We start from the raw sequence: 57671 nt of genomic DNA, 5'->3' as shown, positions 1-57671 counted from the left end.
CGTGATGGATTCCCTGAAACTCGGAGTGAACGGTTATATGCTGAAAAACGGGGATACAGAATCGCTGATCAGATCCATAAAAAGCGCAATTTCAGGCGGATTATCGATTGAAGATCAGGTAGCAGCCAAAGTAATGCCTTCTCTGCTTCAGCACCAGACTCCAGCTGAAACGGCTGATCCAAGCCTGACCCCGCGTGAGCGCGCGATCCTGACCTGTATCGGAGAAGGCCTCAGCAACCAGGAAATCGCCACACGCCTGGGACTATCTGTAGGCACGATCAAAAACAACACAAGTCAGATTCTTGATAAACTCGAACTCCGCGACCGCACTCAACTGGCTATTTATGCAATCCGGCACAATCTGGTTTAAATAAAATGACTGAAGTCACTGTTTCATGTGACTGAATGACCGGAGTCAGTATCGGCTCCGGTTTTTTTCATTTATTCTTACTTCAGACAGTAAGAACACTAAGTAAGGAGGCACTCACATTGATCGAAACCATTCAATTAAGTAAAAAATTCAAAGATAAAACAGTCGTGCAGGATGTTGACATGTATCTTGATCAGGGAGAATCAGTCGGACTGCTGGGTCCAAACGGTGCCGGAAAATCAACGACAATTTCAATGATCTCATCCCTCCTCAAACCTTCGTCAGGCGATGTAAAACTGAACGGTGAGAGTATCATTAAGAATCCTTCCGACATCCGGAAAGTGCTCGGCGTCGTTCCGCAGGATATTGCCCTTTATCAGGAACTGACGGCTTATGAAAACCTGAAGTTTTTCGGACGTATCTACCGCGTACCAAAAGATCAGCTTGAAGACCGGATACAGCATACACTTGAACTCGTTGGACTGAAAGACCGACAAAAAGACCTCATCAAGACTTTTTCAGGCGGGATGAAGCGCAGAATTAATATTGCCTCTGCCCTTCTCCATCAGCCAAATATCCTGATCCTTGATGAACCGACAGTCGGAATCGATCCACAATCAAGAAACTACATCCTCGAGATGATCCGCCGATTGAAAGTGCAGAACGGCACAACCATTCTGTATACGAGTCATTACATGGAAGAAGTCGAGCAGCTATGTGACAGGGTCTATATCATGGACCACGGAAAAGTCATTGCTTCAGGCAGTCAGTCAGAGCTTCTCAGCATCCTGTCCAATGAAGATACAATCAGCGTTCAATTAAGCAAAATGAGCCCTCCGCTGGCAAAAGAGGTGCTTGCCCTCGAACCTGTCAGACAGGTCGAAGAAGACGGGGATACACTAAAAATCATTTCAAAAAAATCATCTAATATTATCAGCGACCTTGTCAGACTGGCCGATCAGCATCAGGTAAAGATCATCAACTTTCAAATGGTGAATCCGAGTCTTGAAGATGTCTTTCTTCATCTGACCGGCCGGACGCTCAGGGATTAGGGGGGATGATCGTATGCTTACATTTTTAAAGAAGGATCTGCTTTTATTCTGGCGTGACCGCAAAGAAGTATTGCTGGTAGTCATTCTTCCACTTCTCATTATTGTCGTGTTAAGCATTTCGATGTCCGGGATGTTTGATGGTGATGAAAATCTGAATGTTGATCTATCACTTGGACTCGTGATAGAAGATCAGCCAGAAGAAGCAATTGAGGTGATCAGTAATCAGATTTCTATGAGTGGAAAAATACCTGAAGATGTGAAAGACAATTTAATCAACAGTATTGAATCGGCTCCACCCGTTGAATTGCTGACAAATGCACTCATGAGTCCCGGTATTGGAGATTGGGTGACTGTCAAAACATTGACTGAGAAAGAAGCTGTTGACAGTGTTGAAAACGGCGGTCGTGATGCAATGCTCGTGATTCCATCCGGCTATACAGAACAGCTGTTAAGCTATCTTTATTTAGGCACAGAAAATAAACCGGAGCTCTCCTTTTCTGCAAAAGAAACCTCATTTGAAGTGGATATCATCCATGACACGATCGAGGGTATCCTGAATCAGATGAACCTGCAGTATGCCCTGTCTCTTTCAGGTACTGAAGTGGATATGACTCAGATTCAATTGCCTGAAGGAAGTACAGAAAGTATTGCAGCAGACCGCGACTTCACAATGGGGATCGATCAGTATTTTACACTTTCAATGGGCGTACTTTTTGTTTTGTTTATGGCGAGTACAGTGGCTACAAGAATCACGCTTGAAAAACGAGAACAGACATTTAATAGAGTGACGCTTTCAAATGCACCGCCTTATCACTTTCTATTTGGTAAAACTTGCGCGACCTTTATTCTGGCAATGTTGCAAATCATACTCATATTTATGGGGTCGCATCTTATACTCGATGTCTTCTCAGACCGCACAATGATGTTCTGGTCAGGTTTGTTGCTCATTTCAATCGTTTTTTCCCTGGCAGTTGCAGGGCTGGCTGCATTGATGACATCAATTTCTTTACGGATTAAAAACCCTGAGACAGCCAACGGAGCCTTTACGGGTATTATTATGCTTTTTGGAACAATTGGCGGAAGTTTTGTACCTATATATGTTTTGCCGGATTGGCTTCAGAAAATTGGTGAGTTTACACCAAATGGTCAGACGCTGTCTGTCTTAATTGAATGGTTTCATTTTGAGGATTTATCGCTAATATGGCTTCCTTTAACGGTACTGACAGTATTTACAGTCATTTCAGTGATCATCAGCATGATGTTATACCCTAAAAGGGGGGAAGTCTCATGATTCCAGTATTTCTAGCACAGCTTGCCAAAGAAAGACGTCATCCGGTTATCCTCATTGTCTTAATCGCTGCCAGTGTTGCAGGAACAGTAATTTTCACAGGAGGCACCCAGGCTCCTACTGAGATCGCAATTTTCAGTGAAGGTACCCAATCAGAAGCAATTGAGGAAAAATGGGAAACCCTTCTCAATCACAATAGTGAATTACAATTTGTTGTCTCAAACCCTGAAGATGCCAGGGAATCAGTACAGCAGGGTCAGGCTGACCTGGCCATCAGATTAACGGAAACCGATTATACAGTAATCACAAGTTCAACAATGCCTGATGTCGCAGTTGCAGAACAGCACGTCAGATCAGTTTTTGAACAGGAAGCAGTCATTGAATCTGCACTGGCCCAGTCAGTTCAGCCTGAACTGTTGAGAACCGAAATCGAATCTGCAATAGGTGATCCGGTTATGCAAATGAACGTATCCTCACTCGGTGGGGATGAATTGTCAGGCTATGATATGAAAACGCAATTAATCTTTGCTTTTACCTTACTGACCGCCATGTTTATGATCGGTTTCAGAGTAAATAATATCCTGAAAGACAAAGTATACGGCTTATGGGACCGCATGATCCTTTCTCCAGTTACGAAAACGGGAATGTACACTGCCTATATTACGTATGCATTTTTCATCGGATTCGTTCAGATTCTCATCGTTATGCTGATCTTCAGATATTTCATGAATGTTGAGCTTGGAGATCGCTTTGATCTGCTGCTTATCGTTCTCGCTATTTTCACATTCAGCATGGTCAGCGTAGCCACATTACTGACCGGTCTTGTCAAAAAGCCTGAACTGTTCTATGCCATATACCCTTCAGTCATTCCAATGATTCCAATCATCAGTGGCGCATACATGGTACCCGGCACAATTACAAACCCAGTTCTTTTATTCATTGGAGACCTGTTTCCAGTCTCACATGCCATGGATGCACTACTCGATATCGTCATGTATAACGCCACTCTGCAGGATGTGACACAGCCGATTATGATGATGATTTTGATTGGCGTGATCTCAATGGGGATTGGTGTGAATCTTGTAGAGCGGAGAAGTGTTTGATGTTGAGCGGGGTCTGACCCTGCTCTATTTTTATAGGCGGCACAGGGAGACGGAGCTTGCTGTGCCGAAATGAGAATGATGATAAAAATAGCACACACAACTCCGTACCTGGTGTGCCCCCCTCATCAAAAAACAGATCCGGCACATTGACCGGATCTATTCTTATGAAGAGCTCTCCCTGCTTTTCGCCTGTACAGTATACAGACCCGCTCTTTTTTTCGTTCTGAGAAACCGGTACAGCATAATAGCTGCGAGTATCACGATTCCTGCAGTAATATATAATCCCCCAAAGCCGAGTGCTGAGGAAACGATCCCAAGCACGACTGAACCTGTCGCAATCCCAAGGTCATACATAATGAAAAAAGTCGATGTTGCATGACTTGTTCTGCTTTTCGGTGCTGACTGAATGGCCAATGTCTGATAAGCAGGAAGCAACGCCCCGTATCCGAGGCCAATTAACGCGGCTGCGATTAACAGAAGTACTGCTGACTGAACGAAGCTGAGCAGGATTAACCCTGCAGCGAATAAAAACAGTGAAGGATAGATCACGTAATCAGGTCCTCCGCTGTCAAAAAGCCGCCCGGTAAAAGGTCTTGAAACAATCATCACGACTGCAAATACAACAAAAAACAGGCCGACATAATCAAACAGATCAAGTGCATTTGCATAGATAGTTATGAACGACATAATTGACGCATACGCAAATGAAGTTAAAAAACCAATGACTGCAATTGGCATTGCACGCAGTTCAAGCAGGTCACTCCATTTTATTTTCCAATCAACGGTAACCGCTGAACTTTCTTCTTTTTTCACAAAAAATGAAGCTCCGAATGCGAGAAAGATCGCAGCGGCCAGCACGCCAAACAACTCAATATAATCAATAAACGAAAGCAGTCCAAGTGCTAAAAACGGTCCTGCGACAACAGCAACATTCATTGACATCGCAAAGTAACCGAGCCCCTCCCCTTTACGGTGATCCGGGACAATATCTGCTGCTATGACCATCAGGACAGTCGTTGTTAAACTGAACCATATGCCGTGAAAAAGCCTGAGAAATAATAATGATGTGAAATCTGTTGCCACCAGATAAAGCACGGTCGATATACTGAAAAAGAACACGCTTATCACAAGTGTCCGCTTCTTACCAAGTGCTTCAATGATTTTACCTGCAAATGGACGCATAATAATTGCAGACACCAGAAACATCGTCGTCATCAGACCGGCTTCTGTTTCAGTTCTTTCAAGGCGATCCACTGCAAACACCGGCAGCACTGTCATCAATGAATAAAATACAATGAAAACTAAAAAGTTATTAATCAAAGCAATAAAAAAAGGCTTTGTCCAAATCGCCTCATTCGAAATATCTTTCAACCCAAACCCTTCTTTGTTAAAATAGTTTCTATACTAACTATATACTAAACAACTAATTTAAAAATTTCAAGCAGGTGATTATATGTATAAAGAAAAAGATGAACATATCGGGATCTATACCAGTCACACTATTAAAGCCATCATCCGTTTTCTCACAACAGAACTGAAGCAATTCGACATCACCCCTGAACAGTGGATCGTGCTAAAGAGACTCGCTGCAAATGATGGCATCACCCAAAAAGAACTCGCCGTCCTCGCAGACAAAGACCGTCCATCCATCACAAGAATTCTGGATATCCTTGAACAAAAAGAACTTGCACGAAAAGAAAAACACCACACAGACAGAAGATCATTCAGCGTCTTTATCACACCAAGAGGAATCGAATTGAAAAACCAGCTCCTTCCCTTCCTCGAAGATGTGTATGAAGATCGGATTCTAAAAGCCATTACTGATGAAGAACTTGAAGTATACAGAAGGGTTTTGGAGAAGATGAACAGGAATATTGAGGGCGTATGATATCCAAGTTGGGACAGAGATTATAGCACAGTGAAATATGCACTTCTGGAAGATGTTTTAACAATAAACTGTCCTCAATATGCACATCTCATATCATTTTTACTCCGTCCCCAAATTGACATAGCAGCACTAGAAAAAACGATGCTGTCCTAAAATAGTCAGCATCGTTTTTTTATCATTATCAGTTTATCAACCAGAACACCACTGCAAACAAAACCCCCGCAAAAATAACGCCGAACAGCAGCTGCAAAAGACAGCTCCTGAATAGCACATCATCATTCCGGGCTTCTTGAGTATCTTTGAATAAGGATGCGAGTCCTGAGGTGAAAACGGCATCCCAAAACTTCCAGCTTTCTTTCCTCTTATCGAGCTTTGCACCTTTACTATCCACACACATCTCCGCCTTCCATACATAAAACGTCATGGTTAAAGGCTAATTCACATCAATTATAGCATGTAAAAAAATGCTATATCAGTCTTGTTCACCATTTTTTTACTGTTATGATAGTCTCTATATTGATCTTTGGAGGCTGATTATGGATTTTACAATCAGACAGAGAAATGGTTTTGATGGAAAGATTGGTGAACTTGTTTCAATGATGACCTATTCCAGAGATGTTCTGCTTGAGGACATTAAAGATTTGAGTCAGTCTGACCTGGATTTTATCGCTTATGAAGGCTCAAATTCGATCGGTTCACTGCTGATGCATATTACTTCAGTTGAATTTGTCCATCAGGTGATTACCCATGAAAATCGAGATCTGACTGATCGAGAAATGGCCCAGTGGAAAACAGCATTGTTTCTTGGTCCTGAAGCAAGTAAAGAGGTCAGCGGAAATCCCGTTGACTACTATATTAATCTACTGGCTGAAATGAGAGAAAAGACGTTATCAATTTTAAGCTCCAAGAATGAAGAATGGTTATTTGAAGAAGACATATGGGGTAACGGCGTTTCCAATAATAAATACTGGCTCTGGTACCACGTGATGGAAGACGAGATCAACCATCGCGGGCAGATCAGAGTAATTAAAAGAATGATGGTAAATAAGAATCAGTAATTGTGAAAGAATGGTGAGACAATTGAGGTTATTAAAATTTCTCTACATAATGGTGACAGGAACCCTGATATCATACTACTATAGTATTTTCATGCCTAAAGATGGCGTCGTACAGGGCATTCTTTATATTTCGGTGGGGCTCGGCATAATGATTCCTTACTATATGATTTATCAATGGATTTTCGGGAGGTTTGAGCGTCATGAACATACTGGGGACGAAGGTTAAAGTGCGATAAGATGTGCATCTTAGGGACAGAGATGACTAAAAAGGTCAAGCCTGTCCCCTCCCTGCACATTTCATGCAACTCTAACCTCCGTCCCCAAAGTGCAAGTACCCATGCTAATACACTCAGCAGCCTACACCCGAATCAGCCTGATCATCGTATTAAGCATGACAATCAATAAGACAAACGCCATGCCCGGTGCCAGCACAATCCACGGGGCTGTTACGATATCAAAGACGCTTTGACCGATCATACCGGCCCATTCTCCTGATTTTGATAGAAGTATTTCCTCGTCAATACTGACTGATCCTTCTGCCTGTCCCCCAATATAAATCCGGAACACGCCAAGATGAATCAGTAAAATTAATGAGGCGATGATCTGCTGCAGGAACACGATCGTGAACCGGTTTCTGAGAACGGGGAGCAAATGCCTGATGACAATATGCTTTTTGGATGCGCCAAGCTGATAAGAGGCTTGAATATATTCATGTTTCAACCCATCCTGAAATTCATTTGAAAACAGGAGTACTAATGAGGGGACGCCGACAAATGTCAGAATCACGAATTGAATGAAAATAAGCTGTAATCCTCCATCATCGGTTGGGACTGCGAAGAAAATATAAGCCAGGAAGTATACCAGGATAAACGCAGGTACATTGACGTAAGGTGTTAAAAACAGCTGCACGAAATCTTTTATCCGTTTCGGCATAAATGTCAGTAACGCCCCCAGCAACATACCCACAAGTATTCTGACCAGCCCCACACTCAGCACGAATAAAATCGTATACTTCGCACCGTTCAATATTCTAAGCAGCAGATCCTGTCCTTTCCGGTCTGTTCCAAGCGGATGATCAAATGAAGGTGGATAGGGATGAGTTAATATTTCTCCTGTGTCATTAGTCTGGTAAGATGCAACTTCAGTATTTTCATCAAAGCCCCATTCATAGATAAAGCTTGCAGCTACCAAAAGCAGCAGTGAGACTGGAATCAAAATCAGTATGTAAGATTTAACCCTCATCGATCACTAACCTCCTGTGAAGCTTGTTAAAAAGCCAATTCATGATCAAATAGGGAATGAGGAAAAGAAGAATTGCTACTGCCAGCAGTGTACTCTCATTTACCTTATACAAAATTAATGTAAAACCCTGAATAACAAATAGATACTCAATGATAATTAAGCTCGAGAGCATCATCCAGTAGATGAGGCTGAAATGATTTGTAATGGAAAGCATCATATTTCTCAGCATATGAACCAGAAATACGTTTGACCTTGTTACCCCTTTAGCATAAGCAAAATCGACATACAATTTTTCAGATTCTTCATCCTTAATCGTCAACGACATTTTTAACAGCAGAATCGTTGGCGTGAGACTGAGACAAATAATTGGTAACAGGTACACCGGGTCACCGATCCCATACAGTTGAAACAGCTTAAAACCAGTCGTCTGATACAAATAAATCACGCCCAGCTGAAACAGGACAATTAATAAAACGTCCGGGATGCAATCCAGCAAAACAAGCAGCCAATTAACCGCCTTTTTCATTCTCCCGCTCAGAAAATGATATCCATATAACATCACGAGAACGGCTGTAAATGAAATAAAAAGTGCGATCATTAATAATGACATTGAATATTGATACGCTTCGAGCAGATAATCGAAATTAATCTGAACACCATCAAACGTCGTTTCTTCCAGTATGTAGAAATTGAATAAGCCGATCAGTGTTGTACCGATTTCTTTGATATATTCAATGGGGTAAACTCCGAAAGAGTCACCTGCAGCGTTAAAACTTCCCACAAGATAAGGCAGAGAAGCAATGCTGCAAATGCTGATTAATATAACAATTGTTTTTAATATAAAGCTCATGATTGAACCGGGTGCCTTTTTTAGTTGTGTGGCGATACTTATGTATAGTGGTTCATTTTCCGCCTTGATAGAGAGACGCCTCCTCTTACATCTATAAATTGTTCTCATGTTATAGTGATAGAATTTATTTAACCTTTATACTATAACATGCAATAAATGACTTCATTGCCCTTATTTTCTATTTAATCCTAATGAATGATCAGTTTCTGTACTTGTCAGTTTCATCAAAAGACCTAAAAAACGGTACCCTTTTAAAAGGATACCGCCAGAAAAAATTATTGAGCTGACAATTCATCTTCTGCAAGCCATTTGTAATTCAGTACAGTCTCTTCACGATCTGTTAGAGAAAAGTCTACCATATAGACAGTTGCATCTTCCTGAACTGACTGAATCTCAGCCATGACACCATACATCCCATCAACTCGTTGTGCAGTGATTTCTACTTCAGCTCCTTCTTCATAAGGTGCTTCAAGTGAACTTGAAAAAGTTTCTTCATCAATTACCCAGTGATAGTCCTCAACCATGTCACCACCATCGGAAGGTTCATAAGAAATACTATATGCATTTGACTGGTAGGCACCAACTACCGTCCCTTCAGCACCTTCCATACCGGGAAAATGAGAAGCATTAATTGTGACGGTATCCCCTTCTGCAAAAGCAGGATCTTCAGCCATTTCAAGCCCCTCAGGAATTTCTCCATCACCGGTAATATCAATGTCGCTGAATGCTTCATTAGGCTGAGGATTTCCCGATTCAGCTGTCTCTACAATGTCTTCCCCGTCTTCGGAAGCTTCTTCGTCACTTCCGCTGCAGCCACTTAAGATCATTGCCGTACTCATCGTAAAAGCTGCTGTTAAGTATGAATATTTCTTCATCAAATCACCATCCAAATTAATCATTTATATTATGTCTTTACCCGCACAGCTGAAAAATATGATTAATTCGGCACATTTCCGCTCTATATCCAAATCAGCATCTCACCTAGCCGACATCAAACGCCCCATAATTAAAACCATCACAAGAAAAATCGATAAGGTCAGCGTTACTATAACAGTCAGCACACTTATTGTAGGGTGAATTCATTTAGATGAAACTTTATCTCCACCGATACGTAAATATAGTTACTACTTTTCAAAAAGGATGTTGGTCTGATGAGCAAAATTGATATTGTTCTAATCATTCTTTTAACCCTGAATGCAGGAAGATACCTTACTTATTTACTTCAGGGTTCAGCGTCTACTTATTACATGATTATGCTGATATTGAATATTGTCGGCCTGATCATTGTAGGACTAACGTTTATGAAAAAAAAGCGCCAGGAGACCTGACGTCAGAAGGAGTGAAAGTATGTTTATCACAATCACAGCGATCGTTTCAGCTCTGATCTGGTGTGCAGTATCATATGAACTGATCAAGCCTGTTAATGACAAAAAAATTCACAACAAGAAAAAAGTGTTTACATTAATGTCCGCCGGTTCTGTCACTACATTGATTTTGACGATTTCTTTACTACAAGGCAGCTGGTTTTAATCATAACCAGTCATGCCTTTTTTGTTGATTTTGATTGCACAAAAAAGAACATTTATTTATTCAGGAAACAAAAATGCGGTATCTTCAAGCTCCATTCATACTTTCTATCTTCATTTTCAACAATCCACTGTAGAACTTTCCCCATATTATAAAACACGAACTGCCCTGCATTCAGAAAATAAATTTCCATTCAGGTCTATTACACCTATCCAATCCATAAAAAATAAAGTATGATTTTCTTTTCCAATTCATTACATCACTTTATGTTAAAAAGGAGATTGCACAGTATGAGTGCGTGGGAACTGTTTGTAGCTTTTTTACTTGGGTTAGTTGAAGGGTTAACAGAATTTGCGCCTGTTTCCTCGACAGGGCATATGATTGTGGTAGATGATTTGTGGCTGAGATCTTCTGAATTTTTAGGAAGTCCAGTGGCAAATACTTTTAAAATCGTGATTCAACTTGGTTCAATTCTCGCCGTAGTCGTCGTTTTTCGTCAACGTATTGCAGACTTACTTGGTTTACATACAAGCACGCGAGGCCAGCAGAACAAGCTGAGACTGTCACATGTGTTTATAGGACTGCTGCCAGCCGGGGTACTCGGGCTGCTGTTCGAGGATTATATTGATGAGCACTTATTTTCACTTGAGACCGTACTAATCGGTCTGGTAATCGGCGCCTTCCTGATGATTGCCGCTGATCTGGTCAGCGGAAAGAAAGTCAAAATTGAAACAGTTGATCAGATTTCCTATCGTCAGGCATTTTCAATTGGGTTAATTCAGTGTTTATCGTTATGGCCGGGATTTTCACGCTCCGGGTCAACCATTTCAGGCGGTGTGTTGCTTGGACTCAGTCACAGGGCTGCTGCAGATTTCACTTTTATCATGGCTGTCCCGATTATGATGGGTGCAAGTGCGATTTCGTTAATGAGTAAATGGGAGTACTTCACGATCGATATGCTGCCATTTTTCACAATCGGTTTTATCAGCGCTTTCGTCTTTGCACTGATCTCAATCAAATTCTTTTTGAAGCTGATTAACCGGATCCGTCTGATTCCTTTTGCGATTTACAGAATTATTCTGGCTGCTGTTATTTATATACTCTACTTTTAATTGATATACTTTCATCAAATGAACACCTGAAACATAGGGTGTTCACTTTTTTATACTTTCATCTCTTTTAAAAGCAGTTCTTCGTCTTCAGGATACATATGTTCCAACCGCTTAACATCAGTAGAAGACTTCCATTCCGCTTTCTCTATCAGATTGTCAGGATCCTCAATCCCACAGCTGTTCCCAATCTTTTTCACTTTAAAATAATGAGTTTCTACATTTATTTCTTTAATCACTGTTTTTTGACGAATAGATGATCAATGATTTCCACTTCATACCCTGTCTCTTCCATCACTTCTCTTATGCAGCACGCTTCAGGCGTTTCACCTGATTCGATCCCTCCTGAAGGTACTGCCCAGGCATTGGAATGGATACTTTTCACCATTAGCACTTCATTGTGTTCATTAAGACAGACAGCTGCTGCACCTGACCACTTCTTCATAAGACAACCCCATTCTATTGCACGTACTCAACGCCGCTTTCCGTATAAGATTCCAGCACAATCTTTCCGCTGCTTCTGTAATAATAGTAAGTTTTAGCATCATCCTTCAGCCTGATACTGACCATCCAGTTTTTATCACCAGGCAGATTTGCAATAAAGGATTCACTGAAGACGATTTGATCTTCCGGAATATTCTTTTCATTGATTAAATACTCAATCACACTTTTTTCAACACTTGCCTGCACCACTTTCACCGATCCAAAACCTGCGGCTGTCAATACTGCTAAAATGAGTAAGATCATGAAAGCTTTTTTCATAAATGGACTCCTTTCTACATATCACACATGTAGGGTTCTATTATGAAAATATATGACCATTTATAGTAGCCCATGATTAGACCTGAGTTGTTTCGTGTTTAATACCCGATACTACTAAATCTCCGAATATTTTAATATCCCTGATGTAATCAAATTTTTCAAGCTCATCAGTATATAAACTGTTATACATTCTGACAGCTACAACATTTAAATCCGGAATGACCGTACAGGAACATCCCGACGCACCCAGAATCTGATAAGAACCTTCCGGCAGATTCGAACCCAGTTCATCAAACTCATAAGAAACTTCATCATGCTTCACCCACCAGAAAAAACCATGCTTCGGTAAGTGATCAGGCATCGTATCAGGACTCTGAACCTTAACAGCCAGATCAAATACTTCTCTCGGCAGGATTTGTTTCCCTTCGATGAATCCTTTATGTAAATGCAGGTTCCCCCAGCATGCCAATTCTCTGGCACTCACATATAAGTTTCTTTCATCACCCTCATTTGACCCCAGTCTCAGCGAAGGGAAACTCTCAGGAGAATGAATGTCACATACCAGATTACGCTTGCTGTTAGTGACCCACTCTGTCTGAGTCATGTTCAACGGTTTAAATACGCTTTCTGTCAAAATGCCGTGTACTGTTCGGCCAGTCACTTTATGTATGATACGTGCCACAATATCGGGTTGCTTTCCTTCGATATTCGTTCCCGCTTCAAAAAGACGTTTTGCCGCATTGTTTTTTATTTTCAGACCAGTGCATTGCGTTAACAAATGCCTGAGCGTGCTTTCTCCAAGGACTTCATCATCAAGATCATCCAGATAAAAGCTGATTTTATCATCAAGGTTCAGATCACCATTGTGTACAGCAATCGCTGCTGCCAGACCTATGTACGTCACTCTGACTGAATACACATTGAATTGTGAAGCGGCATTGATGCTTTTAGCCCCTTCCTGAAAATGATGGGCACCTGCATACGATTCATGTACGATCCGATTATCTTTCATGATCAGTAATGCTGAACCGGACGCATGCATGTCCTGCCTGATTTTTTCTGTATAAGCTGTGATCTCTGTAAATGAGTCCTGTGTTGTAGTGATATTCATTAAAAAATCCGCCCCACTTTTTAAAATCTGTTGACTAACAGATTTCCCAATTAATATTCTTCTCTCAAAATAGAATACATCTTCCCATCCCAGTGCTTCCCTTTGATAAACAGACTTTTTCTCATCGTACCTTCATACGACATCCCCGCTTTTTGCATCACTCTTTCTGAGCAGGTGTTCTCTGGAAAACACCTCGCCTGAATACGGACGAGTGCCATCTTTTCAAAACCAAAAGCAATGATCCTCTTCACAGCCTCCGTTGCAATCCCCTGTCCCCAATAGTCCCGTGAAATAACATAACCAATTTCAGCAGTATGATTTCCAGGCTGCCAGGACACGTAATCCACTGTGCCAATCAGCTTTCCGTTATCTTTATGTTCAATTCCCCATGGGGCTACCTGTCCGTTTTCATATCGATTCAGAACAAACTCAATAAACGCTTTGCTGTCTGCTTTCGTCTGATGCGTATCCCACGTCACATACTTCGTCACTTCATCATTCGATCCATAATGAAACATATCCTCAAGATCATCTATCGTTAACCTTCTCAATACCAGCCGCTCAGTTTCAAGTGGTGGTAAATCACTAAAAATATCTTTGACTTCCATAAAAACAACTCCTGTTCATGTCATTCATTTGATATTCTCTTTTTGTGGTGTGAATTCCTTCATTTGTAAGTATGTTAGGGTGTGAAGGTAACGGTTTCTAACAAAACGAAACCTGATTACCTTTTCAACCGTATACATAGTTATCCAAACCAAGGAGGAATTTCAATGTCAAAGTATTCGATCAGACAGTTTGTACAGGAAACACAGCAGGAGGAAAGTGCGCGTGATTTTTTTGAGCTTGAGACTGACCGTATGCTTGAAGTGAACTTAAATGGTCGGGTCTGGGCGAAAGCCGGCTCTATGATTTCGTACGATGGAAATATCAAATTCGAACGGGAAGGCATGCTTGAGCATGGTCTGGGGAAGTTTGTCAAAAAAGCTTTCAGTGGCGAGGGTGCTCAGTTGATGAAAGCGAATGGTCAGGGCAGGCTTTATGTAGCTGATATGGGTAAAAAGATCACAGTTTTGGACCTTGAAGGCGAGAGTTTTTTCATCAACGGGAATGATTTGCTTGCATTTCAGGATGGACTTGAGTGGGATATTAAACTGATGCGCCGCGTAGCGGGGATGATGGCTGGCGGATTGTTTAACGTACGTCTTGAAGGTCAGGGTCTTGTTGCTTTCACTTCCCATTACGAGCCGCTCACATTACACGTAACACCTGATAAGCCAGTATTCACTGACCCGAACGCAACAGTTGCATGGTCAGGTAACCTTGAGCCTGAATTCGTAACGGATGTTCAGTTAAAGAGCTTCTTCGGACGGGGCAGCGGAGAGTCTGTACAGATGAAATTTTCAGGTAACGGATTTGTTGTTGTTCAGCCTTATGAGGAAGTGTATCAGGCACAGCAGAGTTAGGTTATTTTATAAAGCCATCATACCAGTGAAAAATCAGTGGTATGATGGCTTTTATTTTCTCTTCCCCATGAATTCCTCTCTAATCACCACACCCCAACCAGCTGAATACCCTAAATAGAATATGTCACCGCCCTGCTAAGGAGTGAAAAACATGCCGATTGTTAATGGTATGCACTATGTCTATACTGTCCAGCCCGGTGATACTCTGTATTCAATTGCACTGCGATTGGGGAGCAGTGTGACCGATATTGAGTCTGCTAATGCACTGTACCCGCCATTTACCGATCCGGGTCTGATCTTTCCCGGGCAGCTGCTCCTCGTGACTAATCCGGGGACAACTCAGACAAACCATATCGTGGCAACGGGTGATAACCTCTATCGCCTCGCTCAGCGTTATTCCACCACTGTTGATCTACTTTTCGGCATTAACCCGCAGCTGCCTGACCCGGGATTAATCTATGTCAATCAGAGGCTTCTTGTGCCTGCATTTGTCTATCAGGTTGAATCAGGGGATACACTTAACCGGATTGCTGCCTGGTTTGGCCTATCACTGTCAGCCCTGCTTCAGGCAAACGAACAGCGTCCCGGATTTTCACCGGATGTCATTTTTCCGGGATACCGTCTGCTGATCCCACTTCCTTCATCCAGAAACATTGTTGTCTTCAGACCATTCCCGGGAACAAGAATCAGCCGGGGAACGATTTTTTCCAGATTTGCCCGCGCTTTTGAAGGAGCCATTCTCTATAAAATAGTGGATGCTGCCGGCACAACGGTAACCAGTGAATCACCGATCCAGGCATCTGCCGGTGGACCTTCATTCGGTTCTTACTCGCTCCCGATTACATTCAACCGTAACCCTTCCGCTCAAACGGGGGAACTGTGGGTCTATGCAAGAAGCGCTAAAGATGGGAGTATTGTGGATTTGGTGAAGGTCAGGGTGTTGTTCTAGGTAGAGGAGTATCAGCCCGGTTCTACGCTGACCCGCCTCTACGCTCTAACTAAAAAAAGCAGATCCCACACTCAGGATCTGCTTCTACTTATTTCTGTCTTAACAATCTCATACTATTCAGTATCACAATCAGTGCAGCACCTGTATCACTCAGGACTGCCATCCAAAGTGTGAGCACGCCCGGGAAAATCAGGACAAGTGCTGCAAGCTTTGTGATAAGTGAAAACCAGATATTCTGCTTAATAATTTTGATCGCATTTCTGCTCAGGCGGATCGTATGCGGCAGCTTTTCAAGGTTATCAGCCATCAGGACGATATCCGCTGTTTCCATTGCTGTATCAGTTCCGGCACCGCCCATGGCGATTCCAAGATCAGCAGTCGCAAGAGCCGGCGCATCGTTAATACCGTCCCCCACCATCGCGACCTGCTTCCCTTCATTCTGAAGCTTCTTCACAGCGGTTACTTTATCTTCGGGCATCAGCTCAGCAAAATAGCGGGTTACACCTGTTTCAGCAGCCATTTTCTTCGCTGTACCTTCATTATCACCTGTCAGCATGACCATTTCACCAATACCTGACTGTTTCAGCTTTTCAATTGATCGAACGGTGATGTCACGGACTGTATCAGCTACTGCAATTAGTCCAAGGATGCGATCACGTGTACCAACCGCTACCAAAGTATTGCCCTCACTTTGCATAACGTCAATGCGTTCATCAATGCCTGCTGTTGAAATGCCCATTTCACTGAACAGTTTCGGTTTACCTGCAAAATATTCAGTACCGTCAATCACTGCAGTCGCACCTTTACCCGCGATCGCACTGAATTGACTTCCTGCTTGAGATGAAATATTTCTTTCATTCGCATAGCTGATGACAGCCTGGGCAATCGGATGAGTTGAATGCTCTTCAATCGTTTTTGCAATACTGACAAGCGCATCACTGTCATCCTGCAATGCGATAACCTGCGTGACTTTCGGTTTTCCTTCAGTCAGCGTACCCGTTTTATCAAAAGCGATGGCACTGATCGCGCCGGCTTTTTCAAGGAACGTGCCTCCTTTGATCAGCACACCGTTCCTCGCAGCATTGCCAATTGCTGATACGATGGCAACGGGTGTTGAAATCACGAGCGCACACGGACAGGCAACCACTAACAGCGTCAGGCCTCTATAAAACCATTCGCCCCACGCACCAAATCCTGCAAGCGGCGGCACGATCATAATCAGCAGTGCAAGAATAAAGACGATTGGTGTATACACAGCAGCGAAGCGGTCGATAAATGCCTGGGTCGGTGCTTTTTTCTCCTGCGCCTCTTCTACTAAATGAATGATTCGCGCAATCGTCGTATCTTCTGACAATCTCGTCACTTTCACTTCAAGCGAGCCGCTTTCATTCACCGTACCTGCATATACTTTATCACCCGGCTCTTTATCAACCGGCAGGGACTCACCTGTAATCGGCGCCTGGTTCAGACTCGACATCCCCGCAACGATTTCACCGTCAAGCGGTATCTTCTCGCCGGGTTTAACAATCATGATCTCATGAACCGTAATGTCCTCAACGTCTTTCTTCACCGGGCCGTCTGCTGTTTTGATCACAGCTTCCGACGGTGTCAGATTAATCAGGCTCCGGATTGAATCTCTCGTTCGCTCAATTGACCGGTTTTGCAGCGCATTACCAAGCGCAAAGAGCCAGACAACCGTTGCCCCTTCAAACCATTCCCCGATAATCGCAGCCCCGATTGCTGCAGTGACCATCAGAACGTTCATATCAAGCGAGCGGCTTTTTACTGCATAAAAGGCACTCCGGGCAGGCTTATATCCGCCGATCACAATTGCCGCAGCGTAAAATGCAGTCACCAGCCATTCCGGAATCGCAGTGAAAGATCCTAAAAATCCGAGCGCTAAAAGAATACCGGAAATCGTTGTAACGGGAAGTTTTCTTTCTGCCTTCTGATCTTCTTTCTTTTGGTTACGAAGTGTCGCAGGCGTTGCATCAAAGCCTGACTTCTGCACTTCCTTCACCACCTGATCAGCTGTCAGCGTATGGGCAATATGCATTTTCCCGGTGGAAAAGTTCACTCGGACACTTTGCACATCAGGGTTTCCGGAAAGATGTTTCTCAAGTGTCGCAGCACAGGAACTGCAGTCCATCCCTGTTACATTGTACACATGCGAATCATTTACAGGCTTTTCAGGAACAGCCTCAAATCCGTACTTTTTCACATAGCCCGGAATCGCATCATACATATCATCACTTTCAGCGCCTACCGCCATTTTGCCTGACGCATAATTGACTTTTACTGACTGAATTCCATTCGTCTTTGACAGACCTTTTTCAAGTGTCATTGCGCACGATGGACAATCCATTCCGGTTACTCTGTAGGTTTTTAACTCACCGGCATGGTCAGATGTGTGTGTGATAGATGATTCTGATTCATTATGTCCGGTGGAACAGCAGGCCTTAGTTTCCTGTTCAGTTTTTTGCATATCTTTCACCTCTATTCTTCATGTGCGTGCACCAACGCTATGGATACAAGCTGGTGAACGTGATCATCTGCAAGCGAGTAAAAGACCAGTTTGCCTTCTTTACGGTATTTCGCAAGCTTCATATTGCGCAACAAGCGCAGATGATGCGATGCAGTCGCTGTGGAACATCCGATGATATTTGCGATATCACATACGCACAATTCATCTTCTAGTGTGAGCGCATAAGCAATTTTCACTCGTGTTGCATCTGCAAGCGCTTTGAAGAGCAGCTCAACGCCCTCTGCTTCAGGGATTTTAGGCTGTATCCTGTTCACAACTGCTTCGTCATAACAATACGTGTCACATGTATCCTGTGATATCTGATTCACTGATTTAACCATATTTGCACCTCATTCAAATAGTTGTTTGATTGTTTAGTTATAGTGTATGCGTGGGGAGCAGAGGATGTCAACGATATATTCAAATGATTGTTTGAATGTTTGAATGTTTGATTATGATGGAAGAATGGCGTGCCACTTTGATCGTGGGCGATGATAATGGCGCTGATTGGGCGGATGTGACCTTCGCGGGCATGCGACCTTCGCCTGGCCTCATGACACCATGCGGCTTTCGCGAAGCAAAAAGCAGATTCACTCAGCGCCGAGTGAATCTGCTTCATCATTTCCTTATTCCATCAGGCAGCTTTTTCTACCCTCCACCCTGATGTTGATTGTTTATGTTTACTTCTCATCTGATCAAGCTTCTCTTTTTTCGTCTTCGTTTTTCTGACATGCGTACTGATATCAGCTTGCGTGACGCGCTTCATCTCTGCGTCAAATGCGCCATTTCTTCTTGCATGCTGACGCTGCTTTTTTGCTTTGCTTTTACTCATCGTATTCTCTCCTTTAATTTGAATGCTCTTCCCGGGATAGAACGATCAGCTTTCATGAGAAACCACTCTATCCCTGAGTCCGCTTACTTCAAATATTCTTCCAGACGGTCCATCTGGGATGCAGTCCCCTCAACCATCCCCATTTCACTCAGCTTTTCAAGTGACTCAACAGAATCAAAGAATGTTGTTGTAATCAGCTGCGTACCACCTTCTACCTGTACAAAAGCAACTTCAATATCCATCCCCGGCAGTTCAGGGTTCACATTCCCATCCTCATCTGAAAACATATCCTCATACAGAAAACGCTCAGGTGCATGAATTTCCTTGAACTTTGCCAGTCCCCAGGATTCCATGCCATAAAAGTCGCCCTGATTTTGATCTTCACATTTCATGCAGTAATGCCAGTGGCCACCCGGTTCAAAATCAAATCGTTTGTTCGTTGTCTTCCATCCCTTTGGTCCCCACCAAGCTTCTAATTCTGATGAAGTTGTGAAAGCCTCAAACAGCCGCTCCTGTGACACAGAATATGTGCGCTCAATGATCAGTTTTGTCCCTTCTGTTTTCACGTTCATGGATTACCCTCCTCTTTCAAATGTAATCGCAGTTTATTTTACTCCTTTTCCGCTACTTACTTTGAATATAACACGATTGGAATATTCTTCAATCATTATTTTTAATGTCATTATGGTTCATCTATACCCCCTTACCACCAAGCGTCTTGAGCGACTGGATCCTCTCCATTCCGGTGATAATGGGTTTCGCACGGCTGATAAGCTTTTGCGTTACTTCAAGTGACAATGACGCCTGATGAGCTTCTTCATCACGCCACGTTTCATAGACATATACTGCATCTGCTTCGCTTTCAGAAACACTCACAATATAGACCTCACACGCTTCTTGCTCCTTCATTGATTCAGCCGCCTCAAGCAAAATATCTGCCAGCAGGTCCCGATTTTCCTCTTCTACCGTGAATTTACCAAACAAGCTGAACTGACTCATTGTGATTCCTTCCTCTTATTAGTAACCTGTATCGTAATTAAACACATGCCGCAGTAATTCTTCTTCATTTTCCCCTTTTACAACAATGATGTACGATTCATCTTCAGGTATGTCACCCAGATTGATTAATGTCTGATTCGCAGCATAGATCAATTCACTTAAGCTTTCTTCAACGTTTTGAGTAGATTGACTAAACGATGTGTTCAAAATAAGTCTGGTTGGCTCAGGGTCTAAATCAAGTGTGACTCCATTGTACTCAGAAAACATACCCCCGAGCACTTCTTCAACCTGCGGCGCCACTTCAAACCAATGTCTCTCTGGACTGACAGACACAGGTTGAACCCCTTTATTAAGATTGTTCGATTGGATAACTAAAATAATCAGAATGCTGCAAATAACAGCGATCGCTTAAATTGAGTGCTGACTCATTCTTTTCTTACTTTCAATTGTTTTTCTATAATTCTGTTGTATGCTTCTGGCTTTAGAATCAGTTTTCATCAGGATGCCTGACACCTCCCCTTTTTAAAAATCCCGATAACATACATAATAGTAGGAATATTCAAACTCATATAACTTAAGTCTACCATATATTTTTACTCTTGGAAGTCAGTTTCCTGTTGTGATAATTTTATTGGCTCTCCCTTCATTTTTATCTTTAAAAAATCGTCCATACAAAAAGGTTCCGGCTTCATAGCCCAGAACCTTCTGTACATCATTTATTTTCAGGTAAGATCGCTCTTGCAGAAACCAGCTTTTTTTCCACCAGTTCATCCCAGAAGCCTGCCGGAATCTCTGCTTTCAGCGCCTGCAGATCTTCTTTGATCCGGTCAGGTCTTGTTGAACCGGTAACCACTGCTTTTACTGCCGGATGTGCGGTTGAAAACTGCAGTGCAGCATCCTTCAGCTTCACCCCATGATTCAAAGCCACTTCGTTGAATTTATCAACGCGCGCTTTGATTGCAGGCGTAATTTCCTGATAATCAAAGTAATCGCCGCCAAGTAATGCGCCAGAGTTAAATGCAGATCCGATCACAAGTCCGCCTCCGCTTTTCTCAGCAAGCGGCATCATCCGCTCAAGTGCACGCTCATGCTGCAATAGCGTATACTGAGTAGCCGATAAGCTGAGGTCAGGATGTGCTTCCTCAAGTTCAAGCACGACTTCAATCGGCGTGGTTGTATTAACGCCAAGACCCCAGGCTTTTATCACACCTTCATCTCTCAGGCGATCCAGCACCTTAAATGCTCCATTACGAGCCTCATCAAATTTTGTAATCCACTCATCACCTAAAAAATCCGGTGAAATATCATGCACATACACCATATCCAGGCGATCTGTCTTCAGACGTTTCAGACTGTCCTCAATCGATCTGAGTGTACCGTCTTTTGTGTAATCCGTTTGAATTTTATTCTTACGTCCATATTCAAACAGTCCTTCCTTCTCTTCCGTTTCATCCAATACAATCCGTCCCACTTTTGAGCTGAGCAGGTACTCATCACGGTTATAAGCTGACAGAGCCTCACCAAGTCTGATCTCAGCCAGTCCAGCTCCGTAAAATGGTGCAGTATCAAAATAACGGATGCCTTCATCCCACGCTGACTGAATCGTCTTTATCGCTTCCTCTTCAGGCACATCCCTGAACATATTGCCGAGTGGTGCAGTCCCAAGACCAAGTTTATGCTGTATCGAAAAATCATTCTTCATACTATAACACCTCTTTTTAAAGTAGATGTGCTATATCTACCCGCTGCGCGAGGGGATAAACGAAGCGAAGACCCGGGACAGTCCCGGGTCTTCAGTGTCGTGCTATATAAAGCCAGTTGTAGTGTTTTGGCTGATTATGGTAGTGTTTTTTCTTTTTGCTGTAGTATATGGACGATTGGGTGCAGGATACACCCGGGTTTGTTGCACTGAAACGGGGGTTGGCTGCAGTGACTCGATTTGCTGTTACAGCGCAGTAGAGAGTCAGACCCTCTACTACGTTCACTGCTGCACGTTATAGTTTTACCCTCACCCTCTTTATTGTCGCACGAATAGTCCACAATGAAATGGCAATTAAAACAAATGATACCCCGAACGGAATAAATATTGACAGGTTTTCAGGTACACTTAACGAGAGCAATTGGTGTAATGAGAACAGACGGTGCAACGGTGTTTCTAATTCTCCTGACCATAGGAGGTCCATCATAAAAATTAATGTAAGTGCGCCTGGAATATATAGAACTAACCCCCAGCCGCTATAACGGTAATAGCCTGCTCCGATCAGCCAACCTGCTAAGTAATAGACGAATAGATTGAGTGTATAGACCAGAAAGATCAAAAACCATGAAGCACCTTCACCCAGATATGTCACAAAACTAACTGGTGAAACCAGCTGTTCGATTCCAGCTATGATAACCGCAATCATCATAAAAATTGCCGATAATGCCAAAGCTGCAATAACATTGCCTTTGAAATAATCCTTCCGCGTAATACCTGTTTTCACGAACCAGCTCAGGAATTTTGGTACTGACAGAATACCGACCACCAGCATGAAAATCTTATACGGATTCTCTATAAAATGAATGAAGCCCTGAAAAGCTGCTTCTTCATCGTTTAATAAAATTTTAAAATCAACGAAAACCTGCAAGCTGATAAATAACAGCAGAACAATACCAATCATCCACGTTGACCACCCAAGCTGCATAAATGTCATATTAAAAGCGATTTTTAAATCTTTACGGCTACTTTGCTCCATGCTGCCCCTCCTCCTTAGTGAGATGAATAAACAGATCCTGAAGTGAGACAGGTCCGATCTCAAGCCCTGATTGTCCGGCCCGAGCCAGCTGTTCATCAGTAAGCGGGTCAATCACCATGACTGACTTCGTTCCACCAAGTTTTTGCGTGTGAATCTGATTCATACCTGCAACGAATTCATCTACCAGGTCAGCTGCGCCAGTTACTGATGCGCCTTTTTCAAGCACAACATCAACCGGTTCATGTAAAAGCACTTTTCCCTTATGCAAAATTACTGCTTCTTCAAACAGATAATCCATTTCAGAAACGAGGTGTGTGGATAAAATCATCGTTCGCGGGTAACGCGCGTGATCTTCTAACAGCTCCTGGTAAAAAAGTTCTCGGGTCGGGGCATCCATGCCGGAATAGGTTTCATCGAACATCGTGATGGGTGAGCGGGAAGCAAGCCCAATGACGGCATTCAAGGCTGACTGCATCCCTTTTGACAGCTTATACACCGGCTTGTTTAAAGGAAGGTTAAATCGTTCCACCAATTCCATAGCGTACTCAGCATCATAGTTCGGCTTATATTCAGCTATCGCTTCAAGGTATGCTTTCACTTTTTCAGACTCTTCTTTAAGATCCTTTTCATAGACAAATGTCACTTGCTGCATCAGTTCTGCATTTTCAAAAAGCGGCTTTCCGTTTACCTGTATAGACCCTTCATCAGGTTCCGCAAAAGAGGCAAGCAGTGACAAAAGCGTCGTTTTCCCGGCACCATTGCGGCCAATCAGTCCGTAGATCTTCTCTCTATCAAGCTTTAGCGATACATGGTCAAGCGCATGAAATTTTTTATATTTAACAGAAACCTGATCAATTACGATGTCAGCTGTCACTGTTCACCCCGTCCTTTCATTTGTTTCATGAGTTTATTTAATTCGTCCTCAGATATGCCCAGCTTCTCAGCTTCCTGCAGCATAGGTAACATATATTGATCCACAAATCCCTTCTTCCTCTGTTCAATCAGCATTTCTTTTGCCCCCTCTGCAACAAACATGCCAACACCCCTTTTTTTATAGATCACACCCGCGTCCACCAGTAAGTTAATCCCTTTCGCTACGGTTAAATGATTAATCTTATAAAATGTGACGAGCTGCGTAGTCGATGGAATCTGCTCATGCACTTTCAGCTGGTCATTCACAATCTGGTCTTCAATCCGATCCTTGATCTGCATAAAGATTGGCTTACTATCATTAAGTGAGTGGCTCAATCGTACATCACCGCCTTTTGTTTTATGGTTGTATAGTTATGTATATAAGTATATGCCCGACTTCCGTTTTATGCAACAGTTCTTTTTAATTTCCACTAAAAAACCCTTTGGCAATATTGCACCAAAGGGTTTCTGTTTCAGTCTATTTTATTTACGACGACATTACCTGCCCACCATTCACATGTATACACTGCCCCGTCATATAAGAACCGTCATCAGATCCAAGCAGTACATACGGTGCGACAAGCTCTGACGGCTGCCCTGGACGGCCCATAAGCGTGTCTGTACCGAATTCTTCTACTTTTTCTTCATCAAATGTTGATGGAATCAGCGGTGTCCAGATAGGCCCCGGCGCTACCATGTTTACCCGGATTCCTCTGTCAGCAAGGTTCGCTGCCATACTGCGTGTGAAGCCGACAATCGCACCTTTTGTGGAAGTGTAATCAATCAGCTGCGGATTTCCTTTGTATGGATTCACTGACGTTGTATTAATGATCGCACCACCCTCTTTTAAGTGGCGTAATGCAAACTTCGTCATATGGAAGACTGAATAGATATTTGTCTTAAAGGTCTTATCCCACTGTTCAAATGAAATATCCTCAAGATTTGAAGTTGGATACTGAACCGCTGAGTTATTAATTAATATATCAAGTCGTCCGAAGTGCTCAACTGTTTGGGCAACTAACGCCTTACACGTTTCTTCTTTAGACACATCTCCAGGAATTAATAAACACTTCACTCCCGCTTCCTCGATCAGCTTCTTCGTTTCCTCTGCATCACTCTGCTCTTCTTTGAGATAATTAATTGCAAGATGTGCACCTTCACGCGCATAAGCAATTGCGACAGCCCTGCCGATTCCGCTGTCTCCGCCGGTAATCAGCGCGACACGGTCAGTCAGCTTTTCACTGCCTTTATAGTGAAGCGGCTGGAGTGGACGCGGGTCCATTTTCGACTCAATTCCAGGCTGTTCTGTCTGCGTTTGCCCCGGTTGGCCGCCCTTTTGTCTATGTTGAATATCCATTTCATCCAGCTCCTTTATTAGTCAGATACCAATCTTTTCCTCACACAATTTGTTGTAAACATGTTTCATGTTCGTCAAAAAGAATGAATCCGCGCCCATCCTTGATTTGAAGGTAACCAGCTGAAATGTAATTTTCTAAGAAATTTACTTTTGCCGATTGCACACAACTCTCTAAAAAAAGATAGCCTGTTTTTTCATATCAGCTTTCCCTACAATGAACATATTAATCAATTGAAAGAGGTCATATCGATGAAACTGGATACACCAAAAATCCATCCCGAACTTCCTGAAAGAAAATTTGAAGACATTTTTTATGAAGATTATCCTGAGCTTGACCGCTGTCTGATTAACGATGCTGATTTTGAAAATGAAGAGCTGCATCGTGTGAATCTGTCTGGGATGGTTATTAAAAATTGCCGGTTCAATGGCACAGATTTTACCTCGATCAGTATGACAGACGTTCAGTTTGAAAACTGTGATTTCTCAAATGCCAACCTGAGTAAATCTTCTATTCACAGAGTCAGCTTTAACAATTGCAAGTTCACTGGTACTGATCTGACCGACTCAAGACTGGGTAATGTATTAGTGGAAGAATCTATTCTGAACCTTTCTGCTTTTGGCAGTTCAAAGCTTGAGAAAGTACTGTTCAAGCAATCTTCACTGGAGAGCTCAGACTTCTTTGAGTGTGTCCTGAAAAAAGTTGAGTTTGATACGTGCAACCTGAACAGCTCAAACTTTGAAAGAACGCCGCTGAAGACAGTTGATATCAATACTTCTACGTTTGAATCACTGATTCTCTCACTTGAAGATCTGAGAGGATGTAAAGTGTCCACCCATCAGGCGATTCAATTCGCGGCACTGATTGGGTTAGTGATTGTGGATTGATAGACATAAAAAAAAGCCGCCTTGAAAGTGATCAAAGTGGCTTTTTAATGCTTAATAAACTATTAGTTAGACTCGAATATACCTACAAGAACAGCAGAAAACCCCATGCTAATTAACAATGTCATTCCCCAATCAAGTTTACTTGTAGTTTTCAAAAGAATATTAAGACTGGCCCCAATCAGGAACATAACGACAAATGTAAAAATTAAAGGATTCGCACTAAATGACATTTTCCCATTCCCTTCCTGTTAAGATTGTATATCACTGATTTTTTTGAAACCGATAAAATATATCGCCAATATAATAGGAATGATTAATGGGATCAAAATAAATACTGAGGCTGTCCAGACACTATTCAGTACAAGCATCGCATCACTGCAGCCATCAGTTCCACACACTGTCATACGATATCCTCATGAATTGATCTCAGACATATAGCCGATTAATCTAAAACCTACAAAGAAGAACCATACGATAACGATCAGGACAATAAAAGCCAGCATTCTGCGTTTTTACTCATATCATGAACTCCCCACCAATTACTTAAAAGATTTATGACCCCAGTATACAGATCTAACAGAAAAAGTAAGATCACTCGAATTGAGTATAGCACAACCATACAATTTTCCCCTATTATTTTTTTGACAAATAAAAAATGACTGCGATTAACAGTCTTTTTTCACCTTATACCTTAGTTCTTCTCATTCTCCAATTCTTCAATAGCCTCATCCAGCCTCTCTCTGTCCTCGTCTGAGATCTCCGGGAATTGTGGATCTATTTTCTCCAGACAGTCAACCATTACCTCTGTAATGATATAGCGTGAATACCATTCGTCGTCGGCCGGAAGCACATACCATGGAGCGAATTCGGTTGATGTATTGCTCAGTATATCCTCAAAGACTTCCTGATACTGATCCCAGTGACGGCGTTCTTTTACATCATTGAATGAAAACTCCCAGTTCTTTTCAGGATCTTTCATACGTTCAAGTAACCGCTCTCTCTGTTCCTCTTTGGACATATTGAAGAAAAACTTAATGACCTTGAAACCATTTTCAGACAGATGCTTTTCAAAATCATTAATCTGTCTGTAGCGCATCGGCCATACTTCATCTTTATCCATACCCTCTGGATACATTTCATCCTTCAGTGCATCGTCATGAATTCTTGGCGCGATGACTTCCTCGTAGTGCGACCGGTTCAAAATACCAATCTGCCCTCTCGCCGGAAGTCCTTCACGGATCCGCCACAGGTAATCATGGTTCATTTCTGTCTATGAAGGCTTCTGGAATGAAGCAGTCGTCAGTCCCTGCGCTGTTAAATTTGAAAAGATATAGCTGATGGCTTCATCTTTTCCGGCAGCATCCATCGCCTGCAGCACGACCACAATCCCCTTCTTCTCTTCAGCATGAAGGCGCCAGTGCAGGTCCTTCAGCTTTTCGATACTTTTTGGCAGATGCTCTTCAAGAAATTCTTTCTCATCAACATTGTCCTTCTCTGTTGTAGCAAAGTCTTTTAAAGACACGTTTTTATTACAATCAACCAAATATTTTTTAATATTCATTTTATCCACATACCTTCCCTGAAATAACTGCCCTGTCATTTATTTAAAGTTTGCTGTCATCCTCAATTTATACACTTGCCTCAATAAAGGTAAACTGCACAGCAAACTGGCACAGTAGTTAAATTTGATAGGAAAAAAGTATTAATATATACTGAATCTAATATGACAAAAGAAGGTGTCACGGTGATATCCAAATATAATATACCCAGATGGATTGTTTATCTCATTTTGGTCGGGGCAGGTGCAGCAAGTTTTTATTATATCCCGACCTTATTTGGTATAGATTTTTTAATCGGATCTTTTTTAACCTTTCTTTTATACAGGTTGTTCGGCTTCAGGATAGCTTTGATTCACTCAATTATTTTTGCGTACGCAACCTTCTATATCTGGGGGCATGTATACGGCTCTGCAGCCATGCTGCTCGAGTTTTTGACAGTTGTGTTTCTTTATAAGAAATTCAGACAGTCTCTTATTATGGCAGATATGATCTACTGGCTGCTGTATGCTGGGGGATTAGCGGCGGGATTGCAGATATTTTAATGGAAAAAGGCTGGGATCCGATTATCATTTCCTTTTATAGAGGCGCTGTCGGTTTTGTCTGCTTTTTGATTTGGTTCCTTTTACACGCCAGCAAAACCTTTCAACCTCCAGATGGTTTTACATCTGGTCATTACTGGCAGGGGTAGGAGTAGCCGGGAACTTCACTTTTTACTTTTTCAGTATTGAGCACTCAAGTATGGCGATAGCTGCTACTTTAATGTACACAGCACCTGTATTTGTGTTTTTAATTTCTTTTATTTTTAAGATTGAACGGTCCACTTGGTTTAAATGGGGCAGTATCGGCGGAGTGCTGATCGGTATTGTGTTACTGACAGGTGCGTATCAAATTGACTCACTCTCAGTAAGTCTAATTGGAGCGATCACCGGGCTTGCTGCCGGCCTTTCATATGCATGTTTTATTTTCGGTTTTAAGAATGCTTCTTCGAAGGGAAAGCCGCAAACCGCTTTAACTACTGCCTTTTTAGCATTCTGTATCATTCTTTTTTCGATTAGTGATAAGCAGGAAATTGTGGATCCAACCACTTCAAGTGATATCGGCTGGTTTCTATTATTAGGGATGATCGGGGCAGGCATTTCGTTTATCGTTTATGTCATTGGTATCCGCCGTACCACAGCACCCACTGCATCAATGGTCGCAATGGTCGAACCGGTAACAGCTTCATTGTTTGGTGTGCTGCTGTTAGGCGATCATCTAAATCTTGTTCAAATGATTGGAATGGTGATTATTTTAGCAACTGTTACAATACTGAGTGTAAAACAGAAAGATTAAAAAAACCGGCATCTACTTATGTCTAAAAGTAGATGCCGCAGTTCTATTTATAAGACATTAAGCGTCATAAAACTTCTAAATCACAACTACTTCAGCACAGCACCTGCTCTAAACCAGATGGTAAATTGCATGATCAGAAGAGATAATACTACCCATCCAATTATCGGCAGAAGTGCTACCTGAATTGTATCAATTGTATGGGCAGGAGCACTCTTTGTGATGGCAGCAGCAGTAAAGACAAAAAACATACCAAAAGTAAAATTTCTCGACCACTGAGTAACGTGATAGGAAAACAGTCCTTTACTGAACCCATAAGCAGCTACACGTTTTTTTGCACGAGTGATTTCAATAACTTCTATTCCAATAAATATAATCAGCACAATCAACCAGAATGCATCGATTAAACCGGCAGACAATGTATCTGCATATGCACCAGCAACCCCTGTAATAGATAAAGCACCGTGCACAATACAATTTGTATTAGTCCAATCATCTATCAGGTTCCAATCTTCCCTTAAAAGATATCTTTCTCCAATTAATAATGCTCCTGAGGCATAGAATACCAGACCGATCAATTGCATTGGTACAGTCATCCAGGAATAAGAAGTGCCTAAAAGCTGCACCCACAAAATAACGAGTGATTGCATTCCCACTGCTGACAACAGTACCACTCCATGCACAGGAATACGCTTTTGATATAACTTTACAAAACTGATGATATAAACCGGCAGCAGGCTTAGGTAAAAAACAAAATTGCTGAATGCGACCGGTTTAATCATGTGCTCAATGAATGAAAACTTTTCAATTAGAACATTACACATCACGGCGATCCCTGCAATCCATGCCCCACTGACAAAAACATTAACTGGATTCCTGAAAAAAGACTGCCGAAAAGTCCGGTCAGTCAACTGCCATGCCAGTTTGCCATAAATAATGAAAAAAAGGAGAAGCAATAGAACAGTCAGTATGCCTGCTGATTTATTTATTATAGTAAATTCTTTTGATGCACCAAATAGAAAAATGCCCATTGCCATTACGATCGCGGCAGCGGCAGGATTGATTACTTTCATATTATCGCTTCTTTCAAGACAAAATTTCCTTTGCTGATACTAAGGAAAGATGAACGATCAGTGAGCGCAAGTCAGAAAAACAGCCCTACTCTACTTTACTGATATTGCGATTTCCTGCACCAGAAGTTTTACGGTCCACCTGGCCAATCAGATAGGCAGAGCCTGGTATCCTTTTAATCAGATAGGCAGATAGGATGCTTCCGCCAACTGAGAAAATAAATGCGGCGGGAGCAAAAATAGACGCGTTTAAATCAAAAGGAACAAAATTCGTAAACAGGACCAGAAACATCATATGTAACAGATAGATTGAAAAAGAATATTTACTGATCAGCTTAATGGGTGCAGGGACCCCTTTTAAATAAGAAGTTAAGTATAACCCTCCGAGAAACACAAAGATCGTATAGAAAAGAACATCAACACGACTTGAAACAATCACGATATAATGTCCCTCAATCACATTGTAGAGGACAAACAGCCAAGACATCAGTGCCAATATGACAATTGCACTTCCTGCTTTTTTTAAAAATATCATCCACTCAGTAATATATCTTCCCGCAAAATAAGCGATGACAAAAAAGATCAGCCAGCCCGGGAAGAAGATCCTGGAATTAGTCACCCATTCTATGCCATCTAACAGCCCGCCAGCAGCAGAAGCTACTCTGAAAAAATGAAGGTAAGCGATATTGAGAGCTAAAGATAATGCAGTGACCAGATATGGATTAAACCGGTGAATATAACGGTTAAATAAAAAATGAAGCAAATAGAATTGAAAGATAATCAGAATAAAATAACCATGCCAGCGTGCCGCAATAATATAATTTTCGACTACTCTCAGAAAATAACTGAAATCTCCAGCATTCAAGATCATATAAAATAAGCCATAGGCGATAGACATTGTCATGTAAGGGATAAATATAAAAGAGATTCTCTTTTTCCAAAATCCTTTAGGAGGAGAATTGTGATAGGAGTAACTCAGGAGAAACTCTGAAATCATGACAAAAATCGGTGTCGCAAAAATAAATGTCATCTGAGTCAGCTTGGCAATTTCGACCGTGGATGCCGGCAAATCAAAGTTCATTAAAACCTGGGAAGCTGTATGTATTAAGACTACACTTAAACAGGCCATGGCTCTGATATAATCAATTCCAATGACGCGAGCTTTTTTCAATGTTATAACCTCCAAAATAAACAACACTTTCAATAATATATCATACCAGACACTGGCACTTAAGGTAGATGCGTGTCAGACCCGCCTCTACTTTCCTGACCCACTCCCTCCCTCCCTCTACCCCACCACCACGTTAAAGAATTAAACGAAAAAGTATTGACTTTCTTTTTTCTTCCGATATACTTTACATACAATTCCGATTAAACAAATAGGATTAAATAGATAAGCAGGTGATGGTTTGTTTTTATCAATGAATAACGTACATAAGTCTTTTACGAATAATGATAAGACTGAGCTTGTACTGTCAGATATTCAGCTTGATGTGAAAGAAGGCGAATTCGTTTCGATTCTCGGTCCTTCAGGCTGTGGTAAGTCTACGCTGTTATCAATTGTTGCCGGGCTCGCTCATGCAACTGAAGGATCGATTGAGCTTGAAGGCAAGACGATTAAAGGACCCGGGAAAGAACGCGGCATGGTGTTCCAGCAGGCAGCTTTATTTCCGTGGCTGACGGTTGAGGAAAATGTGATGTTCCCGCTGTTACCGGATATGTCCAAAAAAGAAGCGCAGCAAAAAGCTCATCACTACTTGCAGATGGTGCAGCTTGGCGCCTACACAAAGCATTCTCCACATGAGATCTCCGGTGGTATGCAGCAGCGTGTGGCGATCGCACGGGCACTTGCGATGGACCCGGCACTGCTGTTAATGGATGAACCATTTGGTGCACTCGATGAGCAGACGCGTTCACGGCTCCATGAGATTGTGGAAAAGATCTTTCTTGAAACGAAGAAAACGATTCTTTTTGTCACACACAGTATTGCGGAATCGTTAAAGCTGTCTGACCGGATTGTTGTAATGGGAACACAGCCCGGCACGATCTTAGAAGTTATTGAACTCAACTTCCCGAGACCACGCTCTCAATCAAAAGAAGAGCTTCTATATTATGAAGAAAAAATACAGGCGTTATTGAAATCTGAAATTGATAAGGTAACGGAAAAGGAGCAGAAACATGCAGCCAGCCGTTAAACGAATTATTTTTTACGTATTGCTTTTTTCGATCTGGCAGGGTGCTGTTTATGTGTTCGATGTCTCTCCTTCCCTGCTGCCCGCACCAACAGATGTATTCGCATCACTTTATGAAGGGTTCAGTAATCTCACGCTGGTCTATGACCTTGCAGCCAGCTTCAGAAGATTATTTATCGGGCTTGCGATTGCGCTGGTGTTAGGACTTTTACTCGGTGTCCTGTTAGCGAAATCAAAAACAGCTGACGAAACGCTCGGTTCACTCATTCTTGCACTGCAGTCCGTACCAAGCATTGTCTGGTTGCCGCTTGCGATTATGTGGTTTGGCCTGAATGAAATGGCTGTTATTTTCATTGTGGTACTTGGTGCCACGATTGTTATGACAATCAATGTCCGCACGGGGATCATGAATGTTCCCCCGCTTTTTATAAAAGCCGCAAAAACCATGAATTACAAGGGATTCAGATTGTTCAGCAAAGTTACCATACCTGCTTCAATCCCTTATGCTGTAACAGGCATGCGACTTGCATGGGCATTTGCATGGCGTGCGCTGATGGCCGGTGAACTGCTCAGTACAGGTCCCGGGCTTGGCTATTCATTAAGATTTGCATCAGATTTTGGAGATATGAGCCGCGTCATTGCGATCATGCTTCTGATTATGCTGATTGGTATTATTGTTGACTTACTGTTTTTCCAGCGTATTGAAAAGAAGGTTCTTAGAAAATGGGGACTGGCAACATCATAAATTATTTGGAGGCGAAAGCAATGAAAAAGACTCTTAGCGCATTATTCTTTCTAACGGCCATTCTGGTGTTATCAGCATGTGGCTCAGACAGCTCATCAGGCAGCAAGGATGAAGTCGTGATCGGTTATTTCCCGAATATTGACCACGTTCCTGCAATGGTGGCAAAAGAAAAGCAGTACTTTGAAGAAGCATTTGGTGAAGACAAAGAAGTCACTTATAAAACATTCCCGGATGGCGGTGCTTTCATGACTGCACTGAAAACCGGTGATATTGACGCAGGGTTTGTAGGACCTGGACCTGTTATGAACAACTATGCGAATGGTGCTGATGTGAAAATTCTTGCTGGTGCCTCTTCAGGCGGTACGGTTGTTGTGGCAAGTGAGCAAAGTGGAATTGAAAGCTTAGAAGATCTTGGCGATCATACATTTATTACGCCTGGCGTCGGCTGTACACATGACGTTCAGATGGAAACATTCCTGAAAGAACAAGGCATCACTTCAGCCCGTATCGGTGGAACATTAAAGCACGTGACAGGTAACCCGGCTCAATATCAGGCCATGTTTGAATCAGGTAAAGTAGATCTTGCAGCTGTACCTGAGCCATGGGCTTCTACACTTGTAGCGAACGGAGCGAAAATCATCGTGGATACTGATGAGATTGCTTACGGCACAACTTTACCGAATACAGTACTTGTTACGAGCGGCAAGCTGATTGAAGAACAAAGTGAACTTGTTGATCAGCTCACAGCAGCTCATGAAAAGAGCGTTGCATTTATCAATGAGAACCCTGAAGAAGCACAAACAATTGCAGTTGATTCAATTGAAGAAATCACAAACCAGCGCATGGATGAGTCAATCATTGCAAGCGCATGGGAGCGCGTGTCGTATACAACTGAGGTCAATGCAGAAGTGATTCAGGCATTCGCTGACTCTTCACATGACCTGCAGTTCCTGAAAGAAAAGCCTGAATTCGATGAGTTAGTCGTTCCTCAAGGCACAGAAGTAGGAAGTGCACAGTAAATATGAAAAAGTGGATCACAGCGTGTCTCGCACTGCTGATCCTGCATGGATGTTCATCCGGGGTTAACCTGGATGAACATTTTTCCTTAAACGGGGAAGTAACCGACCTGCAGGCAGTGAATCAAAACAAAGAACTTTTTCACACAGATGATATGGAAGGTGAAATCTGGCTTGCAGCCTTCATCTTCACACATTGTGACACCGTCTGTATGCCGATGACTTACAACATGTCAGAGCTGCAAAAGCAGTTAGATGCTGAGAACCTCGACTATCAGTTCGTCTCCTTCACCGTTGATCCTGAACGCGATACCCCTGACGTCCTTAAGTCATATGGAGATCAGTTCGAAGTGGATTATGCCAATTGGGACTTCGTCTCAGGTTATGAACAGGAAGATGCTGAACTGTTTGCCAACAGAGGATTTCTCTCCCCTGCTGCACAGGTTGAAGGCTCTGATCAGTTTGTCCATAGCACCTCACTTTATCTGATGGTGGGCGACCGGATCTTAGAGAAATATGATATGTCAGTTGACGTGCCTTATGAGGAAATTGTTGAGGCGGTTGAGTTACTGCAGGATTACTAGAGCGAAGTTTGGGACAGACCCAGACTTCGCTTTTTTTGTCATCTCAATCCTTCCAGCTGTACAATAAAGATACGTACTTCAATCAACTTTCTGCAGAAGTGAATATCTGATATTTAAGGAGATCAATATGAATATCTATCTTTATTGGTTCATCCAATTAACCTGGGGTGTGCTGATTAATATAATCGGCTTATGTATTGCAGCAATTTTATTTTGTGCCGGTTTAAAACCTTACAGATTCAACCATGCGATTTATTTTGAGGTTGGCGAAAAATGGGGCGGTGTTAATTTCGGAGTATTCTTCTTTGTTCAGAAACATGCCCCTGACAGACTTAAATCGCATGAATATGGCCACAGTTTTCAGAACCTGCTGTTAGGACCGGTCATGATTGTGGCGGTAACGATTCCTTCCGCGGTGCGCTATCACTTCCGGAAATATCAGCATAAAAAAGGGTATTCCCTCAAGCCGTATGATGATTTCTGGTGTGAGTCATGGGCGACAAAACTGGGCAGGAAATACACATAGCGGCAGTCCGGTCCTGACCCGGGCTGCCGTATTTCATTAGCTTATTTTACTGAAGCCGTTTCCGGCAGACGAAGTGGCTTTAATGCACCGCTCCATGCTAATACGTCATCAAGCATTGCATTAACATTCACAAGGTGTAACTCCTGAGGTGTGAATTTGCTCATACCTTCAAAATCTGTGAATAGAGAAAGTGTTGGATGCGTACGCACATCTGCGATTTTGATTTCTGCCATGATGCCTCTTAAATGTTCAGCTGCACGTGCGCCACCGGTAGATCCGTAACTCACGATACCTGCAGCCTTGTTGTACCAGGCTTCACGCGCAAAATCGATTGCGTTTTTCAGAGATGCTGAAATACTGTGGTTATATTCCTGAACGATGAATACAAATCCATCAAGGCTGGCAAGTTTCTCATTCCATGCAGCGATCCCGGGCTCAGTACCATCTGTTGTTCCAAGGAACGGAAGCTGGTAATCTGCGATATCTACAATCTCATATTCCGCGTCATTGCGCTGATCTGCAAGTCCTTTTACCCATTCTCCTACCTGAGGGCTTACACGTCCCTCACGTGTACTACCTAAAATAATACCAATCTTTAATTTTTCTACAGTCATTTGTTGTTCCTCCTTTGATTGTTGTCTGAATAAATTGCTAAACATACCCATTTTCTGCACCACCTGTGATTTAATTGTTTGTTATTTTTGGCAGTCCGGGTCTGTCCCAGCCTGCCAGAGACTGCCACCCATGGCTGTCTGGGACAGACCCGGACTGCGCACTTATACCGTCAGCTTGATCTGATTTCCGGAAGGGTCAAAAGTGACAAAGTACTCCCCTTCTTCTTTAACCTTTGCATTGATTGACTTCAGATTACGAACGGTTTCACTCAGTACTTCTTCGTCCGCAAATGATAGAACATATGACTCGAGCCCAACACTTTCTGCTTCAGGGGCCGGTGCGCCAACTCCGTTCCATACATTCACGCCAACGTGATGATGGTAATTTCCATAGGATAAGAACAGTGCCTGGCCTCTGAAACGGTTAACCAGATCCATCCCCAATCCCTTCACGTAAAATTCTTCAGTCTTTTGCAGTTCAGAGACATGAAGATGAATATGCCCCATCACCGTTCCTTCAGGCATTCCCTGCCATGGTTGCTCCGGTGTTGCGTGTGTTAATAGTTCATCAAAATTCAATGGATCTACTGTCATTGCCACTTCATCATTGCGCCACGACCATTCAGCAGGATCACGGTCATAATAAATCTCAATTCCGTTTTCATCAGGGTCATTCAGGTACAGCGCTTCACTTACATCGTGGTCGGATGCACCAATACGCACACCGTTTTCAGCAAAATGAACAACGATATTTGCCAGGTCTGAGCGCTCCGGCAGTAAAATTGCAAAGTGATACAGGCCAGTCGTTCTGCCCTGCTTTGGTGTCACATCTTCAGGCTGCACGAGCGATAAAAAACTTGTGCGCCCATCTGCAGTGAGCCTGGCAGAAGACTCGGTCTGCTCCAGGATACTAAATCCAAGCTTATGTTGATAAAAATCGATCGAACGCTTTAAATCCTCTACTTTTATTTCAACGTTCCGGATAAACGTCGTTGGTTTTGAGTGAAATCCCATGTTAAACGCTCCTTTTCTCATTAAGTAACTTTATGTAACTAAGTATATAATAATAACCAAGTGCCGGCAAGGAGAAAAATCTGTTTGTGTCATAAATATCAGTTTAATCCAAAAAGGTCCCTGAGAAGACAAAGCCTTCTCAGGGACCTTTTATTAATTTCTTTTAGGCTGCGGGACTGTAAAGAATGTGATGACTGCAAACAGAAAAAACGCAATCAACAAAATTGTCCCTCCAGCAATAAAGTACACCAGCACAAATGTTTCACCGAGGTTGAGCGGATTCAGGTTGTAAAACCACATACCTGATGTTAATCCGATTGCACCTGTTATGGCAGTTATACAATGCACGGTCACAAGCTTTTTATATTTGATTTCAAAAATCTGATAAAAGATCCTCCATGCGAACACTGACAGCCAGCCTACCAGCAAGATGTGAGCATGGATCGGGCGCAGCGCATAATCCATTGCACCTGCCATATGTGAACCCAGATACGTTCCGATAAAACCAAAGATTGCAGCAATCTGAATTAACCTTAATCCCCATTTCTTTTCCATTCCTTACTCCTCCTCAGACTTCGGGAGATACACTTTCACTCTTGTACCCTTCCCATTTATACTTTCAAAATCAATAGGTCTGACGGTTCTCTGAGAAAAATCCATCTAAAGCCTGAGGCGGGAGCACGGATAAGTCAATCATCTCCTGAACATCCGTCAGGTCTGCTTCTCTGACCTCATCAAGCACAGTCTGAACATCAGAAACCTGTATCTCCTCCCTGGCATTAAACACCAGGATCCCCGGCGTCGCCTGATCATCCGGGAACAGTTCTTTCACTTTATTATCTGCAATCATACTCTGCGCGTCATCCGGAAGCGATTGAAAACTTGCACTCCGGTACTCAGACGCAGCTGGTCCCGCGCTTAACACGACGGCCAGCACCACCCATGCAATCAATGTGAGCCACATTCCTTTTCGCGAGGACACGAAATCAGTGGTTCGTTGTAAAATATTATTCATCCTGTCACTTCCTTTTTAGTCTTCACCATGCAGTCTACATCCTGAATATAAACGGAATATAAACTGTGCGATAATTGGGATAGCGAATGATGGGACAGACCCGGACTTCACTCCCACAAGAAAGGAGAAACATATGAATTTTGAACAATACGCCTCAGAACACTGGAACAAAAACCTGTATACATTTATTAAAGAAGCACTGAGTTTTTACCAAATGAAATCCCGTATCGAAAGTGAGAGTGTTTCAGAAGATGGCGCACACCTCTACCTGGCCTCCATTGCAGAGGAAAATATGTTATCGAGACTGGTTGGAGCCACTGGCGCGTATGAGGATATTGAAGCGGCTTTTGATGGAAAGGTGATAAGGGATTATTAAGCGGAGTTAATGCAGTTTAATAGTTTGGTACGCATTTGCTTCTCTTTGCTATACTTCTACTTGAAAGCGCAGGTGATTCTGTTGTTTAAGATTCTATTAATCGAAGATGATGAAACACTATTTAAAGAGATAAAAGAGCGACTGACAGCCTGGCAGTATGATGTATACGGAGTGAAGGATTTCCAAAAGGTCATGGAGAGCTTTGCTGAGGTTCAGCCGGACCTGGTCATTATTGATATTCAGCTGCCTAAGTTTGACGGGTTCCACTGGTGCCGCATGATCCGTGAGCATTCGAATGTTCCAATCGTCTTCCTTTCATCACGTGATCACCCGACTGATATGGTGATGTCGATGAATCTGGGGGCGGATGATTTTATTCAGAAGCCGTTTCACTTTGAAGTGCTGATTGCGAAGGTTCAGGCCATTTTGCGAAGAGTCTATAATTACACCACAACAACTTCAGATCTTAGAACGTGGATGGGCGCAACGATTGATATGGAAAGTAACCGTGTGAAAAGTGATAAGGGTGTGATTGAGCTCACTAAAAATGAAATCTTCATTCTGAAGCTTCTTGTTGAGCGAAAAAATAAAGTGGTTAGCAGAGAGGATTTAATGAATCTTCTGTGGGATGATCACCGGTTTGTGAGTGATAATACGCTGACTGTGAATGTGAATAGACTGCGGAAGAAACTCGCTGAGATCGGGCTTGGAGAAGCGATTGAAACGAAGGTTGGTCAGGGGTATGTTGCGCTCGAGCAGGTGGAGAAATGATTAAAAAATTTCTAATGGAGAGGATCAGCTGGATTCTGCTGATTTTACTATTACTGCTTTTAGCGATGATCATTGCCTACCTGGACCCTTCCCTTGCGATCAGTTCAATGATGTATTATGTGTTTCTGTCCCTGGTGATCACTGCTGTCTTTGTCACAGCACGCTATTTCAAGGAGACGCCGTTTTACAAAGAACTTGATAGTCGGGATGCTTCAACGGATCTATCCAGCTTTCCTGAACCGAACAGTCCGTTTGAGTCATCCATATATGAGCAGGTCACCTCCTCATTGGAACAGCTTGAAAAGGAAGCTTCTTCAAACAAGGTGCTGCTCGAACAGGAAAAGGACGAGCTTATGTCATGGATTCATGAAGTGAAAACGCCGCTAACTGCAATGAAATTAATCATTGACCGGACAAAAGATCCCCAGTTAAAGTCTGAACTGATGTATGAATGGCTGAGAATTCACTACCTGCTTGATCAGCAGCTGCATCAAAAGAGAATCCCGTTCATTGAAAATGATCTGTTTATTGAAAAGGTTGAGCTTGAATCACTGGTCTATAGCGAAATACATACGCTGCGTTCCTGGTGCCTGAAAAAGAAAATCGGCTTTGACATAGAACTGGGCGAGACGCACGTGCTGTCAGATGCAAAATGGCTGTCCTTTATTCTTCGTCAGCTGTTAACAAATGCTGTGAAATACAGCCATGAGGGGTCAGATATTATAATCCGCTCATTCGAACAAAAAGGACAGACAATCCTGACCCTGTCTGATCACGGACGCGGGATAGAGCCGCGGGATATGCCCAGAATATTTGATAGAGGTTTTACTTCTACAAGGCAGCACGATCAGCAGGCGACAGGGATGGGTTTGTACTTAGCAAAAAAAGCTGCTGTTCCTCTTGAGCTAAACATATCCGTTCAGTCAACACCTGGAGACGGAACAACAGTAACACTTACCTTCCCACAGGAAAATGAATTTCTTAAGATACAAGGCGTGTGACAATAATGTCACACGCTTTGCTTTTTTGTCAGGAGAATCGAAGGACTTCAACTGTCTGACCCGATACAATAAATGTATCTTAACACCTGGAGGAAATAGAATGACAATTCTTGAAGCGAAAAAAATTCATAAGTTCTACGGAAATAAATTTACAAAGCAAGAAGTCTTAAAGGGCATTGATATCAACATTAAAAAGGGTGAGTTTGTGACCATCATGGGCGCCTCAGGCTCAGGTAAAACAACGCTTTTGAATGTGCTTTCAACGATTGACCGGCTAAGTCATGGCGCCCTGATCATAGAGAATGAGGATCTGACAAAAAGTAAGGAAAAGAAGCTCGCTGAATTCAGAAAGCACCATTTAGGATTTGTTTTTCAGGACTATAACCTGCTCGATACGCTGACTGTAAAAGAAAATATTCTGCTTCCCCTTTCGATCACAAACACTCCTAAAAAAGAAGCGCAGGCTAAGTTTCAAAGTGTTGCAGAAGATCTTGGGATTGAAGATATTGCAGGAAAATATCCAAACGAAATCTCTGGTGGGCAGAAGCAGAGAACATCCGCTGCAAGAGCATTCATCCATGAGCCCAGCATCATCTTTGCTGATGAGCCGACCGGTGCACTTGATTCAAAAGCGGCATCTGATCTGCTTGAGAAGCTCACTCATTTGAATGAAAAACGCCAGTCAACAATTGTAATGGTGAGTCACGATCCTGTTGCAGCGAGCTACAGCAGCCGCGTGATTTTTATTAAAGACGGCCAAATTTATACGCAGCTGAATAAAGGTGATGAAAGCCGCAACTCATTCCTGAAGGATATTATGAAGACGCAGGGCGTGCTTGGTGGTGTTCAATATGAGCATTAATCAACTGATATTCCGAAGCTTCAGGAAGAATCTGAAAAGCTACTACCTGTACGTCTTTGCACTGATCTTCAGTGCTGCTCTCTATTTTGCGTTCGTCACACTGCAGTTCGATCCATCAATGGATGAAACCTCAGGATCAGTAAAAGGTGAAGCAGGCATCAGAGCGGCTTCTGTCCTATTAATTGGGATTGTAACGATCTTTTTGCTATATGCAAATAATTTATTTATTAAACGTCGGAGTAAAGAAATTGGTTTGTTTCAGCTGATCGGTATGACTAAAAATCGGATCTTTACCATTCTCAGTGCTGAAAACTTATTGCTCTATTACAGCTCTCTTATTGTTGGAACAGCGCTCGGCTTTGCCATTTCAAAATTGGTCGCGATGACCTTTTTCAAATTAACAGGCGTGGATGAAACGGCAACACTCAGTTTTTCCGGAGCTGCCTTTATACAGACATTACTGGTTTTCAGCGCTGTGTATGTATTGATTATGGTGATGAACTTCTTATATATCAAACGCCAGACCATACTCTCCCTTTTTCATGTAAAAAGTAACACTGAGAGCAGAGTCAAAAAAATGTCTTTCCTTGAAATACTGATTGGCATCCTTGGAATCTCTCTCATTGCGACTGGCTATTATGTATCTGCACAGCTGTTTGATGGAGATTTCTCATCGATGACTCAACTGTTTCTGGCGATGATCTTTATCCTTGGAAGTGTGATTATCGGGACTTACTTTTTCTATAAAGGTTCAGTCAGCTTTATCGCAAATATGATCAGAAAAAAGAAAGGCGGCTACCTGAATATTAATCAGGTCATGTCACTCTCTTCTATCATGTTCCGGATGAAATCAAATGCGATGCTGCTGACGATTATCACAACAGTATCAGCACTGGCAATTGGGCTACTGTCGTTAAGCTATATCTCTTATTACTCTGCTGAAAGGACGGCTGAAACTTCTGCTCCTGATGACTTTACATTCATTACTGAAGAGAACGCAGAAGCATTTGGCAGCGTCTTAAGTGAAAACGGTATTGCTTACAGCGAAAAACAGATTGATGTGATCCAGGCAGATATAGGAATGGAGGAAATTCTAAGTACAGAAATTGAAAACATGCAGTTTGATCCCAATCGGATGAATATGTCAGTCGTCAGTGATCGGCAGGTAGAAGGCATAGATGTTAGTATAGATGACATGTTATTCTCAGGTTCAAGTGATGCAATCCAGGCACTGATGAACCTGCAGAATGAAGGAACACTTACACTTTATACTGCTACAGATGAGATTGAAAAAGAATATGCCGGATTGAGGGACGACTATGTATTACCTTCTATCTTCACCGGCGGCTTACCGGCAGTAGTGGTCGATGAAACAGTATATGACAAGCTGGCTGAAGATATGGATGAGGAACTCCAGCGTGAGGCCTCTTTGTATGTCGGTCTTACACTTGAGGATCCGGAAACCATTGAAAAAGCTGATGAACTGTTTCACAGCATGCCATTCAGCGATGAGGCTGGCAACGCGTCCCAATACTCGATGGCACAGCAGCAAAAACTGAGTATGGGCTTTATCATGTTCATCGTCGGCTTCCTCGGCCTCACCTTCCTGATTACCTCAGGCTGCATCCTTTACTTTAAGCAGGTTGAAGAAGGTGATGAAGAACAGCCGAATTACAGGGTTCTAAGAAAGCTTGGCTTCACCCGTCAGGACCTTCTGAAGGGCATCCTTCAAAAACAGATCATCAACTTCGGGATTCCACTCACAGTCGGCCTCCTGCACAGCTACTTTGCCGTCAGATCAGGCTGGTTCTTCTTTGGAACTGAGCTGTGGACACCGATGATAATTGTGATGGTCTTATATGCCGGACTGTATTCGATTTTCGGAATTTTGTCGGTGGTTTATTATAAGAAAGTGATCAGGATGTCACTTTAACTAACGCAGCTATTTAAAGCGATACACAATTTCATATCCTGCACAAATATTCAACGAACAAACAATCCCAGATGAAAAAACTGCAAAGGCCCCCACCCCTTGCAGTTTTTCATTAAATACTTCAAAGACATTTAATATCTCTAATTAAGCTAAATAAAAAACTTACTCAGTCTTTTGCGCAATCAATAAATACAACGATTCTGTCGGAAAAAATACTTCCTTTATATCAAAACCTGCTTCAATCATTTCTTGCTTCATCCCTTCAAGCGTAACTCGTGGAGCATTTCCTGCACTTTGTTTTGGCTCAAGCTCCAGACACACAAGATATCCATCTTTTTTCAGCGTATTTTTTATTTGTTCCAGTAATGGACCGAGTGGCTTAATTTCGTGCAATACCAAAGAGACAATGACTACATCAATTGATTCAGCTGGTAACGGCAGTGCTTCAATACTTCCCTCAACAGGCACAATATTGAGTAGCTGTTCCTTCACCGCTTTTATATTAATCATCTCAAGCATGTATGGATCAATATCCAGCGCATAGACTTTTCCTTCTACCCTTTTTGCAGCAGGAATCGTGAAGTAACCTGTTCCGGCTCCAAAGTCTAACACGTGATCCGACTCATTTAACGGAATCATATCAAGCAGCTGCTCCGGTGAAAATGCCTTTCTGCGTTCAGCGCTTTCTAAATAAGATACTTTCCCGTGATGCATATACCTCATCCTTTCTAAGTCTGCATTCCGTTGAATTTCTCCTCTAACAACTCTGCATTCACAGCAATTGCAGCCATACTGCCTTCACTTGCTGCCATGATAAGCTGAGATGCACCGGCAATTCTTGTATCTCCACATGCAAATACGCCTGGCGTTTTCGTTCGCTGCATGCTGTCCGTTTCAATGCCGCCTTGTTCATTTAAATGATAGCCAAGATCAGATTCGAACGTTGCTGCCTGTATCCATTCTGAAGCGATGAATCCACCATCACGCAGCACTTCAGTCTGGTCCTCCAGCTGAATTTTTCCAAGCTGTCCACCTTTACCGGTTAACGAAACAATTTTCTTTTCATTAACTGTGATTCCTGCGCTGTTTAGAAAACCTTTTTCTTCGGCAGATATCACCTGATGCCCATTTGTAAATACAATTAAATCATCTGTCCAGTTAGATACCAGCTTTGCCATATGGACTGCTTTTTGATCCTCTGCGATCACAGCAAGCGGCAGGTCTCTCATTTCCCATCCATCACAGAAGGGACAGCCGAACAGGCTCTTACCGTAGAACTAATGAACACACGGGATATCAGGCAGGATTTCCTTAAAGCCTGTAGCGAGAATCACTTTTTTCGAATGAAACACTTCTCCACTTTCAGTTTCCACTCTGAATTGTCCATCCTCTTTCGTAATCCCGTGTACCCGCTGCTTCTCAATACGCACATCAGGATATTTGCTTAATTCCTCCTGCCCAATCCGTTTAAATTCCTGCGGATCGATTCCATCCCTCGTCACGAACCCATGGGATTCCTGTGTGACTGCATTTCTCGGTTTGTTATCATCAAACAAAACGGTTTTACGTCTGGACCGGCCAAGCACTAAAGTGGCATTCAGTCCGGCAGGTCCACCGCCAATTACAGCACAATCTAATAGCATGCGCTCCACTCCTTTTAATGGACTAACTTTTTTGATTCATTTCGGCCTCTTTTGCAATATCAACTAAAAGCTTCGATTGCAATTCAGACTTCATATTCTCTTCCGCTTCTCGCATCACATTTTCAATCAGACAGCCCTCGTGGTGAATCGTACAGTCAAATAAACTCGTCTCACCTTCAATTGCATGAATGACATCCAAAAAAGAAATATCCTGCTTTGTTCTTGATATTTTATAGCCTCCCTTCGCGCCAGGTGTAGATTCAATCAGCCCGGCCTTCGCAAGTTTTGTTAAAATCTTCGAGAGATAGGTTGGAGAAAGCCGCTGCATATCAGCCAGTTCCTGCACACCTACAAGCTTTTCTCTCTGCTGAGTTGTTAGATAAACCATTGTATGCAGTGCATAATTCGTTGCGTTTGAATACTTCATGATGAACCTCCCGGGGGTTAAAAGAGATATTAAAGACTCTTGATGTCTCTAATTAACATGAGTGTAGCATGATGGTATCTGAAAATCTACTTTTTTGTATTGCAGTCCGTTATGATAACCACAGGATTTAATCTCAGGAAATAAGCCCGGGCTTATACCCGGACTCTTATACTTATATTAAAAGTATTTATTAAGATTTTCTCTTTTTACATTCACCTAAAAAATTCTCAAGCACCTCAGGATTAGATGCAAAATGAAGGTGCGTATATCCAGCCACAACGTTTTTATATAAGTACCCTTCTTCTCCTGAACCGAAATGACTGCTCACGTGATAAGCACCCGTCATCTTTTTATAGGGTATAAAGGTCGAATAGTGAAATTCATGTCCGCGTATGATCGTTTCACTTTTAAAAAGAGAATTACCCTCAGCGCCTGAGATTTTACGATAGCCGAGTGCTGCAAAATTTGCCTGCATCTCCGTTTTGCCAGGCAGCACGCCAATCATCGGATAAGTCTTTCCTTTCAGATTCGTGATTGATTCAGATAAATACATTAAGCCGCCGCATTCCGCGAGTACAGGGAGTCCTTTTTCAACTGCCTCTTTAATCGACTGCTTACCTTCACTGTTTTGCGAAAGCTCTTCTAAAAACTGTTCCGGAAAACCGCCACCTATATAAAGACCATCCGCTTCAGGCGGGAGCCCGTCTCCATTTACCGGTGAAAAATAGATCACTTCAGCACCGAAGGCTTCTATTAATTCTAGATTTTCCCGATAATAAAAATTAAATGCCTGATCATAGGCAACAGCTACTTTTACAGCGATAGGATCTTTCTGCTTGAATAGCGTATTCGCAATTGTCAGAGGGGGCTGTTGACTAAGGTTAAAAATCCGGTCAATATCAATTGTCTCCGTAACTGCTTCCCCCAATTTTTCAAGCTGACCATCAAGATCACCTCGCTCAATCGATGGAACGAGACCAAGGTGGCGCTCAGGCATGTTCATATCTTCATTTTCAAGCAGATAACCGCAGACTGGAATGCCGCACTCCTGCTCCACTGCTTCCTTAATCAGCTTATAGTGGCCTTCACTTCCTATTCTGTTAGCAATGACACCCGCAATCTTCACATCCGGATCCAGACACTGAAACCCTTTTACAACAGCGGCTGCACTTCGGGCCATAGCGGAACAATCCACAATCAGGATGACAGGGCAGTCCAGTAAAGTACTGATCTCTGCTGCTGATCCCCGGTCAGATGTTGGGGATTCGCCATCATAAAGTCCCATCATGCCTTCAATGATCGAGATATCAGCTCCTTCACTCCCTTTCACAAACACTTCCTTCAACACATCCGCTGAAAGCATCCAGCTGTCCAGATTACGCGAAGGACGCTTCGTGACAGCGGTATGATAAGACGGATCAATATAGTCAGGCCCACATTTGAATCCCTGCACATTAAGCCCCTTTTTCATAAAAGCGGCCATCAAGCCAATGGTGATACCTGTTTTGCCCACACCGCTTGATACACCTGCAATTAGTACACGACGGTCCGTCATGAGATCACTCCTTTTTGAAAAAGAGAGCGGTTTGTCATATTAAAATTCATCGCTTTTCCTCCTGTAGATTGATCACGTTATGTATTGTAGAAGAAACACGCTTATAAATGTTCGTCTCAGTAAATGACTGTATGCATTTAAATTAACCCTATTGTAGATGAACCTCTGATACTTGTAAACTTCACCTTTACTGCACTATACAGCCATTCTCTCTGCGAAACGACAGTAAAAACGCCCGCATCATTTATCCGATACGGGCGTTTCTGTAGAGTATTCTCAAACTGTTATTCCTGCTGCTACAAGCTTGTGTGCCTTTCTCGAAAACACACGCCACAGCAGTACGTTACACAATAAAATGAGTGCAAGCAGAATACCAATACTCAAATCGTACACATACATGCCTTCTGCCGAGAAGATGGCCTCTCTGAATCCATAAATGACATAAGTCATCGGCAGATAAGGATTGATTGATTCGAAAAATGGTGCTGTGAGTTCTCTCGGGAACATCGCGCCGCTTGCTGCAAGCTGCACGACAAGTCCGACCATGGCGACAAAGCGCCCAGGATTACCAAGACCGACAACAAGCAGTGTGACTAAGAACATATAAGCGAGTGACGCAGCGATTGATATGGCAATGAATAGACCGAGATGATCGATTTCAAGACCAAGTCCATAAATCACAATAGCATCGAGAATCAGTGCTCCCATAACTGCCTGAACCGATGCGATACTTGCTTTACTGATCCAGAATTCTCTGCCGGATGCCGGGAGTATGGCAGCCTGACCGAGCGGAAAGATCATATTGAAGGCAAGCGCCGCAATATAGAGTCCGATTGACAGGAAGTTTGGTGCGAGCGCATGTCCGTAGTTCGGAACATTGGACACTTTTTCAACGGATGTCTCAGCTGGAGACGCCATCATGGCATACGTCTGATCATCTGCATGAACGCCGCCCGCTTCTTCCGCTCCTTCAAGCAGCCTGCTTGCAAGTTCTGCGGTTCCGCTGCTCAGCTCAGAAAGTCCTTCGCCTAAGTCACGTGAACCATCTGTCAGCTGTGAAGCGCCATCTGATAGATCTGCTGCGCCTGATGATAAGTCTGATGATCCACTTGTGAGCGCAGGCGTATTTCCAGCAAGCTCACCAAGTCCTGATGCCAACTTATCTGACCCATCAACCAGTGCACCCGAGTTTTGATTGAGCTCAGCAGATCCTTCAGCAAGCTGGTTCACACCGCTGCTCAATTCACTGGATTTTCCGTTTAGTGACTGAGCGCCTGACGCAAGTTCAGAAGCGCCATGATTGATCTCTTCCACTGCCTGCGTATAAGCAGCTGTACCCTCTTTAAGCGTCTCAGCACCGGCTGTCAGCGTGCCGGTGCCATCTGATAATTGAGTTAAAGATTGATTGAGAGCCTGCGCTCCATCGGCTGCCTGACTGATTCCGTTTACCAGTGCTGGAGCCTGTGATGCAAAAGCATTCAGCCCGTTACTCAGCATTGTGCCACCGGACGCAACACCGTTAATGCCCTGCTCAAGAGACTCAGCACCGGGAAGCAGCTGCTGGTTGAGTGCGGCAATCTGATCTGACAGTGCAGCTGCCTGCTCCATATTCCCTTCTGCCACTGCCTGACTCAGCGCTGAAGAAAGCTCCTGCATGTGCGTGAGACCGGCTGTCAGATTACTGCTTCCTTCAGACAGCTGATACATGCCATCCTGTAAGCTGCCAATGCCCGCAACCAGTGCCGGAATGCCGTCTTCACCTGTTAAAGCAGCCGTCTGCTGACGCATATCTTCCAGTCCTGCTGCAAGCGGTGTGCTGCCTTCCTGCTGCACTTTTTGAATATTGTCACTAACTGTCTGAACACCAGCTGCTACTTCGTTTGCCCCGCTAATGAGTGATGCAGACTTTTCATTCAGCTGCGCTGTTCCTTCAGAAAGCGCTCCGGCGCCATCAGCAATCTGTGCAACTCCTGATGTATAAGCCGATGCTCCTTCCTGGAGGCTTTCAGCACCTGATGCAAGTGCACTGGTGCCATCAGCGAATTGGTGAATGCCTGCTGTCAGATCTGTTGCTCCTGCATTCAACTGATTCACTCCATCTGCAAACTGCTTCAGACCAACATTAAGCTCATTCGCACCATCTTTAAATGTCAGCGTGCCGTCAGCCAGTTTTGCGAGCTGCTTAGTCAGTTCAGCAGCACCGTCCTTCGCTGTATTGGTTCCATCCTCAAGCTGTTCCGAACCATCGGCAGCCTCAGTCAACCCATTTCCAAGCTCACTGATATTATCAAACAACACCTTCACATAACTTTCCGTCACGCGGTCTGAAATGCTCTGATTCAGACTGTCTGCTACGTTGCTGCTGATGCTTTCAATAAAATAATTTCGGCCTGGATTGATTTTATAACTCAGATTCATTTTTTCCGGCTCATCATCAAGTGCAGTTGCAGCATTGGATGAAAAGTTCTCAGGAATGACGACCATCATATAATAATCATTGTCCTCAAACCCTTTTTCAGCCTCATCCTTACTGACAAAATGCCACTCGAAATCCTTATTCGTTTTCAACTCATCTATCAGGTCATCTCCAATTGAGAGTTTTGTTCCCTCAACATCCGCGGGCTGATCTTCATTCACAACAGCAACCGGCATATGGTCTGTCTGATTGAACGGATCCCAGAATGATGACAGAATAATACCTGCATAAATTACCGGAATAAACATCATGACAATAACAGTACCAAGCATTTTCTTATTGTTGAATAAAGACTGCCAGTCATACTTGAACATATTCACTTCGTTTCACCTGATTTCTCTTCGTCTTCTGTCAGCTCATTCCAGTTCAGATGTGGTGTCTCCATGTCACCGAATCCCTGCTTAAGCAGATCTTCTCCTGTGATGGAAGAAAAGTATTCAATCAGCTGCTGATCCGCACCCTGAAAAACATTTCTTATGATCTCCTGCCCCCTGCCCGCATTATCACGGTCACTGAACACCTTCTCAATCAGTCCGTTATCAGGAAACATCTTCATCTCACCTTCCATCGCTTCCACGATATCAAGCATCGTAATAGCTGCCGGATCCTTGGCAAGCGTCACGCCGCCTTTTGACCCTGGAACAGACTTAATAATCCCTCTGACAACAAGCTTTCTCATAATCTTTTTCAGATATGAAGGAGATACCTCCAATTTTTTGCTTATGACGTCAGTTGCCACAGGAATCTGCTTCTCCTGTGTAGCAAGCAGCACCAGAATACAGATCGCCTGCTCTACACCGTTTGTTAATTTCAACGTGATTCACCTCTTCTTTAAATGTGGATGTGTTTTATCTATTATGGATGTCATTTGTCCACTTTAAAACAAATCTGTTTTAAATACAAGGGTTTCACAAAACGTTCTATTATTAATCCAGATAAATTTATAAGGAGTATCTGAACAAAACAAAAAGACTTCCGCGTATGAGGAAGTCCTTTACATGCATCTGCTGTTTCATTCATAGATACAACACCATATGGTCTATATCAAAATAACGCCCCTTATATTTCAATGCATGTCGATCTGTACCAAATTGCTCAAACCCTGCAGATTCATAGAGCGTTTTTGCTGCTGTATTATTCGATTCCACCATCAAATAAACCTGTTCAATACCTGGTATATGTTTAATTTCATCAAGTGCATGTATCACTAGTTTTCTGCCGATCTGTTTACCCCTGTTCCCGGGAACTACATATGTAGATACGATTTCAGCCCGGTGCATCAATTTCTGTTTATTTGATTTCACAATTGTAATGATGCCAACCAACTGCTCGTTATGAATTGCACCGAGTGTAATAGAAGCATCTGATGTCAGCCGGTTTTTGTAAAGCTCAATTGGCTGGTGCTGTTCCTCTTCGAAACTTGTTGCAAAAGCTTCAGGATTATTCTTTAAAGATGCTAATCTGATATCAAAGTAACTTTCTGCATCGTTCTCATTTAACCTTCTAATCTTCATATCCGACACCTCCGACTTAATCCAGGCTTCATCGTTTGCCAATCCATTTAAATAACATGGTTGCTTCACAGGAAACCAAGCAATATTCTCAGATCACCCTTCTCCCATCTCCTGCTGATCCGCGGCTGAAGCGCTCGCACAGTGCAGACATAAAAAGTACGACCTGATTTTACTCGATGTCATGCTGCCGGACCGCAGCGGGTTTGAGATATGCCCGCTCATCAGGGAAACAACTGACGCGCCAATCTTTTTCCTGACAGCGCGGTCTACCGATCTGGATAAGCTATCAGGCTTCGCGCTCGGTGCAGATGATTATATTACCAAACCATTCAATCCGCTTGAAGTGGTCGCGCGTGTAAAGGCCCACCTGAGAAGAAAAGCCGGTCAGTTATCTGAGCAGCAGCCTGCGCACTATCAATATGGTCCCCTTACCGTTAATACAGTGTCAGGCACTGTAACAGTCAGTGGCGAGCAAGTCGTTTTACCCGCACAGGTGTATCAACTGTTAGTGTTTTTCTGTCAGCATCCGAATCAGCTGTTCAGCAAAAATCAGCTGTACGAACGCGTGTGGGGAGAAGAATTTCTGGGGGAGGATAACACTGTAATGGTTCATATCAGAAAGCTCCGTGAAAAAATTGAAGATAACCCGAGTAAGCCCAAGCTGATTACGACAGTACGCGGACTCGGATACAAACTCGTATCGGATCAAGCAGATAGATGAATATACATAGACGTTTTATAGTCCAGTTATTTCTACAGCTGATGCTGATCTTTTTTCTCGTTGCTTCATTGATTATGTTATTTTGGGCGATCATCGGATTTACGATTACAAACGATGGGATGAAAAATGACCTCTCCTTAGCGGAAAATTATTTTATTACAGAAAATATCACGATATCTGATGATAGTGCTGATTTTGATGATCGGCTGAAAGAGCTTGCGGAGGATCAGAACAGCTGGCTGATGGTCGTCTCATCAGACGGTGAGATCATGGGGGATTTTCAGGCTCCAAAGACTATTCTTTCTCACCTGAATCAAAACGGCTTCTCAGGTCTGATGATGAATAATCAGGCGATAGATTATACTTACTGGCAGCTTGATGAAGCAGACACTGAATCACCTGTTGTGATACTTGGAAAGGAAAATGTTGCAGCTGGTCTTCTCGCACAGGTAAAAGAACAGATTGACTGGGAAAATAGTCAAGTGGATCTCAGTGATGACACAGCTAAGTTATTGACTGAAAAAAACGGTTTCTTTCAGCTGCTTGACCAATCTGGCAATGTGATTAACCAGTATCAGGCGGAAGACACCCCAGCCTCCTACTCGATTGAACAGGTTCTTTCATTGAATCAGTCTGAAACAGATTCAATTCAGACCTTTCATGATGGGGCGACGAATCAGACATTGTTGGTTAGCGTGCCGAACCAGCAATCTGATTCTATTGCTTCAGAACAATTCCAGAGTCCAGTTGAAAATAGTATCCTGTTCGTATTCATCCTCATGTTTCTCTTATTGCTGGGCAGTACATTCTGGTATGCCTATAAGTTCGGCAGCCCTTTGCTTCAGATGCTGAAATGGATTGATCAATTAAGTACAGGTATATACCATCAGCCACTTAATAACCTTCAGGAGCCCGCTCTTTATAAACGAAATGGGAGACTGAAGAAGAAATACAGACTGTATAAAGATTTAATTATTAACTTATCTCATTTAACAGATACATTAAAAGAAAACGAGGAACAGCGCGGGAAAATCAAGCTGACCCGGGAAGAATGGATCAGCGGCATATCACATGACCTGAAAACGCCGCTCGCTTCTATATCCGGCTACGCAAAAATGATCGAGACGCAGGAATATTCATGGACACCTGAGGAAACACGGGAATTCGCAGAAACGATCAGCAATAAAGCCACTTATATGAAGGATCTACTTGAAGATTTGACGCTGACGTACCGGATCAAAAATGGCGCCTTACCGATTAACCCGGAGCAGACTGATGTTGATGAACTATTACGGACAACAATTATCAGCTTTATGAATAACTCAAATTACAACGATAAGATTCTTCAGTATAAGTCTGAGGATCATGATGTACAGGCAGAGATCGATCCTAAATGGTTTCAGAGAATCATGGATAATCTGATTGAAAATGCCCTGAGATACAACCCTTCCGGCACAACCGTTGCCGTATCTTTAGCCGTAATCGAAAATCAGCTGCTGCAGATTACGATTGCAGATGATGGGATCGGCATGGATCAGCACACACTCAATCAGCTTTTCAATCGGTATTTCCGCGGGACGAATACGAGTGATTCCGGGAGTGGCACAGGTCTTGGCATGACAATTACAAAACAGCTGGTGCGGCTGCATAAGGGATCTATTAATGTTAAAAGCAGACCTGGAGAAGGAACGGTTTTTAGGATTTTGGTGCCGGTTCGTGAGTTTGGGGGTGAAAAAGTTGGCTGAGCTTTAGATGCGAAGTTTGGGTCTGTCCCAGACTTCTTAGAAAACGAATCCACCTATTGTCATTTCAACCATCGATTCAAGTGATGATCGACAGTCCGTTGTAGCAGGCGTTGGAAATGAAGGGTTTCGAGATATTCAACTGCTGTACGTTACCGTCAATGATGGCGTTGAACCTTCAGATGCGATGCTTCAAGTCAGTAATGCTGAGCAGGGGTTGATCGTAACAGATAACTTTATGAGTGAAGAAGTCAGGGATTTCGGTTTTGCACAACTGAATATGGTCACTATAAAAGCCGGCACGCCGGCTTTTCCGAATTTTGAAAAATCCAATCAAGGCATTCCCCTTGAGGATCTTCCACTTTTCGGCGTCAGTGTGATACATGATGAACCGATTGATCGTATTGATATTGAGTATAGACATTTTGGACTGACGTATAAACATACTGTGTATTTTGATTGATCAAAACATGTTTGGGAGGGTACTCATGACTGTAAGATATATCGCTATATTTTTTGTAGGCTTTATCACAACTTACTTTCTCTCTTTAAATTGATTTGACCATACGTATTTACTGATGGACATTCTATCCCGTTCTATAGCTGGTCTGGTGTTCGTTTTTTTTATGGTTACTGCAGCCAGGAAGAGTGCTGATTAAGAATATCGGCTAGCCTCTTATTTTTTGGTAAGGGCACGTTTCTTGAGCAACTGCAGATTCTCTAGAGGGTGTTTTTCCCAATGATTATTTCATACATAAAAAGCCAGGGAATCATTATCCCCTGGCCAGACTGCAGTTATCTTTTTCTATTTAATCTTCTGACTCTCGCAGACTCATACAGTTCAATTTCTTCTTTCGATTCAGGCAGCACCGGGACCACGTCTTTTGGGTCTCCATCTGAATCAACCGCTACCATGGTCAGGAAGGATTCTGTGGTCAGAGTTCTATCGCCTGTTGCAACATGCTCAACCTCAACCTTCACGTATACTTCCATTGATGTTTTACCTGTATAAGTAACAAATGACTCAAGTGTCAGCAGATCTCCTACTTTTGCTGAGGAACGGAAGTGAACAGAATCAATAGATGCAGTTACAACGACCCCTCCTGCATGCTTCATCGCAGAGAGTGCTGCCATTTCATCAATATAAGCAAGCACTTTACCGCCAAAAATGGTATTCAGGTGATTAGTATCAGGCGGCAGAACCAGTCTGGTCTGAACCGTTCTTGAGTCGCTGACAGGTTTTCCGGTCATGTTCATCATCGGTTTCTCACCATGGCTTCTGACCTGATCTGTTCCGCTGCCAGAACCATGTTCTCTAGTGCCAGCAGGACTTCATGACCGCTCCGGGTTTTAAGTCCGCAATCAGGGTTAACCCATATCAGTTCTGCCGGCAGGACTGACAGCGCTTTATGCAGCTGAGCTGTCATCTCTTCCACTTCAGGAATACGGGGGCTGTGGATGTCATAGACGCCCGGTCCAATCCCCTTTTGATAAGCATGGTCTGAAAATGCTGTCAGCAAGTCGCCGTGGCTTCTTGAAAATTCAATCGAAATCACATCTGCATCCATCTGACTGATCATTGGCATACTGTCTTCAAATGAGGAGTAACACATATGTGTATGAATCTGGGTGGACGGCTGAACACTCGAAGTAGCGATTTTAAAAGCTTTTACAGCCATCTGAATATAGTCAAGCTGTTCTTTTTTCTTTAGAGGCAGTCCTTCTCTGATTGCCGGTTCATCCACCTGAATCATTTTGACTCCTGCCTTTTCAAGGGAAAGCACTTCCTGACGGATTGCATGTGCCAGCTGATTGAACACATATCCAAGCGGGCAGTCCTCTCTGACAAATGACCACTTTGCGATGGTAACCGGACCTGTCAGCATCCCCTTTACCGGCTTGTCAGTCAATGATTGGGCGAATACCGTTTCTTCCACTGTCATTGGCTCCTCCCACCAGATATCATCATGAATCAGCGGAGGCTTCACACATCTTGAGCCATAAGACTGCACCCATCCATTGCTCGTAAAAGCCATCCCTTCAAGCTTCTCCCCAAAATATTCAACCATATCATTCCGCTCGAATTCTCCGTGAACGAGAACATCAAGCTTCAGTTCCTCCTGAAGCCGGATCCATTTTTCTATTTGTTCCTTAATATATCCCCTGAATCCGTCATCAGTCAGATATCCTCTTTTCCACTCCCGCCTCTTTCGTCTTAATTCCTTCGATTGAGGGAAGGAACCGATCGTTGTGACTGGAAACAATGGAAGGTTAAAGTGCTGCTGCGCTTTGACCCTCTCTTTATAAGGAACCCTGCTGTCAGGCACATTAAGGACCGGAGCTGTTGCTTTTTTTCGCACGTTCACTCTACTTTCACTCCATCCAAACAACGCAAACCTCTTTAATTCCGCAAGCTTTTCATCTGCAAATGCAAGCTTGTCTGTAATACTGAGATCAAGTGCTGACTCATTTTTTACCGAGACAGGTACATGAAGCAGGCTGCATGATGGCTGAAGAATGACATTTGACTGATCAACCAGCTCCAGAACGGTCTGAATGATATTTTCTACCCGCTCATCATCCGATTTCCACACATTTCGTCCATTGATAATTCCTAGTGCCAGTTTTTTATCGTCAGGGAAATGCTTCGACTTCAGCTGCTTCAATAACTGCTGTTCACCATCTACCGCATCAAGTCCAATTACATTCACCGGCAGCTGATATAAGTGATCCGCTTCACTGACTGAACCAAAATACGTTTGCAGCCACAAAAACGCTTTAGGTGCATACTCTTTTAATACTGTATAGGATTTTCTGATATCATTCATCAGCTGCTCATCTGTATCAAGTGCCAGGACCGGCTCATCAAGCTGGATATATGTAGCGCCGGCATCTGTTAACTCTTTCAAACACTTTCCATACTCAGCCAGCAGCTCATCTAACAGTTTCTGACGATCAAATTCTCCCTTGCTCAAGGATAAAAGAGTGACCGGTCCGACAAGTACAGGCTTTGTATGGATCCCAAGCTCTTCTTTTGCTTCAAGGAACCACTCAAGCAGATTGTTGTGCTGAAGCTGTGGCTTAGATTTATCAGTAAGCTCAGGCACAATGTAGTGATAATTAGTGTTGAACCACTTCGTCATTTCAGCTGCCGGAAGCTTATCCGTCCCTCTTGCAACGGCAAAAAGCTTTTTATCAGAAGGAATATCCTGAAATCTCTCAGGTTCAAGACCAAACAATATGGTCGCATCCAACACATGATCATACATCGAGAAGTCACCAACTGGAACGAGATCAATCCCTGCATCCCGCTGCTTCTTAATGAATGATAATCTGAGCTGTTTCATCTGCCTGGTCAGTTCTGTATGAGAAATCTCACCATTCCAATGGCTTTCCAGTGCTTTTTTCCATTCTCTTTTTTCACCAATTCTCGGATATCCGATTGTAGATGTTACTAGCGTCATGCAAATGCCTCCTTTGTTCGTATAATCAATTAAAAAACCTCTTTCCCATTAAAGGAAAAGAGGAAGAAGGCAGAATTATCCAGTATCAAACCATATGCAGTTGATCACTGTCTCCACACTCCTCCCTATAACGCGTAGGTGATTAGCGTATTCATAACAGGCAGGTATCCTGACTTGGCTTCAACACCTCTGATCCCTTCCCGCAATCATGCAGTGGCTGATCAGAAGCTCCCCCTTACAGTGGCGCGACCGTGCCGGAATTTCACCGGACTTCCCTATTAAGCCAGTCATGATAATCATACTGGCACCTGAAATGAAGCTATGAAATTATAAGAATCATCTGACATTCAGATGATGTGTTAAGGATATATCAGAAGAATGGTAAATGCAAGAAGGGATTGGAATTTGACAGAACGTCCCTGTACCTTCTTACCATAACCTCCCCAATAAATTAAATGGCCTCATTTCCCAAGTCTCATAAGGCACAAAGCTCTTTGCCTTCATACAATCAAGCGTTCGGGACTTCATATTCGGTCGGGTAATATAGTTATCAATATTCTCTTCAGTCAGCTCAACAAATGCAGCTTCTTTAATTTCTTCCGGTTGGATACTGATGTCACCACGCACATATTTCGCTCTGAACACGACTGATAATACCTGTTTTGTAGCGTTGTAATATACCCCTGTTAGGCCAACCGGTGTGATGACCAAACCCGTTTCTTCCAGCACTTCTCTGCACAACGCCTGATCAAGCGGCTCTCCTTCTTCAACCTGTCCACCTGGCGTTTCCCACGTATCTGGCCGTACATGTGTTTTTACCAGCAGTGTATGGCCTTCATCATTTATTATATTCGCTGAAACGGCAATGATATGCTTTGGTGGTGAGTGCATCTTTACTCCTCCTGACCTATGGATGATTTGTTCTTCTTTTAGTCTTCATATTCATAGTAGTGCAATCTTATGTATATCTGATCACTTACGAAGCACTCAAAAGCATATTATATTAATGCTTATTGCTTTTGATTAGTTTTTCTCTTTTTCACGACCCACTCAATCCCCCAAATGCCTAACATTATGTACAAAGCAATCATAATGCCGCTTTCGAAAAACATTAAAACGATGAGTATAAAATAAAATAGATAAATAACATATCGATATAACTTCGTATTCACAAAACTTGTATTCTCATGATTCATTGCTCTTACAAACTCAGTTAAATATAATGTGGCCATTATAATGATCGACGTTAGAAAACCTGAAACGTATACGTGATCACGAATGACATTGATCGTAAGGCCAACTAATACAAAAACCTCTAATAGACTTACAAGATAAAATAACCTCTTATTGTTTGAGAGAATAAGAAAGCTCCTTCCTTTAAACCGTACAGATATCCTATCTATATAACACTACTATTTAATCAACGAATAAAAACATGTATCCGTCACCCTTTTACCATCAGCCTACAGGTCCTCATTTCTTAAAACACCCTCAAGCATAAAA

Annotated in this window: 61 protein-coding genes, 6 pseudogenes and 1 riboswitch (2 of these 68 cut by a window edge); of the genes and pseudogenes, 28 read left to right on the top strand and 39 right to left on the bottom strand. The window is 42.8% G+C overall.

Annotation, left to right across the window (positions count from 1 at the left end; all coding sequences use genetic code 11):
- The 4 genes from KP77_RS05990 to KP77_RS05975 all read left to right on the top strand — a co-directional run.
- On the top strand, positions 1-370 hold the 3' portion of the coding sequence (locus tag KP77_RS05990) for a response regulator transcription factor (RefSeq protein WP_041121764.1). It extends 266 nt beyond the left edge of the window; the window shows 370 of its 636 coding nt (coding positions 267-636); its start codon lies off the left edge, out of view; it ends in the stop codon at positions 368-370.
- Positions 371-489: 119 nt separating this feature from the next.
- Entirely contained in the window at positions 490-1422 is a 933-nt protein-coding gene (locus KP77_RS05985) for an ABC transporter ATP-binding protein (protein ID WP_041121763.1), read from the top strand.
- Between the two features lie 13 nt (positions 1423-1435).
- On the top strand, positions 1436-2713 hold the full coding sequence (locus tag KP77_RS05980; RefSeq protein WP_041121762.1) for an ABC transporter permease: 1278 nt from the start codon (positions 1436-1438) through the stop codon (positions 2711-2713).
- On the top strand, positions 2710-3813 hold the full coding sequence (locus KP77_RS05975) for an ABC transporter permease (protein ID WP_041121761.1): 1104 nt from the start codon (positions 2710-2712) through the stop codon (positions 3811-3813). The genes KP77_RS05980 and KP77_RS05975 overlap by 4 nt, the downstream gene beginning before the upstream one ends.
- 162 nt (positions 3814-3975) lie before the next feature.
- Here KP77_RS05975 and KP77_RS05970 read toward each other — a convergent pair whose 3' ends face one another.
- Positions 3976-5184, bottom strand: a complete 1209-nt coding sequence (locus tag KP77_RS05970) for an MFS transporter (RefSeq protein ID WP_235420677.1) — start codon at positions 5182-5184, stop codon at positions 3976-3978.
- An 82-nt stretch (positions 5185-5266) separates the two neighbouring features.
- Between KP77_RS05970 and KP77_RS05965 the strand changes: the two genes are divergently transcribed.
- The gene (locus KP77_RS05965) at positions 5267-5701 is read left to right on the top strand and encodes a MarR family winged helix-turn-helix transcriptional regulator (RefSeq protein WP_041121760.1); all 435 of its coding nucleotides are present in this window, start codon (positions 5267-5269) and stop codon (positions 5699-5701) included.
- Between the two features lie 181 nt (positions 5702-5882).
- On the opposite strand, the gene KP77_RS05960 is transcribed toward KP77_RS05965, so the two are convergent.
- Entirely contained in the window at positions 5883-6092 is a 210-nt protein-coding gene (locus tag KP77_RS05960) for a hypothetical protein (RefSeq protein ID WP_235420676.1), read from the bottom strand.
- Between the two features lie 142 nt (positions 6093-6234).
- Between KP77_RS05960 and KP77_RS05955 the strand changes: the two genes are divergently transcribed.
- Positions 6235-6759, top strand: a complete 525-nt coding sequence (locus tag KP77_RS05955) for a DinB family protein (protein WP_041121903.1) — start codon at positions 6235-6237, stop codon at positions 6757-6759.
- 357 nt (positions 6760-7116) lie between these two features.
- On the opposite strand, the gene KP77_RS05950 is transcribed toward KP77_RS05955, so the two are convergent.
- The 3 genes from KP77_RS05950 to KP77_RS05940 form a co-directional block, all read right to left on the bottom strand.
- Positions 7117-8001, bottom strand: coding sequence for an ABC transporter permease subunit (locus tag KP77_RS05950; protein WP_041121758.1), 885 nt, complete (start codon positions 7999-8001; stop codon positions 7117-7119).
- Positions 7991-8851 (bottom strand): ABC transporter permease subunit, encoded by an 861-nt coding sequence (locus KP77_RS05945; RefSeq protein WP_041121757.1) that lies wholly within the window; start codon positions 8849-8851, stop codon positions 7991-7993. The genes KP77_RS05950 and KP77_RS05945 overlap by 11 nt, the downstream gene beginning before the upstream one ends.
- A 275-nt stretch (positions 8852-9126) precedes the next feature.
- On the bottom strand, positions 9127-9726 hold the full coding sequence (locus KP77_RS05940) for a YdhK family protein (RefSeq protein WP_041121756.1): 600 nt from the start codon (positions 9724-9726) through the stop codon (positions 9127-9129).
- A gap of 276 nt (positions 9727-10002) precedes the next feature.
- Between KP77_RS05940 and KP77_RS18110 the strand changes: the two genes are divergently transcribed.
- The 3 genes from KP77_RS18110 (at position 10003) to KP77_RS05930 (ending at position 11490) form a co-directional block, all read left to right on the top strand.
- Positions 10003-10179 carry a hypothetical protein gene (locus tag KP77_RS18110; protein WP_160289508.1) on the top strand — a complete coding sequence of 59 codons (177 nt, stop codon included), beginning with the start codon at positions 10003-10005 and terminating at the stop codon, positions 10177-10179.
- 19 nt (positions 10180-10198) lie between these two features.
- Positions 10199-10381 (top strand): hypothetical protein, encoded by a 183-nt coding sequence (locus KP77_RS05935; protein ID WP_041121755.1) that lies wholly within the window; start codon positions 10199-10201, stop codon positions 10379-10381.
- A gap of 287 nt (positions 10382-10668) precedes the next feature.
- Entirely contained in the window at positions 10669-11490 is an 822-nt protein-coding gene (locus KP77_RS05930) for an undecaprenyl-diphosphate phosphatase (RefSeq protein ID WP_041121754.1), read from the top strand.
- Positions 11491-11540: 50 nt separating this feature from the next.
- On the opposite strand, the pseudogene KP77_RS05925 reads toward KP77_RS05930, so the two are convergent.
- The 4 genes and pseudogenes from KP77_RS05925 to KP77_RS05910 all read right to left on the bottom strand — a co-directional run bounded on the left by KP77_RS05925 (position 11541) and on the right by KP77_RS05910 (position 13968).
- Positions 11541-11932, bottom strand: a pseudogene (locus KP77_RS05925) (NUDIX hydrolase).
- A gap of 14 nt (positions 11933-11946) precedes the next feature.
- Positions 11947-12249: a hypothetical protein gene (locus KP77_RS05920; protein WP_041121753.1), complete on the bottom strand. Its 303-nt coding sequence runs from the start codon at positions 12247-12249 to the stop codon at positions 11947-11949.
- A 76-nt stretch (positions 12250-12325) separates the two neighbouring features.
- Entirely contained in the window at positions 12326-13360 is a 1035-nt protein-coding gene (locus tag KP77_RS05915) for a serine hydrolase domain-containing protein (RefSeq protein ID WP_041121752.1), read from the bottom strand.
- A gap of 50 nt (positions 13361-13410) precedes the next feature.
- Positions 13411-13968 (bottom strand): GNAT family N-acetyltransferase, encoded by a 558-nt coding sequence (locus KP77_RS05910; RefSeq protein WP_041121751.1) that lies wholly within the window; start codon positions 13966-13968, stop codon positions 13411-13413.
- A 165-nt stretch (positions 13969-14133) separates the two neighbouring features.
- On the opposite strand from KP77_RS05910, the gene KP77_RS05905 reads away from it, so the two are divergent.
- Complete coding sequence (locus KP77_RS05905) at positions 14134-14826, top strand: AIM24 family protein (RefSeq protein ID WP_041121750.1); 693 nt, start codon at positions 14134-14136, stop codon at positions 14824-14826.
- Positions 14827-14977: 151 nt separating this feature from the next.
- Positions 14978-15775, top strand: a complete 798-nt coding sequence (locus KP77_RS05900; RefSeq protein WP_041121749.1) for a LysM peptidoglycan-binding domain-containing protein — start codon at positions 14978-14980, stop codon at positions 15773-15775.
- Positions 15776-15863: 88 nt separating this feature from the next.
- Here the strand turns inward: KP77_RS05900 and KP77_RS05895 are convergent, their stop codons facing one another.
- The 11 genes from KP77_RS05895 to KP77_RS05845 form a co-directional block, all read right to left on the bottom strand.
- On the bottom strand, positions 15864-18260 hold the full coding sequence (locus tag KP77_RS05895; protein ID WP_084218607.1) for a heavy metal translocating P-type ATPase: 2397 nt from the start codon (positions 18258-18260) through the stop codon (positions 15864-15866).
- Between the two features lie 11 nt (positions 18261-18271).
- Positions 18272-18640, bottom strand: a complete 369-nt coding sequence (locus KP77_RS05890; RefSeq protein WP_041121748.1) for an ArsR/SmtB family transcription factor — start codon at positions 18638-18640, stop codon at positions 18272-18274.
- 293 nt (positions 18641-18933) lie between these two features.
- A complete protein-coding gene (locus tag KP77_RS05885) occupies positions 18934-19131 on the bottom strand; it encodes a hypothetical protein (RefSeq protein ID WP_041121747.1) in 198 nt (65 codons plus the stop codon).
- An 83-nt stretch (positions 19132-19214) separates the two neighbouring features.
- The gene (locus tag KP77_RS05880) at positions 19215-19703 is read right to left on the bottom strand and encodes an SRPBCC family protein (protein ID WP_041121746.1); all 489 of its coding nucleotides are present in this window, start codon (positions 19701-19703) and stop codon (positions 19215-19217) included.
- 121 nt (positions 19704-19824) lie between these two features.
- Entirely contained in the window at positions 19825-20130 is a 306-nt protein-coding gene (locus KP77_RS05875) for a putative quinol monooxygenase (RefSeq protein WP_041121745.1), read from the bottom strand.
- Positions 20131-20148: 18 nt separating this feature from the next.
- Positions 20149-20463, bottom strand: a complete 315-nt coding sequence (locus tag KP77_RS05870) for a hypothetical protein (RefSeq protein ID WP_041121744.1) — start codon at positions 20461-20463, stop codon at positions 20149-20151.
- 379 nt (positions 20464-20842) lie between these two features.
- Positions 20843-21832, bottom strand: coding sequence for an aldo/keto reductase (locus KP77_RS05865; RefSeq protein ID WP_041121743.1), 990 nt, complete (start codon positions 21830-21832; stop codon positions 20843-20845).
- Between the two features lie 292 nt (positions 21833-22124).
- The gene (locus KP77_RS05860; RefSeq protein WP_041121742.1) at positions 22125-22865 is read right to left on the bottom strand and encodes a hypothetical protein; all 741 of its coding nucleotides are present in this window, start codon (positions 22863-22865) and stop codon (positions 22125-22127) included.
- Positions 22852-23739 (bottom strand): ATP-binding cassette domain-containing protein, encoded by an 888-nt coding sequence (locus tag KP77_RS05855; protein WP_041121741.1) that lies wholly within the window; start codon positions 23737-23739, stop codon positions 22852-22854. Before KP77_RS05855 ends, KP77_RS05860 begins: the two co-directional genes overlap by 14 nt.
- The gene (locus tag KP77_RS05850) at positions 23736-24113 is read right to left on the bottom strand and encodes a GntR family transcriptional regulator (protein WP_041121740.1); all 378 of its coding nucleotides are present in this window, start codon (positions 24111-24113) and stop codon (positions 23736-23738) included. The genes KP77_RS05855 and KP77_RS05850 overlap by 4 nt, the downstream gene beginning before the upstream one ends.
- Positions 24114-24264: 151 nt before the next feature.
- A complete protein-coding gene (locus KP77_RS05845; RefSeq protein WP_041121739.1) occupies positions 24265-25134 on the bottom strand; it encodes an SDR family oxidoreductase in 870 nt (289 codons plus the stop codon).
- 249 nt (positions 25135-25383) lie between these two features.
- Here KP77_RS05845 and KP77_RS05840 point away from each other — a divergent pair, with 249 nt between their 5' ends.
- On the top strand, positions 25384-26019 hold the full coding sequence (locus KP77_RS05840; RefSeq protein ID WP_041121738.1) for a pentapeptide repeat-containing protein: 636 nt from the start codon (positions 25384-25386) through the stop codon (positions 26017-26019).
- A gap of 248 nt (positions 26020-26267) precedes the next feature.
- Here the strand turns inward: KP77_RS05840 and KP77_RS18105 are convergent, their stop codons facing one another.
- Together KP77_RS18105 and KP77_RS05835 are read right to left on the bottom strand one after the other, a co-directional pair.
- Complete coding sequence (locus KP77_RS18105) at positions 26268-26423, bottom strand: hypothetical protein (protein WP_160289507.1); 156 nt, start codon at positions 26421-26423, stop codon at positions 26268-26270.
- Between the two features lie 287 nt (positions 26424-26710).
- Positions 26711-27580 (bottom strand): annotated as a pseudogene (locus KP77_RS05835) (PPK2 family polyphosphate kinase).
- A gap of 183 nt (positions 27581-27763) precedes the next feature.
- On the opposite strand from KP77_RS05835, the gene KP77_RS05830 reads away from it, so the two are divergent.
- The 3 genes and pseudogenes from KP77_RS05830 (at position 27764) to KP77_RS05825 (ending at position 28910) form a co-directional block, all read left to right on the top strand.
- Complete coding sequence (locus tag KP77_RS05830) at positions 27764-28120, top strand: hypothetical protein (protein WP_152614677.1); 357 nt, start codon at positions 27764-27766, stop codon at positions 28118-28120.
- Positions 28120-28394 (top strand): annotated as a pseudogene (locus tag KP77_RS18630) (EamA family transporter); the annotation flags it as partial. The gene KP77_RS05830 and the pseudogene KP77_RS18630, both read left to right, overlap by 1 nt.
- A gap of 33 nt (positions 28395-28427) precedes the next feature.
- Positions 28428-28910 carry an EamA family transporter gene (locus tag KP77_RS05825; RefSeq protein WP_407637915.1) on the top strand — a complete coding sequence of 161 codons (483 nt, stop codon included), beginning with the start codon at positions 28428-28430 and terminating at the stop codon, positions 28908-28910.
- An 86-nt stretch (positions 28911-28996) separates the two neighbouring features.
- Here the strand turns inward: KP77_RS05825 and KP77_RS05820 are convergent, their stop codons facing one another.
- Positions 28997-29980, bottom strand: coding sequence for a hypothetical protein (locus tag KP77_RS05820; RefSeq protein WP_041121736.1), 984 nt, complete (start codon positions 29978-29980; stop codon positions 28997-28999).
- Positions 29981-30065: 85 nt separating this feature from the next.
- Positions 30066-31148, bottom strand: coding sequence for an acyltransferase family protein (locus KP77_RS05815; protein ID WP_041121735.1), 1083 nt, complete (start codon positions 31146-31148; stop codon positions 30066-30068).
- A 238-nt stretch (positions 31149-31386) separates the two neighbouring features.
- Here KP77_RS05815 and KP77_RS05810 point away from each other — a divergent pair, with 238 nt between their 5' ends.
- The 5 genes from KP77_RS05810 to KP77_RS05790 all read left to right on the top strand — a co-directional run bounded on the left by KP77_RS05810 (position 31387) and on the right by KP77_RS05790 (position 35040).
- Positions 31387-32172 (top strand): ABC transporter ATP-binding protein, encoded by a 786-nt coding sequence (locus KP77_RS05810; RefSeq protein ID WP_041121734.1) that lies wholly within the window; start codon positions 31387-31389, stop codon positions 32170-32172.
- Complete coding sequence (locus KP77_RS05805; protein ID WP_041121733.1) at positions 32156-32914, top strand: ABC transporter permease; 759 nt, start codon at positions 32156-32158, stop codon at positions 32912-32914. Before KP77_RS05810 ends, KP77_RS05805 begins: the two co-directional genes overlap by 17 nt.
- 20 nt (positions 32915-32934) lie before the next feature.
- Positions 32935-33933, top strand: coding sequence for an ABC transporter substrate-binding protein (locus KP77_RS05800; RefSeq protein WP_052473991.1), 999 nt, complete (start codon positions 32935-32937; stop codon positions 33931-33933).
- Positions 33934-33935: 2 nt separating this feature from the next.
- Positions 33936-34514: an SCO family protein gene (locus tag KP77_RS05795; protein WP_041121732.1), complete on the top strand. Its 579-nt coding sequence runs from the start codon at positions 33936-33938 to the stop codon at positions 34512-34514.
- Positions 34515-34641: 127 nt separating this feature from the next.
- On the top strand, positions 34642-35040 hold the full coding sequence (locus KP77_RS05790) for a hypothetical protein (protein WP_041121731.1): 399 nt from the start codon (positions 34642-34644) through the stop codon (positions 35038-35040).
- A 41-nt stretch (positions 35041-35081) separates the two neighbouring features.
- Here the strand turns inward: KP77_RS05790 and KP77_RS05785 are convergent, their stop codons facing one another.
- The 4 genes from KP77_RS05785 to KP77_RS05770 all read right to left on the bottom strand — a co-directional run bounded on the left by KP77_RS05785 (position 35082) and on the right by KP77_RS05770 (position 37683).
- Positions 35082-35705: an NADPH-dependent FMN reductase gene (locus KP77_RS05785; protein WP_041121730.1), complete on the bottom strand. Its 624-nt coding sequence runs from the start codon at positions 35703-35705 to the stop codon at positions 35082-35084.
- A 111-nt stretch (positions 35706-35816) separates the two neighbouring features.
- Positions 35817-36668: a VOC family protein gene (locus KP77_RS05780; protein WP_041121729.1), complete on the bottom strand. Its 852-nt coding sequence runs from the start codon at positions 36666-36668 to the stop codon at positions 35817-35819.
- A gap of 153 nt (positions 36669-36821) precedes the next feature.
- Positions 36822-37223, bottom strand: a complete 402-nt coding sequence (locus KP77_RS05775) for a hypothetical protein (RefSeq protein WP_041121728.1) — start codon at positions 37221-37223, stop codon at positions 36822-36824.
- Positions 37224-37293: 70 nt separating this feature from the next.
- Entirely contained in the window at positions 37294-37683 is a 390-nt protein-coding gene (locus KP77_RS05770; protein ID WP_041121727.1) for a hypothetical protein, read from the bottom strand.
- A 133-nt stretch (positions 37684-37816) separates the two neighbouring features.
- Between KP77_RS05770 and KP77_RS05765 the strand changes: the two genes are divergently transcribed.
- From KP77_RS05765 to KP77_RS05745, 5 genes are all read left to right on the top strand, one after another.
- Positions 37817-38059: a DUF6407 family protein gene (locus KP77_RS05765; protein ID WP_041121726.1), complete on the top strand. Its 243-nt coding sequence runs from the start codon at positions 37817-37819 to the stop codon at positions 38057-38059.
- An 81-nt stretch (positions 38060-38140) separates the two neighbouring features.
- Positions 38141-38830, top strand: coding sequence for a response regulator transcription factor (locus KP77_RS05760; RefSeq protein WP_041121725.1), 690 nt, complete (start codon positions 38141-38143; stop codon positions 38828-38830).
- Entirely contained in the window at positions 38827-39831 is a 1005-nt protein-coding gene (locus KP77_RS05755; protein WP_041121724.1) for a sensor histidine kinase, read from the top strand. Before KP77_RS05760 ends, KP77_RS05755 begins: the two co-directional genes overlap by 4 nt.
- Before the next feature lie 100 nt (positions 39832-39931).
- Positions 39932-40693, top strand: coding sequence for an ABC transporter ATP-binding protein (locus KP77_RS05750; RefSeq protein ID WP_041121723.1), 762 nt, complete (start codon positions 39932-39934; stop codon positions 40691-40693).
- Positions 40683-42626 (top strand): ABC transporter permease, encoded by a 1944-nt coding sequence (locus KP77_RS05745; protein WP_041121722.1) that lies wholly within the window; start codon positions 40683-40685, stop codon positions 42624-42626. Before KP77_RS05750 ends, KP77_RS05745 begins: the two co-directional genes overlap by 11 nt.
- A 162-nt stretch (positions 42627-42788) precedes the next feature.
- Here KP77_RS05745 and KP77_RS05740 read toward each other — a convergent pair whose 3' ends face one another.
- The 7 genes and pseudogenes from KP77_RS05740 to KP77_RS05710 form a co-directional block, all read right to left on the bottom strand.
- Entirely contained in the window at positions 42789-43340 is a 552-nt protein-coding gene (locus tag KP77_RS05740; protein WP_235420675.1) for a class I SAM-dependent methyltransferase, read from the bottom strand.
- A 14-nt stretch (positions 43341-43354) separates the two neighbouring features.
- Positions 43355-44269 (bottom strand): annotated as a pseudogene (locus KP77_RS05735) (NAD(P)/FAD-dependent oxidoreductase).
- Between the two features lie 22 nt (positions 44270-44291).
- Positions 44292-44696, bottom strand: a complete 405-nt coding sequence (locus KP77_RS05730) for an Rrf2 family transcriptional regulator (protein WP_041121720.1) — start codon at positions 44694-44696, stop codon at positions 44292-44294.
- A 190-nt stretch (positions 44697-44886) separates the two neighbouring features.
- The gene (locus tag KP77_RS05725) at positions 44887-46251 is read right to left on the bottom strand and encodes a cobyrinate a,c-diamide synthase (RefSeq protein WP_041121719.1); all 1365 of its coding nucleotides are present in this window, start codon (positions 46249-46251) and stop codon (positions 44887-44889) included.
- Positions 46252-46527: 276 nt separating this feature from the next.
- Entirely contained in the window at positions 46528-49041 is a 2514-nt protein-coding gene (locus KP77_RS05720) for a YhgE/Pip domain-containing protein (RefSeq protein WP_235420683.1), read from the bottom strand.
- A 2-nt stretch (positions 49042-49043) separates the two neighbouring features.
- Positions 49044-49541 carry an RrF2 family transcriptional regulator gene (locus tag KP77_RS05715; protein ID WP_041121717.1) on the bottom strand — a complete coding sequence of 166 codons (498 nt, stop codon included), beginning with the start codon at positions 49539-49541 and terminating at the stop codon, positions 49044-49046.
- Between the two features lie 202 nt (positions 49542-49743).
- Positions 49744-50241, bottom strand: coding sequence for a GNAT family N-acetyltransferase (locus KP77_RS05710; protein WP_041121716.1), 498 nt, complete (start codon positions 50239-50241; stop codon positions 49744-49746).
- 118 nt (positions 50242-50359) lie between these two features.
- On the opposite strand from KP77_RS05710, the pseudogene KP77_RS05705 reads away from it, so the two are divergent.
- The 3 genes and pseudogenes from KP77_RS05705 to KP77_RS05695 form a co-directional block, all read left to right on the top strand.
- Positions 50360-50962 (top strand): annotated as a pseudogene (locus tag KP77_RS05705) (response regulator transcription factor); the annotation flags it as partial.
- On the top strand, positions 50959-52707 hold the full coding sequence (locus tag KP77_RS05700; protein WP_041121715.1) for a sensor histidine kinase: 1749 nt from the start codon (positions 50959-50961) through the stop codon (positions 52705-52707). The pseudogene KP77_RS05705 and the gene KP77_RS05700, both read left to right, overlap by 4 nt.
- 184 nt (positions 52708-52891) lie before the next feature.
- A complete protein-coding gene (locus KP77_RS05695; protein WP_041121714.1) occupies positions 52892-53167 on the top strand; it encodes a hypothetical protein in 276 nt (91 codons plus the stop codon).
- 332 nt (positions 53168-53499) lie between these two features.
- Here the strand turns inward: KP77_RS05695 and KP77_RS05690 are convergent, their stop codons facing one another.
- The 4 genes and pseudogenes from KP77_RS05690 to KP77_RS05670 all read right to left on the bottom strand — a co-directional run.
- Entirely contained in the window at positions 53500-53955 is a 456-nt protein-coding gene (locus KP77_RS05690; protein ID WP_041121899.1) for an acyl-CoA thioesterase, read from the bottom strand.
- A gap of 5 nt (positions 53956-53960) precedes the next feature.
- The gene (gene metE, locus KP77_RS05685; protein WP_041121713.1) at positions 53961-56168 is read right to left on the bottom strand and encodes a 5-methyltetrahydropteroyltriglutamate--homocysteine S-methyltransferase; all 2208 of its coding nucleotides are present in this window, start codon (positions 56166-56168) and stop codon (positions 53961-53963) included.
- 142 nt (positions 56169-56310) lie between these two features.
- A riboswitch (cobalamin riboswitch) is annotated at positions 56311-56495 on the bottom strand.
- 102 nt (positions 56496-56597) lie between these two features.
- Complete coding sequence (locus KP77_RS05680) at positions 56598-57059, bottom strand: NUDIX hydrolase (protein WP_052473990.1); 462 nt, start codon at positions 57057-57059, stop codon at positions 56598-56600.
- 572 nt (positions 57060-57631) lie between these two features.
- A pseudogene (locus KP77_RS05670) lies at positions 57632-57671 on the bottom strand (GNAT family N-acetyltransferase) (it continues 472 nt past the right edge of the window).

The organism is Jeotgalibacillus alimentarius (genome assembly GCF_000829445.1).
GTDB lineage: Bacteria > Bacillota > Bacilli > Bacillales > Jeotgalibacillaceae > Jeotgalibacillus > Jeotgalibacillus alimentarius.
This window is presented reverse-complemented; position numbering and strand designations above follow the sequence as displayed.

Excerpts from the sequence above, each read along its gene's own strand:
- KP77_RS05980 (WP_041121762.1), top strand. The coding sequence starts at position 1,436 with ATGCTTACATTTTTAAAGAAGGATCTGCTTTTATTCTGGCGTGACCGC.
- KP77_RS05975 (WP_041121761.1), top strand. The coding sequence starts at position 2,710 with ATGATTCCAGTATTTCTAGCACAGCTTGCCAAAGAAAGACGTCATCCG.
- KP77_RS05965 (WP_041121760.1), top strand. The coding sequence starts at position 5,267 with ATGTATAAAGAAAAAGATGAACATATCGGGATCTATACCAGTCACACT.
- KP77_RS05950 (WP_041121758.1), bottom strand. The coding sequence starts at position 8,001 with ATGAGGGTTAAATCTTACATACTGATTTTGATTCCAGTCTCACTGCTG.
- KP77_RS05945 (WP_041121757.1), bottom strand. The coding sequence starts at position 8,851 with ATGAGCTTTATATTAAAAACAATTGTTATATTAATCAGCATTTGCAGC.
- KP77_RS05940 (WP_041121756.1), bottom strand. The coding sequence starts at position 9,726 with ATGAAGAAATATTCATACTTAACAGCAGCTTTTACGATGAGTACGGCA.
- KP77_RS18110 (WP_160289508.1), top strand. The coding sequence starts at position 10,003 with ATGAGCAAAATTGATATTGTTCTAATCATTCTTTTAACCCTGAATGCA.
- KP77_RS05935 (WP_041121755.1), top strand. The coding sequence starts at position 10,199 with ATGTTTATCACAATCACAGCGATCGTTTCAGCTCTGATCTGGTGTGCA.
- KP77_RS05930 (WP_041121754.1), top strand. The coding sequence starts at position 10,669 with ATGAGTGCGTGGGAACTGTTTGTAGCTTTTTTACTTGGGTTAGTTGAA.
- KP77_RS05920 (WP_041121753.1), bottom strand. The coding sequence starts at position 12,249 with ATGAAAAAAGCTTTCATGATCTTACTCATTTTAGCAGTATTGACAGCC.
- KP77_RS05915 (WP_041121752.1), bottom strand. The coding sequence starts at position 13,360 with ATGAATATCACTACAACACAGGACTCATTTACAGAGATCACAGCTTAT.
- KP77_RS05910 (WP_041121751.1), bottom strand. The coding sequence starts at position 13,968 with ATGGAAGTCAAAGATATTTTTAGTGATTTACCACCACTTGAAACTGAG.
- KP77_RS05905 (WP_041121750.1), top strand. The coding sequence starts at position 14,134 with ATGTCAAAGTATTCGATCAGACAGTTTGTACAGGAAACACAGCAGGAG.
- KP77_RS05900 (WP_041121749.1), top strand. The coding sequence starts at position 14,978 with ATGCCGATTGTTAATGGTATGCACTATGTCTATACTGTCCAGCCCGGT.
- KP77_RS05895 (WP_084218607.1), bottom strand. The coding sequence starts at position 18,260 with ATGCAAAAAACTGAACAGGAAACTAAGGCCTGCTGTTCCACCGGACAT.
- KP77_RS05890 (WP_041121748.1), bottom strand. The coding sequence starts at position 18,640 with ATGGTTAAATCAGTGAATCAGATATCACAGGATACATGTGACACGTAT.
- KP77_RS05885 (WP_041121747.1), bottom strand. The coding sequence starts at position 19,131 with ATGAGTAAAAGCAAAGCAAAAAAGCAGCGTCAGCATGCAAGAAGAAAT.
- KP77_RS05880 (WP_041121746.1), bottom strand. The coding sequence starts at position 19,703 with ATGAACGTGAAAACAGAAGGGACAAAACTGATCATTGAGCGCACATAT.
- KP77_RS05875 (WP_041121745.1), bottom strand. The coding sequence starts at position 20,130 with ATGAGTCAGTTCAGCTTGTTTGGTAAATTCACGGTAGAAGAGGAAAAT.
- KP77_RS05865 (WP_041121743.1), bottom strand. The coding sequence starts at position 21,832 with ATGAAGAATGATTTTTCGATACAGCATAAACTTGGTCTTGGGACTGCA.
- KP77_RS05860 (WP_041121742.1), bottom strand. The coding sequence starts at position 22,865 with ATGGAGCAAAGTAGCCGTAAAGATTTAAAAATCGCTTTTAATATGACA.
- KP77_RS05845 (WP_041121739.1), bottom strand. The coding sequence starts at position 25,134 with ATGGATATTCAACATAGACAAAAGGGCGGCCAACCGGGGCAAACGCAG.
- KP77_RS05840 (WP_041121738.1), top strand. The coding sequence starts at position 25,384 with ATGAAACTGGATACACCAAAAATCCATCCCGAACTTCCTGAAAGAAAA.
- KP77_RS18105 (WP_160289507.1), bottom strand. The coding sequence starts at position 26,423 with ATGACAGTGTGTGGAACTGATGGCTGCAGTGATGCGATGCTTGTACTG.
- KP77_RS05820 (WP_041121736.1), bottom strand. The coding sequence starts at position 29,980 with ATGAAAGTAATCAATCCTGCCGCTGCCGCGATCGTAATGGCAATGGGC.
- KP77_RS05805 (WP_041121733.1), top strand. The coding sequence starts at position 32,156 with ATGCAGCCAGCCGTTAAACGAATTATTTTTTACGTATTGCTTTTTTCG.
- KP77_RS05800 (WP_052473991.1), top strand. The coding sequence starts at position 32,935 with ATGAAAAAGACTCTTAGCGCATTATTCTTTCTAACGGCCATTCTGGTG.
- KP77_RS05795 (WP_041121732.1), top strand. The coding sequence starts at position 33,936 with ATGAAAAAGTGGATCACAGCGTGTCTCGCACTGCTGATCCTGCATGGA.
- KP77_RS05790 (WP_041121731.1), top strand. The coding sequence starts at position 34,642 with ATGAATATCTATCTTTATTGGTTCATCCAATTAACCTGGGGTGTGCTG.
- KP77_RS05785 (WP_041121730.1), bottom strand. The coding sequence starts at position 35,705 with ATGGGTATGTTTAGCAATTTATTCAGACAACAATCAAAGGAGGAACAA.
- KP77_RS05780 (WP_041121729.1), bottom strand. The coding sequence starts at position 36,668 with ATGGGATTTCACTCAAAACCAACGACGTTTATCCGGAACGTTGAAATA.
- KP77_RS05775 (WP_041121728.1), bottom strand. The coding sequence starts at position 37,223 with ATGGAAAAGAAATGGGGATTAAGGTTAATTCAGATTGCTGCAATCTTT.
- KP77_RS05770 (WP_041121727.1), bottom strand. The coding sequence starts at position 37,683 with ATGAATAATATTTTACAACGAACCACTGATTTCGTGTCCTCGCGAAAA.
- KP77_RS05765 (WP_041121726.1), top strand. The coding sequence starts at position 37,817 with ATGAATTTTGAACAATACGCCTCAGAACACTGGAACAAAAACCTGTAT.
- KP77_RS05755 (WP_041121724.1), top strand. The coding sequence starts at position 38,827 with ATGATTAAAAAATTTCTAATGGAGAGGATCAGCTGGATTCTGCTGATT.
- KP77_RS05750 (WP_041121723.1), top strand. The coding sequence starts at position 39,932 with ATGACAATTCTTGAAGCGAAAAAAATTCATAAGTTCTACGGAAATAAA.
- KP77_RS05745 (WP_041121722.1), top strand. The coding sequence starts at position 40,683 with ATGAGCATTAATCAACTGATATTCCGAAGCTTCAGGAAGAATCTGAAA.
- KP77_RS05740 (WP_235420675.1), bottom strand. The coding sequence starts at position 43,340 with ATGCATCACGGGAAAGTATCTTATTTAGAAAGCGCTGAACGCAGAAAG.
- KP77_RS05730 (WP_041121720.1), bottom strand. The coding sequence starts at position 44,696 with ATGAAGTATTCAAACGCAACGAATTATGCACTGCATACAATGGTTTAT.
- KP77_RS05725 (WP_041121719.1), bottom strand. The coding sequence starts at position 46,251 with ATGACGGACCGTCGTGTACTAATTGCAGGTGTATCAAGCGGTGTGGGC.
- KP77_RS05720 (WP_235420683.1), bottom strand. The coding sequence starts at position 49,041 with ATGTTCAAGTATGACTGGCAGTCTTTATTCAACAATAAGAAAATGCTT.
- KP77_RS05710 (WP_041121716.1), bottom strand. The coding sequence starts at position 50,241 with ATGAAGATTAGAAGGTTAAATGAGAACGATGCAGAAAGTTACTTTGAT.
- KP77_RS05700 (WP_041121715.1), top strand. The coding sequence starts at position 50,959 with ATGAATATACATAGACGTTTTATAGTCCAGTTATTTCTACAGCTGATG.
- KP77_RS05695 (WP_041121714.1), top strand. The coding sequence starts at position 52,892 with ATGCTTCAAGTCAGTAATGCTGAGCAGGGGTTGATCGTAACAGATAAC.
- KP77_RS05690 (WP_041121899.1), bottom strand. The coding sequence starts at position 53,955 with ATGACCGGAAAACCTGTCAGCGACTCAAGAACGGTTCAGACCAGACTG.
- metE (WP_041121713.1), bottom strand. The coding sequence starts at position 56,168 with ATGACGCTAGTAACATCTACAATCGGATATCCGAGAATTGGTGAAAAA.
- KP77_RS05680 (WP_052473990.1), bottom strand. The coding sequence starts at position 57,059 with ATGCACTCACCACCAAAGCATATCATTGCCGTTTCAGCGAATATAATA.